The 55,363-nt window shown below is 42.9% G+C and carries 68 protein-coding genes and 2 tRNA genes (2 of these 70 only partly in view); 15 read left to right on the top strand and 55 right to left on the bottom strand.

What is annotated here, in order from left to right; translation table 11 throughout:
* A protein-coding gene (locus JMX96_RS12670) for an NAD(P)H-hydrate dehydratase (protein ID WP_201569461.1) crosses the window boundary here: on the bottom strand, window positions 1-1,610 show its 5' portion. The gene continues 214 nt to the left of window position 1, outside the view; the window shows 1,610 of its 1,824 coding nt (coding positions 1-1,610); it begins with the start codon at window positions 1,608-1,610; its stop codon lies off the left edge, out of view.
* 245 nt (window positions 1,611-1,855) lie between these two features.
* Here JMX96_RS12670 and queG point away from each other — a divergent pair, with 245 nt between their 5' ends.
* The gene (gene queG, locus JMX96_RS12665) at window positions 1,856-3,013 is read left to right on the top strand and encodes a tRNA epoxyqueuosine(34) reductase QueG (protein WP_201569459.1); all 1,158 of its coding nucleotides are present in this window, start codon (window positions 1,856-1,858) and stop codon (window positions 3,011-3,013) included.
* A 146-nt stretch (window positions 3,014-3,159) separates the two neighbouring features.
* On the opposite strand, the gene lysM is transcribed toward queG, so the two are convergent.
* The 6 genes from lysM to JMX96_RS12635 form a co-directional block, all read right to left on the bottom strand.
* The gene (gene lysM, locus JMX96_RS12660; protein WP_201569457.1) at window positions 3,160-3,669 is read right to left on the bottom strand and encodes a peptidoglycan-binding protein LysM; all 510 of its coding nucleotides are present in this window, start codon (window positions 3,667-3,669) and stop codon (window positions 3,160-3,162) included.
* A 282-nt stretch (window positions 3,670-3,951) separates the two neighbouring features.
* Complete coding sequence (gene acpP, locus JMX96_RS12655; protein ID WP_057758815.1) at window positions 3,952-4,188, bottom strand: acyl carrier protein; 237 nt, start codon at window positions 4,186-4,188, stop codon at window positions 3,952-3,954.
* A gap of 270 nt (window positions 4,189-4,458) precedes the next feature.
* Window positions 4,459-5,187 (bottom strand): 3-oxoacyl-ACP reductase FabG, encoded by a 729-nt coding sequence (gene fabG, locus JMX96_RS12650; RefSeq protein ID WP_057758813.1) that lies wholly within the window; start codon window positions 5,185-5,187, stop codon window positions 4,459-4,461.
* Complete coding sequence (gene fabD / locus JMX96_RS12645) at window positions 5,184-6,152, bottom strand: ACP S-malonyltransferase (RefSeq protein WP_201569455.1); 969 nt, start codon at window positions 6,150-6,152, stop codon at window positions 5,184-5,186. Before fabD ends, fabG begins: the two co-directional genes overlap by 4 nt.
* A gap of 425 nt (window positions 6,153-6,577) precedes the next feature.
* Window positions 6,578-6,760 carry a 50S ribosomal protein L32 gene (rpmF, locus tag JMX96_RS12640; protein WP_057758809.1) on the bottom strand — a complete coding sequence of 61 codons (183 nt, stop codon included), beginning with the start codon at window positions 6,758-6,760 and terminating at the stop codon, window positions 6,578-6,580.
* Window positions 6,761-7,078: 318 nt separating this feature from the next.
* The gene (locus JMX96_RS12635; protein ID WP_201569453.1) at window positions 7,079-7,672 is read right to left on the bottom strand and encodes a YceD family protein; all 594 of its coding nucleotides are present in this window, start codon (window positions 7,670-7,672) and stop codon (window positions 7,079-7,081) included.
* 181 nt (window positions 7,673-7,853) lie between these two features.
* Between JMX96_RS12635 and JMX96_RS12630 the strand changes: the two genes are divergently transcribed.
* Window positions 7,854-8,597, top strand: a complete 744-nt coding sequence (locus tag JMX96_RS12630; RefSeq protein WP_201569451.1) for an elongation factor P hydroxylase — start codon at window positions 7,854-7,856, stop codon at window positions 8,595-8,597.
* A 232-nt stretch (window positions 8,598-8,829) separates the two neighbouring features.
* Complete coding sequence (locus tag JMX96_RS12625; protein WP_160023599.1) at window positions 8,830-9,450, top strand: L-threonylcarbamoyladenylate synthase; 621 nt, start codon at window positions 8,830-8,832, stop codon at window positions 9,448-9,450.
* 131 nt (window positions 9,451-9,581) lie between these two features.
* Here JMX96_RS12625 and rplQ read toward each other — a convergent pair whose 3' ends face one another.
* The 33 genes from rplQ to JMX96_RS12460 form a co-directional block, all read right to left on the bottom strand.
* On the bottom strand, window positions 9,582-9,941 hold the full coding sequence (rplQ, locus tag JMX96_RS12620; RefSeq protein ID WP_021813387.1) for a 50S ribosomal protein L17: 360 nt from the start codon (window positions 9,939-9,941) through the stop codon (window positions 9,582-9,584).
* A 19-nt stretch (window positions 9,942-9,960) separates the two neighbouring features.
* Complete coding sequence (locus JMX96_RS12615) at window positions 9,961-10,968, bottom strand: DNA-directed RNA polymerase subunit alpha (protein WP_021813386.1); 1,008 nt, start codon at window positions 10,966-10,968, stop codon at window positions 9,961-9,963.
* A gap of 80 nt (window positions 10,969-11,048) precedes the next feature.
* Complete coding sequence (rpsD, locus tag JMX96_RS12610; RefSeq protein ID WP_057758723.1) at window positions 11,049-11,690, bottom strand: 30S ribosomal protein S4; 642 nt, start codon at window positions 11,688-11,690, stop codon at window positions 11,049-11,051.
* A 48-nt stretch (window positions 11,691-11,738) separates the two neighbouring features.
* Window positions 11,739-12,128 carry a 30S ribosomal protein S11 gene (rpsK, locus tag JMX96_RS12605; protein ID WP_010196728.1) on the bottom strand — a complete coding sequence of 130 codons (390 nt, stop codon included), beginning with the start codon at window positions 12,126-12,128 and terminating at the stop codon, window positions 11,739-11,741.
* 20 nt (window positions 12,129-12,148) lie between these two features.
* Complete coding sequence (gene rpsM / locus JMX96_RS12600) at window positions 12,149-12,505, bottom strand: 30S ribosomal protein S13 (RefSeq protein WP_021813384.1); 357 nt, start codon at window positions 12,503-12,505, stop codon at window positions 12,149-12,151.
* A 247-nt stretch (window positions 12,506-12,752) separates the two neighbouring features.
* Window positions 12,753-12,869, bottom strand: a complete 117-nt coding sequence (gene rpmJ / locus JMX96_RS12595) for a 50S ribosomal protein L36 (RefSeq protein ID WP_010196721.1) — start codon at window positions 12,867-12,869, stop codon at window positions 12,753-12,755.
* 31 nt (window positions 12,870-12,900) lie between these two features.
* On the bottom strand, window positions 12,901-14,232 hold the full coding sequence (gene secY / locus JMX96_RS12590; protein WP_166739245.1) for a preprotein translocase subunit SecY: 1,332 nt from the start codon (window positions 14,230-14,232) through the stop codon (window positions 12,901-12,903).
* Between the two features lie 19 nt (window positions 14,233-14,251).
* Window positions 14,252-14,692, bottom strand: coding sequence for a 50S ribosomal protein L15 (rplO, locus tag JMX96_RS12585; RefSeq protein WP_057758719.1), 441 nt, complete (start codon window positions 14,690-14,692; stop codon window positions 14,252-14,254).
* A complete protein-coding gene (rpmD, locus tag JMX96_RS12580) occupies window positions 14,692-14,871 on the bottom strand; it encodes a 50S ribosomal protein L30 (protein WP_057758718.1) in 180 nt (59 codons plus the stop codon). Before rpmD ends, rplO begins: the two co-directional genes overlap by 1 nt.
* A 20-nt stretch (window positions 14,872-14,891) precedes the next feature.
* Window positions 14,892-15,407 carry a 30S ribosomal protein S5 gene (gene rpsE / locus JMX96_RS12575; protein WP_057758716.1) on the bottom strand — a complete coding sequence of 172 codons (516 nt, stop codon included), beginning with the start codon at window positions 15,405-15,407 and terminating at the stop codon, window positions 14,892-14,894.
* A 2-nt stretch (window positions 15,408-15,409) separates the two neighbouring features.
* On the bottom strand, window positions 15,410-15,760 hold the full coding sequence (rplR, locus tag JMX96_RS12570) for a 50S ribosomal protein L18 (protein ID WP_057758713.1): 351 nt from the start codon (window positions 15,758-15,760) through the stop codon (window positions 15,410-15,412).
* An 11-nt stretch (window positions 15,761-15,771) separates the two neighbouring features.
* Entirely contained in the window at window positions 15,772-16,305 is a 534-nt protein-coding gene (gene rplF, locus JMX96_RS12565; RefSeq protein WP_057758710.1) for a 50S ribosomal protein L6, read from the bottom strand.
* 176 nt (window positions 16,306-16,481) lie between these two features.
* Entirely contained in the window at window positions 16,482-16,880 is a 399-nt protein-coding gene (gene rpsH / locus JMX96_RS12560) for a 30S ribosomal protein S8 (RefSeq protein WP_101204864.1), read from the bottom strand.
* A gap of 11 nt (window positions 16,881-16,891) precedes the next feature.
* Entirely contained in the window at window positions 16,892-17,197 is a 306-nt protein-coding gene (rpsN, locus tag JMX96_RS12555; protein WP_010196705.1) for a 30S ribosomal protein S14, read from the bottom strand.
* A 12-nt stretch (window positions 17,198-17,209) separates the two neighbouring features.
* On the bottom strand, window positions 17,210-17,746 hold the full coding sequence (rplE, locus tag JMX96_RS12550; RefSeq protein WP_101204865.1) for a 50S ribosomal protein L5: 537 nt from the start codon (window positions 17,744-17,746) through the stop codon (window positions 17,210-17,212).
* 21 nt (window positions 17,747-17,767) lie between these two features.
* Entirely contained in the window at window positions 17,768-18,085 is a 318-nt protein-coding gene (rplX, locus tag JMX96_RS12545) for a 50S ribosomal protein L24 (RefSeq protein ID WP_101204866.1), read from the bottom strand.
* Window positions 18,086-18,093: 8 nt separating this feature from the next.
* On the bottom strand, window positions 18,094-18,462 hold the full coding sequence (gene rplN / locus JMX96_RS12540) for a 50S ribosomal protein L14 (protein WP_010196702.1): 369 nt from the start codon (window positions 18,460-18,462) through the stop codon (window positions 18,094-18,096).
* Window positions 18,463-18,645: 183 nt separating this feature from the next.
* Window positions 18,646-18,921 (bottom strand): 30S ribosomal protein S17, encoded by a 276-nt coding sequence (gene rpsQ, locus JMX96_RS12535; RefSeq protein WP_021813375.1) that lies wholly within the window; start codon window positions 18,919-18,921, stop codon window positions 18,646-18,648.
* Window positions 18,918-19,115, bottom strand: a complete 198-nt coding sequence (gene rpmC, locus JMX96_RS12530) for a 50S ribosomal protein L29 (RefSeq protein WP_025644397.1) — start codon at window positions 19,113-19,115, stop codon at window positions 18,918-18,920. The genes rpsQ and rpmC overlap by 4 nt, the downstream gene beginning before the upstream one ends.
* Complete coding sequence (gene rplP, locus JMX96_RS12525; protein ID WP_025644399.1) at window positions 19,115-19,528, bottom strand: 50S ribosomal protein L16; 414 nt, start codon at window positions 19,526-19,528, stop codon at window positions 19,115-19,117. Before rplP ends, rpmC begins: the two co-directional genes overlap by 1 nt.
* A 3-nt stretch (window positions 19,529-19,531) precedes the next feature.
* The gene (rpsC, locus tag JMX96_RS12520) at window positions 19,532-20,254 is read right to left on the bottom strand and encodes a 30S ribosomal protein S3 (RefSeq protein ID WP_057758704.1); all 723 of its coding nucleotides are present in this window, start codon (window positions 20,252-20,254) and stop codon (window positions 19,532-19,534) included.
* Between the two features lie 3 nt (window positions 20,255-20,257).
* Entirely contained in the window at window positions 20,258-20,587 is a 330-nt protein-coding gene (gene rplV, locus JMX96_RS12515) for a 50S ribosomal protein L22 (protein ID WP_021813373.1), read from the bottom strand.
* Window positions 20,588-20,597: 10 nt separating this feature from the next.
* Window positions 20,598-20,873, bottom strand: coding sequence for a 30S ribosomal protein S19 (gene rpsS / locus JMX96_RS12510; protein ID WP_010196682.1), 276 nt, complete (start codon window positions 20,871-20,873; stop codon window positions 20,598-20,600).
* Between the two features lie 12 nt (window positions 20,874-20,885).
* A complete protein-coding gene (rplB, locus tag JMX96_RS12505) occupies window positions 20,886-21,713 on the bottom strand; it encodes a 50S ribosomal protein L2 (protein ID WP_057758702.1) in 828 nt (275 codons plus the stop codon).
* Between the two features lie 11 nt (window positions 21,714-21,724).
* On the bottom strand, window positions 21,725-22,075 hold the full coding sequence (gene rplW, locus JMX96_RS12500) for a 50S ribosomal protein L23 (RefSeq protein ID WP_057758700.1): 351 nt from the start codon (window positions 22,073-22,075) through the stop codon (window positions 21,725-21,727).
* On the bottom strand, window positions 22,072-22,674 hold the full coding sequence (gene rplD, locus JMX96_RS12495) for a 50S ribosomal protein L4 (protein ID WP_057758698.1): 603 nt from the start codon (window positions 22,672-22,674) through the stop codon (window positions 22,072-22,074). The genes rplW and rplD overlap by 4 nt, the downstream gene beginning before the upstream one ends.
* 14 nt (window positions 22,675-22,688) lie before the next feature.
* Window positions 22,689-23,327: a 50S ribosomal protein L3 gene (rplC, locus tag JMX96_RS12490; protein ID WP_057758696.1), complete on the bottom strand. Its 639-nt coding sequence runs from the start codon at window positions 23,325-23,327 to the stop codon at window positions 22,689-22,691.
* 49 nt (window positions 23,328-23,376) lie between these two features.
* Window positions 23,377-23,688 carry a 30S ribosomal protein S10 gene (rpsJ, locus tag JMX96_RS12485; RefSeq protein ID WP_010196670.1) on the bottom strand — a complete coding sequence of 104 codons (312 nt, stop codon included), beginning with the start codon at window positions 23,686-23,688 and terminating at the stop codon, window positions 23,377-23,379.
* Window positions 23,689-24,098: 410 nt separating this feature from the next.
* The gene (locus JMX96_RS12480) at window positions 24,099-25,697 is read right to left on the bottom strand and encodes an Rne/Rng family ribonuclease (protein ID WP_201569449.1); all 1,599 of its coding nucleotides are present in this window, start codon (window positions 25,695-25,697) and stop codon (window positions 24,099-24,101) included.
* 120 nt (window positions 25,698-25,817) lie between these two features.
* Entirely contained in the window at window positions 25,818-26,501 is a 684-nt protein-coding gene (locus JMX96_RS12475; RefSeq protein ID WP_201569447.1) for a Maf family protein, read from the bottom strand.
* 104 nt (window positions 26,502-26,605) lie between these two features.
* The gene (gene mreD, locus JMX96_RS12470) at window positions 26,606-27,091 is read right to left on the bottom strand and encodes a rod shape-determining protein MreD (protein WP_201569445.1); all 486 of its coding nucleotides are present in this window, start codon (window positions 27,089-27,091) and stop codon (window positions 26,606-26,608) included.
* A 141-nt stretch (window positions 27,092-27,232) separates the two neighbouring features.
* Window positions 27,233-28,093, bottom strand: a complete 861-nt coding sequence (gene mreC / locus JMX96_RS12465; protein WP_201569443.1) for a rod shape-determining protein MreC — start codon at window positions 28,091-28,093, stop codon at window positions 27,233-27,235.
* A gap of 313 nt (window positions 28,094-28,406) precedes the next feature.
* Window positions 28,407-29,435: a rod shape-determining protein gene (locus JMX96_RS12460; RefSeq protein ID WP_082624553.1), complete on the bottom strand. Its 1,029-nt coding sequence runs from the start codon at window positions 29,433-29,435 to the stop codon at window positions 28,407-28,409.
* Between the two features lie 34 nt (window positions 29,436-29,469).
* Here JMX96_RS12460 and JMX96_RS13705 point away from each other — a divergent pair, with 34 nt between their 5' ends.
* The 8 genes from JMX96_RS13705 (at window position 29,470) to JMX96_RS12425 (ending at window position 36,085) form a co-directional block, all read left to right on the top strand.
* Window positions 29,470-29,598 (top strand): hypothetical protein, encoded by a 129-nt coding sequence (locus tag JMX96_RS13705; RefSeq protein WP_261863515.1) that lies wholly within the window; start codon window positions 29,470-29,472, stop codon window positions 29,596-29,598.
* A 528-nt stretch (window positions 29,599-30,126) separates the two neighbouring features.
* Window positions 30,127-30,441: an Asp-tRNA(Asn)/Glu-tRNA(Gln) amidotransferase subunit GatC gene (gatC, locus tag JMX96_RS12455; protein WP_201569441.1), complete on the top strand. Its 315-nt coding sequence runs from the start codon at window positions 30,127-30,129 to the stop codon at window positions 30,439-30,441.
* A gap of 81 nt (window positions 30,442-30,522) precedes the next feature.
* A complete protein-coding gene (gene gatA / locus JMX96_RS12450; RefSeq protein WP_201569439.1) occupies window positions 30,523-32,019 on the top strand; it encodes an Asp-tRNA(Asn)/Glu-tRNA(Gln) amidotransferase subunit GatA in 1,497 nt (498 codons plus the stop codon).
* On the top strand, window positions 32,019-33,545 hold the full coding sequence (gene gatB, locus JMX96_RS12445) for an Asp-tRNA(Asn)/Glu-tRNA(Gln) amidotransferase subunit GatB (RefSeq protein ID WP_102092404.1): 1,527 nt from the start codon (window positions 32,019-32,021) through the stop codon (window positions 33,543-33,545). The genes gatA and gatB overlap by 1 nt, the downstream gene beginning before the upstream one ends.
* Window positions 33,546-33,659: 114 nt before the next feature.
* A tRNA-Pro gene (locus JMX96_RS12440) sits at window positions 33,660-33,736 on the top strand.
* 146 nt (window positions 33,737-33,882) lie between these two features.
* Entirely contained in the window at window positions 33,883-34,734 is an 852-nt protein-coding gene (locus JMX96_RS12435) for a hypothetical protein (RefSeq protein ID WP_201569437.1), read from the top strand.
* Window positions 34,735-34,837: 103 nt separating this feature from the next.
* Window positions 34,838-35,005 carry a hypothetical protein gene (locus JMX96_RS12430; protein WP_201569435.1) on the top strand — a complete coding sequence of 56 codons (168 nt, stop codon included), beginning with the start codon at window positions 34,838-34,840 and terminating at the stop codon, window positions 35,003-35,005.
* A 102-nt stretch (window positions 35,006-35,107) separates the two neighbouring features.
* Entirely contained in the window at window positions 35,108-36,085 is a 978-nt protein-coding gene (locus JMX96_RS12425; RefSeq protein ID WP_201569433.1) for a DUF1853 family protein, read from the top strand.
* Between the two features lie 81 nt (window positions 36,086-36,166).
* Here JMX96_RS12425 and JMX96_RS12420 read toward each other — a convergent pair whose 3' ends face one another.
* From JMX96_RS12420 to JMX96_RS12380, 9 genes are all read right to left on the bottom strand, one after another.
* A complete protein-coding gene (locus tag JMX96_RS12420; RefSeq protein ID WP_057758628.1) occupies window positions 36,167-36,709 on the bottom strand; it encodes a DUF2726 domain-containing protein in 543 nt (180 codons plus the stop codon).
* A gap of 251 nt (window positions 36,710-36,960) precedes the next feature.
* A complete protein-coding gene (locus JMX96_RS12415; protein ID WP_201569431.1) occupies window positions 36,961-38,166 on the bottom strand; it encodes an SPOR and LysM peptidoglycan-binding domain-containing protein in 1,206 nt (401 codons plus the stop codon).
* Window positions 38,167-38,421: 255 nt separating this feature from the next.
* Window positions 38,422-39,798 carry a bifunctional tetrahydrofolate synthase/dihydrofolate synthase gene (gene folC, locus JMX96_RS12410; protein ID WP_201569429.1) on the bottom strand — a complete coding sequence of 459 codons (1,377 nt, stop codon included), beginning with the start codon at window positions 39,796-39,798 and terminating at the stop codon, window positions 38,422-38,424.
* 199 nt (window positions 39,799-39,997) lie between these two features.
* A complete protein-coding gene (gene accD / locus JMX96_RS12405; protein WP_180952657.1) occupies window positions 39,998-40,945 on the bottom strand; it encodes an acetyl-CoA carboxylase, carboxyltransferase subunit beta in 948 nt (315 codons plus the stop codon).
* 398 nt (window positions 40,946-41,343) lie between these two features.
* Window positions 41,344-42,168, bottom strand: a complete 825-nt coding sequence (gene trpA, locus JMX96_RS12400; protein WP_201569427.1) for a tryptophan synthase subunit alpha — start codon at window positions 42,166-42,168, stop codon at window positions 41,344-41,346.
* 9 nt (window positions 42,169-42,177) lie between these two features.
* Complete coding sequence (locus JMX96_RS12395; RefSeq protein ID WP_201569425.1) at window positions 42,178-43,428, bottom strand: PIN-like domain-containing protein; 1,251 nt, start codon at window positions 43,426-43,428, stop codon at window positions 42,178-42,180.
* Window positions 43,425-43,598: a PIN-like domain-containing protein gene (locus JMX96_RS13760; RefSeq protein ID WP_201569423.1), complete on the bottom strand. Its 174-nt coding sequence runs from the start codon at window positions 43,596-43,598 to the stop codon at window positions 43,425-43,427. The genes JMX96_RS12395 and JMX96_RS13760 overlap by 4 nt, the downstream gene beginning before the upstream one ends.
* A gap of 5 nt (window positions 43,599-43,603) precedes the next feature.
* Entirely contained in the window at window positions 43,604-44,878 is a 1,275-nt protein-coding gene (trpB, locus tag JMX96_RS12385; protein WP_191114778.1) for a tryptophan synthase subunit beta, read from the bottom strand.
* A 160-nt stretch (window positions 44,879-45,038) separates the two neighbouring features.
* Window positions 45,039-45,740, bottom strand: coding sequence for a phosphoribosylanthranilate isomerase (locus tag JMX96_RS12380; RefSeq protein ID WP_261863552.1), 702 nt, complete (start codon window positions 45,738-45,740; stop codon window positions 45,039-45,041).
* Window positions 45,741-45,911: 171 nt separating this feature from the next.
* Here JMX96_RS12380 and JMX96_RS12375 point away from each other — a divergent pair, with 171 nt between their 5' ends.
* A complete protein-coding gene (locus JMX96_RS12375; RefSeq protein WP_201569419.1) occupies window positions 45,912-47,528 on the top strand; it encodes a cryptochrome/photolyase family protein in 1,617 nt (538 codons plus the stop codon).
* Between the two features lie 21 nt (window positions 47,529-47,549).
* Here JMX96_RS12375 and JMX96_RS12370 read toward each other — a convergent pair whose 3' ends face one another.
* Window positions 47,550-48,290 carry a DUF4230 domain-containing protein gene (locus tag JMX96_RS12370; RefSeq protein WP_201569418.1) on the bottom strand — a complete coding sequence of 247 codons (741 nt, stop codon included), beginning with the start codon at window positions 48,288-48,290 and terminating at the stop codon, window positions 47,550-47,552.
* A 594-nt stretch (window positions 48,291-48,884) separates the two neighbouring features.
* Between JMX96_RS12370 and JMX96_RS12365 the strand changes: the two genes are divergently transcribed.
* Entirely contained in the window at window positions 48,885-50,603 is a 1,719-nt protein-coding gene (locus tag JMX96_RS12365) for a proline--tRNA ligase (protein WP_102093514.1), read from the top strand.
* 98 nt (window positions 50,604-50,701) lie between these two features.
* On the opposite strand, the gene queF is transcribed toward JMX96_RS12365, so the two are convergent.
* The 4 genes from queF to JMX96_RS12345 all read right to left on the bottom strand — a co-directional run bounded on the left by queF (window position 50,702) and on the right by JMX96_RS12345 (window position 54,391).
* Window positions 50,702-51,586 carry an NADPH-dependent 7-cyano-7-deazaguanine reductase QueF gene (queF, locus tag JMX96_RS12360; RefSeq protein WP_201569416.1) on the bottom strand — a complete coding sequence of 295 codons (885 nt, stop codon included), beginning with the start codon at window positions 51,584-51,586 and terminating at the stop codon, window positions 50,702-50,704.
* Between the two features lie 65 nt (window positions 51,587-51,651).
* Complete coding sequence (locus JMX96_RS12355) at window positions 51,652-52,425, bottom strand: ABC transporter permease (protein ID WP_057762348.1); 774 nt, start codon at window positions 52,423-52,425, stop codon at window positions 51,652-51,654.
* Window positions 52,426-52,454: 29 nt separating this feature from the next.
* Complete coding sequence (locus JMX96_RS12350; protein WP_057758608.1) at window positions 52,455-53,417, bottom strand: ABC transporter ATP-binding protein; 963 nt, start codon at window positions 53,415-53,417, stop codon at window positions 52,455-52,457.
* Between the two features lie 317 nt (window positions 53,418-53,734).
* A complete protein-coding gene (locus JMX96_RS12345) occupies window positions 53,735-54,391 on the bottom strand; it encodes a c-type cytochrome (protein WP_201569414.1) in 657 nt (218 codons plus the stop codon).
* Between the two features lie 352 nt (window positions 54,392-54,743).
* Here JMX96_RS12345 and JMX96_RS12340 point away from each other — a divergent pair.
* A tRNA-Arg gene (locus JMX96_RS12340) sits at window positions 54,744-54,820 on the top strand.
* 140 nt (window positions 54,821-54,960) lie between these two features.
* Here JMX96_RS12340 and JMX96_RS12335 read toward each other — a convergent pair.
* Window positions 54,961-55,323, bottom strand: a complete 363-nt coding sequence (locus JMX96_RS12335) for a hypothetical protein (protein WP_201569412.1) — start codon at window positions 55,321-55,323, stop codon at window positions 54,961-54,963.
* A gap of 35 nt (window positions 55,324-55,358) precedes the next feature.
* Between JMX96_RS12335 and JMX96_RS12330 the strand changes: the two genes are divergently transcribed.
* Window positions 55,359-55,363: the 5' end (the start) of an SIR2 family NAD-dependent protein deacylase gene (locus JMX96_RS12330; RefSeq protein ID WP_227677046.1), read on the top strand. Its footprint extends 796 nt past the window's final position; only the first 5 of its 801 coding nucleotides appear in the window; the start codon lies at window positions 55,359-55,361; its stop codon lies off the right edge, out of view.

Below are 55,363 nucleotides of genomic sequence, written 5' to 3'. Positions count from 1 at the left end.
AACACATCACCCATGCCAGCGGTTGCCATGCCAGCATTACCCACATTACAGACATATACTCTTTCTTTTCCCTCTTCTTGTTCTAACACTAACGATCCTGCCCCTTTTAATACCCAGTCACCACCATATGTTGCAGCGCACTGTTTTATAGCTTGCAGTCTATTGGACTCAATCTCACTTATCTTTTGATCAAGTAATCTAGCTGCTTCCCCACTATGCGGCGTCAAGCAAACCCGATGATCAGTACTGTATTCTCGTAACTCTGTTATTAGCTTGTGATTATCAATGTGCAGTGATGCTAAATGACAAAGTCCATCAGCATCGATCACGATTGATTTTTCATTCTCTATAGCAGCCTGTACATAATTAATAAATAATGCTTTAGCTTTTTCGTCACGGCCAAGCCCCATCCCAATGGCAACGATACTAGCCTGCTTAATCAGACCTTTTACTCCATTTGCGTCATGTAAATTAATAGTCATCGCATCTGGCAATGAGGTCAATAATGACCCATGAAAAGCCTCATGGCAGGCAACTGTTATTTTACCAGCGCCTGTCGCCATCGTACTGGCCGCAGACAGTATGGCAGCACCGCCCATACCTTGTGAGCCATCAATACGAGTTCCACCAATGACTAGCACATGACCATAGCTGCCTTTGTAGCTGTTTTGGCGACGCAGACTCATACTATGCGCAGCTGTCAGCAGCGTGGCAACTGGCTCAAATGCTTGAATGGTATTTTTCTCAGATATCGTGTGATTGCTAGCTATTTGGTGAAGCGCCATTTGATAAGGTATCAACGGTATATCGACTACGTCTCCGCTATAGTCTGTACCATCTTTAGTATGCAGACCAAACTTACGCGCAATCAAACATAGAGTCACGTCAGCTTGTATTGCCATGCGCTCAAACACCTCACCGGTAGAGGCCACTAACCCACTCGGAACATCAACTGCTATTGCTAAGGCGTTATTTTGCTGAGTAAAGTTATTAAAAGCGTTAATAGCTGATCTATAAACGCCTTCTGGTGCACGATCTAAGCCAATACCAAATAATGCATCGATATAAACATCAGCTAGTAAGTTTATTTTATCCGCATCATCGTGATTAACAATATCTTCAAACCGTTGATAGTGACAACTGCTCGCTAGAGCTATCTGTAATGCCTTTGTCGCGTCCGTTATATTTCCACTGTAGCTATCTTTATCGCTAGGAGTTTTAGAAGTTACTGATTGGTCATCGATAATAAAATCATCTTTACTAAAGCCAACTGTTATTACTTCTACTTGCCAGCCAGCTTGCTGTAAATAATGAGCGATAAGCCAACCATCACCGCCATTATTACCTTTCCCTACCCAGATACTTGCCCGATATGGATAATTACTGCGGTGATAAACGTTAGTATTAGCAGAGTGGCTAGTACTGACGGTTTTTCGCTCATAAATCTGCTCTATTTGCTGTGTCATTTGCCAAGCGGCTTGTTTCATCAAACCAAAACTATCGTACCTCTCTGCAAACCAAGCCTGCTCCATCGCATAAACCTGCTCACTATTATATAGCGCAATAGGTTTTGTATTTTTTATAGGTGATAAATTGGTATTATTTCTCATAACTTATCCTTGGTGTTTCTACTCATTTTTTATTTTATCTAAATTTGGTTGCTCATTTCTCATATCAGCTTAGCAAAAGCTTACCTCGACTTATGTATCAATATGAATATGAGTTTATTTTCTTTTATACTTGCACTCATTGCTCACTGGCTTATCATAGCCGTATTTACATTATCTCTGATTGTCAGATATGAATAATCTGATTAAAACAAACGAGAAAACCATCTAATAAGCACCTACTATCTATGCCTACTGATAAAAACAAAATTACCATTACCAATCCAACTGTGTTTGCAACCACTGCAGATGTTAAGCAGTGGATTACAACACAAGCACAGACACTAGGATTTGCTGATTGTGGTTTTTTATCTGTGCATCATCCTTTGTTTACTCAGCAGATTGAACAACTACAAAAGTGGCTTGATAAAGGTTATGAGGGTCAACTGAAGTTTATGCATAATAATCATGATCTGCGTGCTCATCCTGATCAGCTAGTCGAGGGCGCAAAAACCATTATCAGCGTCCGTATGGACTATCTAACTCAAGCACCGACGCCGCGCGCTGTTACTGATAATGACCACCCCAACCGAGGCATCATCGCACGTTATGCAAGAGGGCGTGACTACCATAAGACAATGCGTAGCCGTTTAAAGCAATTGGCTTTGAAGATAGAAGCAAGGCTACCTGAATGGCAACATTTGGATATCGGTTCAGAAAAAGAATTTGTGTTTAGACCTTTTAGCGATTCGGCGCCTATCTTTGAGCGGCCTATTGCAGATGCAGCAGGTCTCGGTTGGACAGGTAAACATACATTACTTATAAATAAGCAAGCTGGCTCATTTTTTGTACTCGGTGAGCTATTTTTGAGCCTTGAGCTACCCGATGACAAACCAGTCAAGGAGCATTGCGGTAGTTGTAGCGCTTGTATTGACATATGCCCTACTCAAGCAATTGTAGCGCCCCATGAGCTCAACGCCTCTGCTTGTATTTCTTATTTAACTATTGAACATGATGGCGTCATCGATACCAAATATAGACGCGCAATTGGCAATCGGGTCTTTGGCTGTGATGATTGTCAGTTAATCTGTCCATGGAATCGTTATGCCAATCTAACTACCGTTGATGACTTCGCCCCAAGGCATGGATTGGATAATAGTAGCTTGCTTGAACTATGGCAGTGGCAAGAAGCCGACTTTATGAAGAACACTCAAGGTAGCCCGCTAAGACGCACTGGCTATGTAAATTTTTTACGTAATATCGCTATCGGACTTGGCAATGCTAATGCTAGCTTAGAAGTAGTCGAACAGTTAAAATCTAAATTGACCTTACATAATGACATGCTAGATGAGCATATCGAATGGGCTCTAGCTGAGCAGCACAACAAGCTAGACTCGACTAATTAACCAATCACTTTATAACTATCAAATATCCCTGAGATAAAATGGTTATTTGAAGTGTACAACATAAAAAAAGCCTCTTAATAATAAGAGGCTTTTTTCATTAGAATATCATATTTAAAGTATTATTTTTCTATACGCTTCTTCTAGAATTATGGCTTAGGAATGCGTAGTACTTGACCTGGATAGATTTTGTCTGGATCAGATAACATTGGCTTGTTTGCTTCGAATATCTTCATATAATCGCCAGATGAACCATAAACTTCTTTAGCAATCTTAGACAAACTGTCACCAGACTTCACCGTATACATCGTAGATTCAGGTGCATCTTCTTCGATATCGATATTATCAATAACCTTTGCAACGTTTTGCACGTTACCGATAGCGATAATTGCTTTTTCACGATCAGCTTGAGTTTTAGCATTACCACTGATTTCTGCAGTATCTGTAGAACCATTATATTTAATTTTTAGGTTACTAATATTGAGGTTCTGCTGCTGAATACGGCGCAACAGAATATTAGCAACTGATTGTGCACTAGGCTCACTGTTTTGTACTGGTGTATTAGCATCTGCTTTCGTTTCTGTCTTAGCATCATGCTTTTCGTCATCACGGTTAAAAATCTTATCGCCGATATCTTTTGCAAAGCTAAACATACCCATATATCTACTCCTTGAAATATTATTATTTGTCATTCTTTTAATAAAACACGCAATCAAACAATATTTTAAATGTCTAACTGGCATCTTTTTCTACGACTTACTGTTACGAGTATAGATAAAGTGAGTCGATGTAGATAGTAATAGTATGTTGAATAATGTTGAATTGACGTAGTCAATGTTAAATTCGATTGTTGCGTTTAAAAATAATAATCACGCGCCCATAAAAAAACCGCCTATCTAATCAGATAAGCGGCATTATAAATCTGCTCAATAAGTAGCAAATTATAGTTGGGCTTGTACGTAATCAATTGCTTTTTGAACAGTAGTCAATTCTGCAGAATCTTCATCAGGAATAGTGATACCAAAATCACTTTCAAATGACATAACCAATTCAACTAGGTCTAAAGAATCTGCACCTAGGTCTTCCATGAATGAAGCATCGTTGTTGATGTCTTCAACATTCATACCTAGTTGCTCAGCTACTGCTGCTTTTACTCTTAGCTCGATATCATTACTCATGTAGATCACTCCGTTATCATCTATTATTTTTAATAAACTGCTATATCGCCTTATTTAACGCTATAGCATGGTATATAAAATGCGTTTGCCAGACCAGCAATGCTGTCTGAGTACTCTATGACATGTTATACAGTTTGTCTGATGTCTAATAAAGCCCTGTTATCATACAGGGCTTTGACTCAAAAGTATCCGTCATTATAGCACCCTTTATTATAGTTTACACTCGTTCACACAGTTTTTTATTATAACTATGTAACGCTCGTATATTGACTACATATACATGCCGCCATTGACAGGAATGACAGCACCTGTAATATAGCTGGCCTCGTCGCTAGCCAAGAAATGTACCGCTGCAGCGATGTCTTCTGGCTGACCAAGACGACTGATAGGCACAGCATCTAACATAGAGTTCAATAGGCGCTCATCAAGCTCATCTGTCATATCCGTTTCAATCAAGCCTGGTGCCACGCAGTTGATGGTCACTTGGCGTGAACCAATCTCACGTGCAAGCGTACGGCTAAACCCTTCTACGCCAGCTTTGGTCGCCGCATAGTTAGATTGCCCAGCATTGCCCATTTGAGCGACGACAGAGGTAATGTTGATAATACGGCCACGGCGTGCTTTCATCATACCGCGTACAGCACGTTTGCTCATGCGATATACTGAGGTCAAATTGGTATCGATGACATTTTCCCAATCTTCATCTTTCATGCGCATCAGTAGGCCATCTTGAGTGATACCTGCATTGTTAACCAATACTTGTACCGCGCCATAAACGCTTTCGATCTCTTCAAATAATTTATCAATTTGAGCAGTATCACGTACGTCTAAAACACGACCAATACCACCAGTGTCATGAAGGTAGTCATCGATAAGCTCTGCGCCCTTTTCAGTGGTCGCAGTTCCGATGACAAAATGTCCTTCTTTGGCAAAACGTTTGGCCACTGCTTTGCCAATACCTCGGCTAGCGCCAGTCACTAATGTAATCGTACGGCTCATGATAACACCTCCAATAATTTTTCTAGACGGGCAGGCTTGTCAGTAGGATAGCTGGCGATTGGCTGCGCCTGACGCTTCGCCAAATTGCTCAGTACATTACCACTGCCGCATTCGATTAAGATATTAATTTGCTTATCAGCTAGCTCTTGCATAGTTTTTGACCACAGTACTGGCTCGCTCAGCTGTTCAGTCAATGCTTGCTTGATACCGACCGCACTGGTTTCGACGCGCGCATAGCGATTTTGTATAACAGGAATGGTTGCCTGATCAAACTTGATACCCGCTAGTATCTCAGCCAATGCATTACTGGCAGGTTCCATAAGGGCGCAATGAGACGGCACACTCACTTTTAGAGGAACAGATTTTTTGCCAGTATTTTTGACTTTATCAATAACAGCATTAACACCAGCAGCGTTACCCGAGATAACCACTTGTCCTGGACTATTAAAATTGGCCGCACCGACTACCGCATCATCAACGTGTTCGGTTGCTTGCTCACACAAGTTTTCGACTCGGTTATCTTCTAGTCCTAGTACTGCAGCCATAGCAGTATCGACACCTACAACGGCCTCTTGCATCAACTGACCGCGCTTATGTACTAAAGTGACTGCATCACCCAGCGATATCACATTGGCAGCACAAAGGGCACTGTACTCGCCTAGAGAGTGACCAGCTAAATAACAAGGCGTCTCTTCTATTTTTTGTTGTAAGACACGCCAAATAGCAATACTAGCTGTCAAAAGCGCAGGCTGAGTATATTGGGTTTGATTGAGTTTTTCTTCGTCCTGACAGATTGCCCACAAATCCTCACCAAGCGCATCACTCGCTTCGGTAAATGTATCACGTATCTCTGGATAGATTTCGGCAAGCTCACTCGTCATTGCGACTGCTTGAGATCCTTGTCCAGGAAAAATGACCGCGATACGAGCGGGTTGCTTTTTTACCATATCGGGTACAGAAGCCATAACCAATATTCCTTATCTGATTAGAAATATCCCTAAAAACAATGGGGGGTATTATATTATTAGATGTTATACAAAGCCGCTACTTCAAGTATTTATGCAAGAAAACGGATTGTCAGTAAACTATACACTGACAGACACTATTATCATAGCGGATGCAAACCAAACAGCAAGAGTAACGCTGCCCAAATTAAAGGAGCAGATTATATCAGCACATTTTTAAATCTACTAAAAATAACAAGCGAATTAAACAATAAGTCTAGTTATAAATAACAAAAAGCCAAGTTATCCAGCCACATAATATATGATAGCGAAATAACTTGGCTTTTTTTAGCTCAAAGCTTATTGACTAATAATAACTAGGCAAAAACAATAATAGTCACCAGTACTATTATTACCTTCGCCTAAGCTATCATAGAGCCAATGTCTTAGGCGTCTTGGCTGACTTTGAACAGTTGACGACCACGGTAGAAACCATCTTTAGTCATGTGATGACGACGATGTTTTTCACCAGTAGTAGCATCTACGCTTAGTTCAGCAATTTCCATACGGTGATGTGAACGGCGCATGTCACGACGAGAACGGCTTTTACGACTTTTTTGAACAGCCATGATATAGCTCCTATACTTAAAAGGGATAAGCTTGAAATTCAGCTTAAGTCGATACTGACAGAGGCTATATAATCACAACAACCTAAGTCTTAAGCATCATTAGTTAAATAGATTGCCACTCACATAAAGCACTGACCAAGGCTGAATTCTATAAAAAATTTACCCAGTCAGTTTCTATCAGCAAGCAACAGGTTGCTCGAATGCAATAAACCGGACATTATACGCATGTTTATTAAATTAATAAAGCCCTGCCTCGCACTCTTCTGTACAAAGCTGATAAAAAGCTTTTTAAATGCATCGAGTAGATAATTTTGGCGCTTATAGTTTGCCTTTTAGCGAGGCTAAAGCAGCAAAAGGATTTTCACCTTCCTCTTCCTCTGGTATCTCGCCAAACTGCTCAACGGACATCTCACAATCGTCATGCTTTGGCGCCATCGGGGTTTTAAGCAAGATTTCGTCTTCTACCAACTTTTTAAATGGTAACAGACGCTCTGGAGATTGCTCGGTAACGATTTCATCCAGTAATAAATAATCTTGTTCATCTTTGACTAAACGAACCTGACTATCGTTTTCGAGTAGCGCGATGTCATAATCATCAGATAAGTCTATAGCGATTGGTTGTAAACAGCGCTGACAAGTTAGCCAAACATCACCTGTCAAAGTAAATGCTAAATGCAAGACGTTGTTACGACGATACAAGTTAGCGTTGAGCTGCATGTCTGACTGCTCATGTTCAGTACTCAAAGTAGTAGCAAGACGATCAAACGAGCTTGGCTTGACCTCTCCTGACCATTCGTAACCAGTGTCTGCCCACTTATCTAAGGAGATGTGCTCAGGCATGCCAGTAGATACAGGCGCTTTTTTATTGTCAGCGTGAGGTGCTGACGGTTTAGTTTCTGGAGTGCTTGACATGCGCGGCCTCATTCATAAAAACGGTGTATAATATTGCCTGCCATACTAACGGAAAGTGCCATATTCTGCTAGCGCTAGTATGTTAAGATTTTTTGGTAGTAAATTTGTTTAAGCTCTTCTACTACTTACCTTTTACCTAAAGTTTTTTGTCTTTAGTATTTATTAAGTCAATGTCTTCTCTATGAATCTATCCGATAATAAAATTAATTTTTCTGACTTACTTCCTCCTGCTGAAGCAAGTTCGTTGCTACAACAGCTTATTCAATTAAGGGGTCATACTGAAAATGTTCCTAATAATAGACTGTGCTTCGATAAAGATGAGTATTTAAACGAATTAAGAAGTCAGTGGCAAGAGTTGTCTACTACTCAATCTGATAATACTCACACAGCAGAATTGATAATTGATAGCGAACGATTAGCTACCGATTGGCTCATACAGCTATTTAATACTTTGTTCGCTAATCAGGAAGTTATATTGGCTCGTAGCAATGATGAACCCGAGTATTTTCCAGCTCAAGATAATGAACCCGCTCGAATTGAATTTGCTCATGGATTTTTTGCCAGTGCTCTGCATGAGCTGAGTCATTGGTGCGTGGCTGGTGACACTCGTAGACAGCTATCTGACTTTGGCTACTGGTATGCCCCAGATGGACGATCAGCGGCTCAGCAGCAGGCATTTGAGCGTGTAGAAATCAAACCTCAAGCATTAGAGTGTTTGTTCACCTTGGCGTGTGGACGAAATTTCCAAGTCTCACAAGATAACTTGTTTGCCGACTTCGACACTAGTAGTAGCACCTTTGCTAGTGATGTCTATCAGCAAGTCCAAAGCTATATAGCCAAACCTCATACTCTACCACGTGACGCTAAGACATTATTGACTGCGTTACTTAGTGCTTGCACTTCTTCATCTCAGATCAGCGCTTAGTTTAAATTACTGAGCTTCCCTACTTATTAACGATTTTCTACGGTTGGTAACGCCTTGCCACTAAACTTATATCTGCTTTGAGCTATACTATTGACTGAAGTAGTATTTCGAAGATATCGATCTGATTTAGTTCTAGAATAGTTTTTCTAATATATCTAGTGATTGAAACACATCTAATTAATGAAAAATTTGTCTCAATTAAAAACCAATAATTATAAAATAAGGAACCATTATGGAAGTCTTCTATATTCATCCCGATAATCCGCAGCCACGCCTCATTGAGCAAGCCGCTGACCTATTGCGCAGAGATCAGTTAATTATTTATCCAACGGATACCAGTTACGCTTTTGGTTGCCGTTTGGGTGCAAAGGATGCGCTAGCGAAGCTTAAGCAAATCCGTGAACTCGATGATAAGCATCAATTTACCTTACTATGCCGCGACCTAAGCGAAATTGCCAATTATGCAACAGTTGATAATGTGCAATTTAAACAGCTGAAAGCCCACACCCCTGCCCCAATTACTTTTATTCTTACTGCCACCAAAGACGTACCGAAAAAACTGGCGCATGCAAAGAAAAAAACCATTGGTATTCGTGTACCTAGTAACCCCATTGCTCAAGCATTATTAGAAGCGATGGATGAACCTATCTTAACCAGCTCACTGATTTTGCCTAATCGAGACGATATTTTGGATGACCCATTTGAGATTGAAGACTTACTAGGTAACCAAATTGATGGACTAATCAATGCAGGTATAAAGACAACCAAGCTTACTACTATCGTAGATATGACTAGCAGCGTTCCTGAAGTTATCAGGCAAGGTGCGGCTGATGTCGATTCGTTATTACTCTAAACAGCTAGTTATTGTTCTAAATAGCCAGTTATTGCCCTAAACAGCTACTAGTATATTTAGTCAAATTTAAGACAAAAAAAAAGCTCCAATTGCATTGGAGCTTTTTTATGGAATATGTCTTAGGTGTAAAACTAGTCGCGATCGACCAATTCTACATAAGCCATTGGCGCATTGTCACCATCACGGTAACCGCATTTTACGATACGCAAATAACCACCTGGACGCGTCTGGTAACGAGGACCTAACGTGCCAAATAATTTGCCTACCATAGCTTTGCTACGCATACGGCTGAATGCTAAACGACGGTTAGCAACGCTGTCTTCTTTAGCCATAGTGATCAATGGCTCGGCAACGCGACGTAGTTCTTTAGCTTTTGGTAAAGTTGTTTTGATCAGTTCATGCTCAAATAATGAGTTAGTCATGTTCTGAAACATTGCCTTACGATGACTGCCGGTACGACCCAGCTTGACTCCACTCTTACGATGGCGCATAGTCAAAAATCCTTAAAGTTTAACGGCTACGATAAGAAAAGCGATCATCAACACGTAAATCAGCTGGTGGCCAGTTATCTAGGCGCATACCGAGCTCTAAATCTTTAGACGCTAATACGTCCTTGATTTCTGTCAATGATTTCTTACCAAGATTTGGGGTTTTTAGAAGTTCAGTCTCTGAACGCTGTACCAAATCACCGATATAGTAAATGTTTTCAGCTTTCAAGCAGTTGGCTGAGCGAACCGTTAGTTCAAGATCGTCCACAGGGCGTAATAGCACCGGATCAACCTCTTCTTTCTCTTTCACAGGCTCAGGCGCTTCTTCAGCTTCTAGGTCAACAAAGATAGAAATCTGTTGTTGTAAAATAGTGGCTGCTTTACGAATTGCTTCTTCTGGATCTATAGTGCCATTAGTTTCAAGCTCAATGATAAGACGATCAAGATCAGTACGCTGCTCTACACGAGCGTTCTCAACCTGATAAGCAACACGAAGCACAGGACTAAAACTTGCATCAAGCTTTAAACGTCCAATTGCTTTAGTATCACCATCTTCACGGCGCTGGTTTGCTGGCTCATATCCACGACCCATCACTACACGCAAACGCATCTTAAGATGACCACGATCGCTCAATGTACCCAAGACCAATTCTGGATTGATGATGTCAACATTGTGCGGCAACGCGATGTCTGCAGCAGTAATAGTGCCTGGACCTTGTTTATCCAAGGTCAAAAATACTTCATTTTGGTCATGAAGAGTAATTGCTAAGCCTTTTAGGTTCAAAAGCAAATCAAGTACGTCTTCTTGCAGACCTTCAAGCGTTGAGTATTCATGGTCAACACCATCAATCTCAGCTTCAATGACTGCAGCACCAGGTAATGAAGATAACAAGATGCGACGCAGAGCATTACCTAGGGTATGCCCAAAGCCGCGTTCTAACGGTTCGAGCGTGACTTTCGCAATCGTTTCGTTAACCGTATCCACATTAATGGCATTCGGCGTTAGAAACTCAGTTGCATTTAGCATCATGATGTCACCTCGATTTATTAAACTGGTTTAATTAACGTTAATTGCTCAATGCCATTTTCATAACATTGAGCATTACGTCATTACTTAGAGTATAGCTCAACGATCAAGCTTTCGTTGATTTCAGCAGGTAGATCAATACGATCAGGCGCATGTTTAAACGTGCCTTGTAGTTTGCTGTGGTCAACATCAAGCCATTCTGGAATACCACGTTGTGTCGCTAATTCGATAGCGTTTTTAATACGTAGTTGTTCGCGAGATTTCTCTTGGATAGCGATGACATCACCATCTTGAAGCTGAATTGAAGGAATGTTCACACGAACAAACTCATCACGGCCAGCTTTTTTTACCATAACAGTACGATGACTGACTAGCTGACGTGCTTCTGCGCGAGTTGAGCCAAAGCCCATGCGATATACAACGTTATCTAGACGGCTCTCAAGCATTGCTAGCAAGTTTTCACCAGTAGCTCCACGCTTACGAGCAGCTTCTTTATAGTAGTTCGCGAATTGACGCTCTAGTACACCATAAATACGCTTAACTTTTTGCTTTTCACGCAACTGTAGAGCATATTCTGAGGTCTTGTTACGGCTTACGCCATGCTGACCTGGTGGACGACCAGCTTTCTTCGTTTTTACGTCATACGGTTTAACGCCAGACTTAAGGCCTAAATCCGTACCTTCACGACGTGATAATTTCAGTTTTGGTCCAATATAGCGGGCCATTGTTATGTCTCCTATAAGCTTTTAGTATAAAAAGCTTCGTCTTTAATATTAGACGCGGCGCTTTTTCGGCGCACGGCAACCATTGTGTGGGATTGGGGTTACATCAGAGATGCTGTTAACTTTATAACCCAATGCACCTAGTGCTCTTACCGCAGACTCACGACCCGGTCCTGGTCCTTTGACCAAAACATCGATATTCTTAACACCATATTCTTGGGCCGCTTTACCAGCGACTTCAGCTGCAACCTGAGCTGCAAATGGTGTAGATTTACGTGAACCACGGAAGCCTTGTCCACCTGAAGTGGCCCAAGCCAATGCATTACCTTGACGATCGGTAATCGTAACAATGGTGTTATTAAAAGACGCATGGATATGGGCAATGCCCTCCGATACTGAACGACGAGCCACCTTTTTGCGACTGCGAGTGTCTTTTGCCATCTTTTAGCTTCCTAAGTTAATTATCTTTTGAGAGGGCGTGTCGGACCCTTACGAGTACGAGCGTTGTTCTTGGTGTTCTGACCTCTAACTGGTAGGTTACGACGATGACGGATGCCACGGTAACAACCAAGATCAACTAAACGCTTGATGTTCATTGAAACTTCACGACGAAGGTCACCTTCAGTCATGTAATTTGCAACTTGTGCACGGATAGCATCTAACTGTGTATCATCTAACTGACTGACTTTAGTAGTAGGGGCGATGCCAACTGCTTCTAAGATTTTCTGAGCAGTGGTACGACCTACACCAAAGATGTAAGTTAGTGAAATAACAGCATGCTTATTATCCGGAATGTTTACGCCGGCAATACGAGCCATTGATTTCTCTCCATTAAAGAAAAATAAGCGTTATCTAGCGATAAGGCTTTACTCTTCAGATTTGTTGCTGTTAATACTAGAGCTTTTATAGTCATTATCGATGTGTTGACTATAAGTCTGCTCATCGATTCTATTATAAAAGATTTTGTATAAACACGGCAAGTGGCGGATGATATCGCATCCGCCGTTATTTTTCAAGTATTAATTTAATTAGCAGTGAAAACTAAACGTTTTCTAATACTAAAGATTAACCTTGACGTTGCTTGTGGCGAGGTTCTGCTGTACAAATAATATGTACACGGCCTTTACGGCGCACAACTTTACAGCTACCACAAATCTTTTTAACTGATGCTTGAACTTTCATAGCATGCTCCTTGAAATATCGTACCGCTCATTTAAGGTTGAGTGGGCGATTGAATTAACGTCTGATCATGATATTGATGGGTCATCAAATGCGCTTGAATCTGCGAGATGAAGTCCATTACCACAACCACCATAATCAGTAAAGACGTACCACCGAGTTGAAACGGCACACCAAACGATGACTGGACGACCATTGGCATTAAACAAATAACCGTCATATACATCGCGCCAATAAAGGTCAGTCGGTTTAATACATGATCGAGGTAACGCTGAGTTTGTTGTCCTGGGCGAATACCTGGGATATACGCACCACTACGTTTAAGGTTCTCTGCTACTTCACGCGGACTAAATACCAATGCCGTATAAAAATAACAGAAGAAGATAATCATTGCGCCAAACAGTACTAAATATAGCGGCTGTCCTGGAGACAGTACCAATGCCATATTTTGAAGTATTTTCTGTACAAAGGTGGGATCAGTCGATTGACCAACCCACTGCCCTAAACTTGCAGGAAACAATAACAAAGAACTGGCAAAAATAGCTGGGATAACCCCTGCCATATTTAGCTTCAACGGCAAATGTGATTGCTGCTGGGCATAAATTTTGCGACCTTGTTGCTGTTTTTGAGCATAGTTCACAGGAACACGGCGTTGAGCACGTTCAATATAAACGATACCCGCAGTAACCGCGATACCTAGCAGTACAAAAATAAATAGCACAATCAAGTTCATCTGACCTTGATTGACCTGTTCAATAGACTGCGAAATCATACCTGGCGTACCAGCCACAATACTCGCAAAAATGAGCATTGAAATACCATTACCTACGCCACGTTCTGTAATCTGCTCACCAAGCCACATTAAGAACATTGCGCCTGCTACTAAAGAAGTAACAGCTGGAATATAAAAGGTAAGACCAGTAGATAAAGTAAGGTTTTGGCTGATTAAGCCGGCACACATTCCTAATGACTGTACTAGGGCTAAAGCAAGCGTTCCCTGACGGGTGTACTTGTTTAGCTTGCGTCGTCCCGCTTCACCTTCTTTTTTGAGGGCTTCAAGCGATGGCAATACTGCAGACATCATCTGTACGATAATCGATGCTGAGATATATGGCATAATACCAAGTGCCATGATAGACATACGCTCTAGTGCACCACCTGAGAACATATTAAACATGCTCAGAATGGTGTTTTCGTTGCGCGAAAACAGATCAGCCAAGTTAACTGGGTTGATACCCGGAACTGGAATATGTGACCCTAAACGATAAACAATCAATGCGCCGATTAAAAATAATAAACGCGTCCATAGCTCATCATACTTACGTATAAATGCGAATGGATTAAGCGGTATACCAGCCGATGACATTGATTGTTTTGACACGTTACTACTCCTCGATGCTACCACCAGCAGCTTCGATAGCTTGCTTAGCACCTTTAGTCACTTTAATACCTTTGAAAGTATAAGCTTTAGTGACTTCGCCTGATAGCATTACACGAGCACGTTTCATATCGTGACGGATAAGGTTAGCAGCTTTAAGTGTTTCAAGGCTAACTACATCGCCTTCAATTTTATTCAGTTCAGAAAGACGTACTTCAGCAGTCTTCATAGCCAGTTTACTGGTAAAACCAAATTTTGGTAGACGACGATATAGAGGCATCTGACCACCTTCAAATCCTGAGCGAATGCTAGAACCTGAACGAGATTTCTGACCTTTTACACCACGACCACCAGTCTTACCAAGACCTGAACCGATACCACGACCACGACGCTGGGCAGTTTTCTTTGCGCCAACACCTGGTGATAATTCATTTAATCTAAGACCCATTACGCTTCCTCCACTTTTACCATGTAGTTAACGCGATTGACCATACCACGAGTCGAAGGAGTATCTTCTACTACTACAGTATGATTAATACGGCGTAAACCCAATCCTTTCAAGCTCGCTTTGTGGCTCTTTAGGCGATGGGCACCCGATTTAAATTGAGTGACTTTCATTTTTTTCATCGTAACTCACCTAGTCTAAGTTAACCCAAGATTTCGTCTACAGATTTACCACGTTTAGCTGCCATCTTCTCTGGAGTTGACATATCACGTAAACCGTTAAACGTTGCGCGAACAACGTTAGCAGTATTGGTAGAACCATAACATTTAGTCAAAACATCTTTGACACCAGCAACTTCTAATACAGCACGCATTGCGCCACCAGCGATTACGCCAGTACCTTCAGACGCAGGTTGCATATAGACTTTACTAGCACCATGACGTGCTTTGATTGGATGATGCAAAGTTGCATCATTTAGCTCAACAGTAATCATATTACGTTTGGCAGCTTCTAGTGCTTTTTGGATAGCAGCTGGCACTTCACGTGCTTTACCGCGACCAAAACCAACACGACCATTGCCATCGCCCACTACAGTCAATGCAGTGAAAGAGAAAATACGACCACCTTTAACAACTTTCGCTACGCGATCAACGGTAACTAAGCGTTCTACTAGACCGTCAGTCTGTTCATTTTTATCATTTTTATCATTTCTAGCCATGATTAAAACTCCAATCCGTTTTCGCGAGCAGCTTCTGCTAAAGCTTTAACTCGACCATGATATTTGAAACCACTACGGTCAAAGGCAACTTTAGTAATGCCAGCTGCTTTTGCGCGTTCTGCGATCATTTGGCCTACAGACGTTGCTGAATCAGCATTACCAGTCGCGCCTGAACGCAAGCTGCTGTCTAAGGTAGATGCCTGAGCAATCACTTCACCACCATTTGGAGAGATAATCTGGGCATAAATATGTTTTGACGTGCGGTTAACCGTTAAGCGATGAACGCCTAAGAAACGGATATGCGCGCGTGTTTTCTTAGCTCGACGCAGACGAGCTGCTTTTTTATCAAACATTTCAACTCACCTTATTTTTTCTTAGCTTCTTTGCGAATCACATGCTCGTCACTATAACGAATACCTTTGCCTTTGTAAGGCTCAGGTGGGCGGAAACCACGGATGTTGGCGGCTGCTTGACCAAGCTGCTGCTTATTGTTTGATTTCAAAACAATTTCAGTTTGCGTTGGCGTTTCAGCTGATACACCTTCAGGTAACGTATACTCTACTGGATGAGAATAACCAACGTTCAAGGTTACTTTGTTACCAGTAACTTGCGCGCGATAACCAACACCAATCAACTGAAGACGTCTTTCAAAGCCTTCGTTCACGCCAGTAACATAGTTGTTAACAAGAGCGCGCATGGTGCCAGTGTGCATCATAGCTTCTTTTGAATCGACTGTAGGTGAGAAAATGATAGCATCATCTTCCTGTTTCAGCTCGACCAATTCATGCAGGCGTAAAGACATAGAACCGTTCTTGCCTTTAACTTCGACCTGCCGATCGTTCAAAGTAACGCTTACGCCGTTTGGCAGCGTCACTGGGGCTTTAGCCACACGAGACATAGGAATATTCCTTAAAAAATTTAACTTCTTTATATTAGCGAAAAAACTAACAGGCTAAAAAGCGTGTTAGTTTAGCATAGTTGACTGTGTTAGACATCTATCAATTCGAAATAATTTAATATTACTCAACCAATAGAAGCCTAACAACCATCAAATAGACTTCATCGTCGTATAGCTTACGCTACAAATGCGACGATTTCACCACCGATACCAGCAGCGCGTGCAGCACGATCGCTCATGATACCTTGGCTAGTAGATACGATAGCAACACCCATACCTTGCTTAACAGTAGGGATAGCGTCTTTACCGCGGAACTGGCGTAAACCAGGACGGCTATAACGTTGGATAGTTTCGATGACAGCACGGCCTTCGAAATATTTCAATTCAATAGTAAGGGTTGCTTTGTTGTTTTCTTCTTCAGCAACAACAGCGCTAGCCACATAACCTTCGCTAACTAGTAAATCAGCAATTGATTTACGTAATTTAGAGCTCGGCATTGCTACCGATACTTTGTTAGCCATTTGTGCGTTACGGATACGGGTTAGCATATCCCCAACGGTATCTTGCATACTCATATAGTTACTCCTTACCAGCTTGCTTTACGAACACCAGGCACATCGCCTTGCATGACACGCTCACGCAGCATATTGCGTGACAAGCCAAACTTGCGGAAGTAACCGTGAGGACGACCGGTGATAGCACAACGATTACGCAGACGTACTGGTGATGAGTTGCGTGGAAGAGCTTGTAGCTCTAACATCGCTTCCATACGAGTTTCGTCACTTGCAGTCATATCACTGATAGTTTCTTTTAGCTTGATACGCTTTTCAGCATATTTAGCAACCATTTTTTCGCGCTTTAATTCGCGGTTAATCATGCTCTTCTTTGCCATAACGTCTTTACCTTATTTAAATGGGAAGCCGAATGCTTTAAGCAACGCACGACCTTCTTCATCAGATTGAGCTGACGTGGTGATTGTCACATCCATACCACGGATACGATCAATCTTGTCAAAATCTACTTCTGGGAATACGATTTGTTCTTTGATACCCAATGAGTAGTTACCACGTCCGTCAAAGGCTTTAGGTGAAAAACCGCGGAAATCACGAATACGAGGAATTGCAATGGCAACGAGACGATCTAAAAATTCGTACATTTGCTCACCGCGTAGCGTTACTTTACAGCCAATTGGCCATTCTTCACGAATCTTAAAGCCAGCAACTGATTTACGCGCTTTGGTGACAACAGGTTTTTGACCAGCAATCGCGGTCATATCAGCTACAGCACCTTCCAACAATTTCTTGTCTTGAGACGCGCCGCCTACACCCATGTTAAGTGTGATTTTAGTGATTTTAGGCACTTGCATCACATTTGCCAAACCAAGCTCTTCTTTGATTTGCTGCTTTAGTTCATCATTATATAAAGATTTTAATCTTGCCATTACCATTACACCCTTAGTGTCTTACGCAGTCGCCACTACTTCACCGCTTGAACGATAGACGCGTTGTTTCTTGCCGTCTTCGCCAAACTGATAAGTAATACGGTCTGCTTTTTGGGTTTGCGCATTTAAGATTGCGACATTTGAGATATGCAGAAAAGCTTCTTGCTTAAGAATGCCACCTTCAACGCCAGTTGCCTGATTTGGCTTCTGATGTTTAGTGACAATATTAATGCCTTCAACTTTAATACGATCGTTTTTTACAGCTTGTACAGTACCTTGCTTGCCTTTGTCTTTCCCAGCAATCACGATAACTGTATCGCCTTTACGTAATTTTGACATGGATTACCTCACAATACTTCTGGTGCTAGTGATACAATTTTCATAAACTGATCACCACGTAGTTCACGAGTTACCGGTCCAAAAATACGAGTTGCAATCGGCGCTTTGTTTTGGTTCAACAATACTGCAGCATTGTCGTCAAAACGTAACACAGAACCATCTGGACGACGAACGCCTTTTTTGGTACGTACAACTACTGCATTCATCACGTCGCCTTTTTTAACACGACCACGAGGAATGGCTTCTTTAACCGTTACTTTAATAATGTCGCCAACTGATGCATAACGACGATGAGAACCACCCAGTACTTTAATGCACTGAACTCGCCTTGCACCGCTATTGTCTGCAACTTCCAGCATTGACTCAACCTGAATCATAGCGTTACTCCACACGTATGAGCAATAAAAACCAGTTGCTGCCGCTAGCACAGAATGAGTAGGACGGCATTTTAATATAAATAACCGCGACTTACTCTTAATGTGAGTGATATACGCTCGGCGCAATCAGCATCCTTAAAAAGGCGGCTATTTTAACAGCTTCTGGCTTTTAATGCAATTTACTTAGATTTTTTCTACTTTTTCAACCACATCAACTAAAGTCCAAGACTTAGTTTTTGAGATTGGACGCGTTTCTTTGATGCGGACAAGGTCGCCTTGTTGGCAAACGTTATTCTCATCATGAGCTTTGATTTTCGTAGAACGACGAAGCTGCTTGCCATACAAAGGATGACGAACCAGACGCTCAATCAAAACTGTGATGGACTTGTCCATCTTGTCGCTGACAACTCGTCCTGTCAATACGCTAGCATTGGTAGCTGTTTGATTGTTATCGCTCATGAGTCGCCTCGTTGTTTCTCGTTAATCAAAGTCTGAAGCTGGGCAATCGTGCGACGATTGGCTCTAACTTCATGGGTATTACCCAACTGACCAGTTGCTTTAGCCATACGAATACGGAAAGCATCAAGTTGCTTTTCATCAAGTAACTGGGTCAGTTCTTCTAATGATTTATCACGTAATTCACTGATCTTCATTACATTATCGTCCGCTTAACAATGGTAGTTTTAAAGGGCAATTTTGCTGCAGCGAGCGTTAATGCATCACGAGCAAGCTCTTCAGATACCCCTTCAATTTCATATAGCACTTTACCAGGTTTGATTTCGCATACCCAATATTCTACTGGACCTTTACCTTTACCCATACGTACTTCTAATGGTTTGTTGGTAATTGGTTTGTCAGGGAATACACGAATCCAAATCTTACCGCCACGCTTAATTTTACGAGTGATGGTACGACGTGCTGCTTCGATTTGACGAGCTGTCATACGACCACGCGTCAATGATTTTAGACCAATTTGTCCGAATGCAACGGTGCTTCCACGATGAGCTAGCCCAGTGTTACGACCTTTGTGCATTTTACGAAACTTGGTACGTTTTGGCTGTAACATAGTTTAACCTCTGTCTGAGTTTCGACGGTTTCCACGACCACGGCGTTTTGGCGCACGAGTCTGCTCTTCTTTGACGGGATTATATACACTGTTCATACCGTCAAGGATTTCGCCACGGAAAATCCAAACTTTAACACCGATGGTGCCGTAAGTTGTCTCTGCACGAATTGACGAGTAGTCAATATCAGCACGGAGTGTATGCAATGGCACACGACCTTCACGGTACCATTCACTACGAGCAATCTCAGCACCGCCTAGACGGCCAGACAGCTCAACCTTGATACCTTTAGCACCAGAACGCATGCTGTTCTGTACCGCGCGTTTCATAGCACGACGGAACATAACACGACGCTCAAGCTGGCTACCAATGCCGTCTGCTACCAAACGTGCATCAAGGTCAGGTGACGTGATTTCTTCAATGTTGACCTGAGCAGGTACGCCCATAATTTTGGTCAATTCTTTTTGAAGTCTTTCGATATCTTCGCCTTTCTTACCGATAACAATACCAGGACGCGCAGTGGCGATGGTAATCTTAGCAGCGCCAGTAGGACGCTCGATCATGATGTTGCTGATCATAGCGTTGTCTAGCTTTTTGCGTAGATATTCACGAACTTGAATGTCGTTGATTAGGTATTCTGAGTATTGTTTAGGGTTAGCATACCAGTTTGCGTTATGCTTTTTTACAACACCAAGACGAATTCCGATTGGATGTACTTTTTGACCCATAACTTATTCTCCTACCTTTATAGTGATGTGACAAGTACGCTTGCTGATACGATCAGCACGGCCTTTGGCACGTGGTAGGATACGTTTTAGCGTAATGCCTTCATCAACATAGATAGTAGCGACTTTTAGGTCGTCAATATCTAAGCCGTGATTATGTTCGGCATTGGCGATGGCTGAGTTAAGGCATTTCTTAACAAACACAGCGCCTTTTTTATTGCTATACGTTAGGATATCCAAAGCACGCTCAATAGATTTGCCACGAACTTCATCAGCAACGAGTCTAACTTTTTGTGCCGATATGGCGGCACCGCGTAATTTTGCAGTTACTTCCATGGTAAGCACCTTATCTCTTAGCTTTTTTGTCAATGCCGTGACCACGATACGTACGAGTCGGGGCAAATTCACCTAGTTTATGACCAACCATCTGCTCGCTCACGATAACCGGTACATGAGTACGGCCGTTGTGAACAGATAAAGTTAGGCCAACCATTTGTGGCAGAATCATCGAGCGGCGCGACCAAGTCTTAATTGGCTTGCGTGAGTTGGTGTCTAATGCATTCTCAACTTTAGCAAACAAGTGCGCGTCTATGAATGGACCTTTTTTCAATGAACGAGGCATGAAATTCTTCCTTTATTTCTTCTTGGCGCGACGGCGGATGATCATGTTGTCAGTACGCTTATTGTGACGCGTTTTAAGTCCTTTAGACTTCTGACCCCAAGGGCTGGTTGGATGGCGACCTTTGTTACGACCTTCACCACCACCGTGTGGGTGATCAACCGGGTTCATAGCGACACCACGAACAGAAGGACGAACACCACGCCAACGTGAAGCACCGGCTTTACCAAGTGATTTCAAGTTGTTTTCAGTGTTAGAAACTTCACCAATAACAGCGCGGCAATTTACGTGTACACGGCGAGTTTCGCCAGAACGCATACGTAGAATAGCATAAACACCGTCACGACCTAGTAACTGAACGCTAGCACCCGCAGAACGAGCCATCTGTGCACCTTTACCGATTTTAAGCTCGATATTGTGAATCACAGTACCCAATGGGATGTTTTTTAGCGGTAAGCAGTTACCTGGACGAATTGGAGAAGTCTCGCCTGACATTACTGTATCACCAACTACTTGTTTCTTAGCAGCGATAATGTAACGACGTTCGCCATCAGCATACTTAAGTAGAGCAATATGAGCAGTACGGTTAGGATCGTATTCGATACGCTCTACCGTTGCTGGGATATTGTCTTTAGTACGTTTGAAATCGATAATGCGATAATGTTGCTTATGACCACCGCCAATGTGACGAGTAGTAATGCGGCCATTATTGTTACGACCACCTGACTTGCTTTTTGATTCTAGAAGTGCTGCAAACGGACGACCTTTGTACAGGTGTGGATGCACTACTTTTTCAACAAAACGACGGCCTGGTGATGTTGGCTTTGCTCTTACGATAGGCATGAGTGTAATCCTTATTCGTTATTCGCTGTTTCACTAGTAGAATCAGTAGTATTCGCTACTTCTTCACCAGCATCAGCCATTTGTACATCTTGACCAGCTTTTAAGGTAACATAGGCTTTTTTGTAGTCGTTACGACGGCCGATGCTTTTACCAAAACGCTTTGTCTTACCTTTAACATTCAAAGTGTTTACTTTAGTAACTTCAACACCTTCAAACATCAACTCAACTGCTTTCTTGACTTCAAGCTTAGTAGCATTAGAATCAATTTTAAATACCTGCACACCAAGTGAGTCGCCAAGCATTTGAGATTTTTCTGAGAATACAGGCCCTCTTAAGACCTGATAAAGTCTTGCGTTATTCATGCTAGTGCTTCCTCAAATTGTTTCGCAGCTTCAACTGACATGATCACTTTATCAAATGCGATCAAGCTCACTGGGTCCACTTCATTTGTACCAAGTACATTGACATGTGGAATGTTGCGAGCAGCTAAGTATAAGTTTTCATCAACTTCTTTAGTAACGATTAGTGCACGAGGTGCATTCAAATCGTTTAACTTAGCAATCAGTTCTTTGGTTTTCGGCCCAGAAACGCTCAACTCTTCTACCAAAATCAGACGCTCTTGACGAATCAATTCTGCTAGGATGCACTGCATCGCACCGCGATACATTTTACGGTTTACTTTCTGTGACCAATCTTGTGGTTTTGCAGCGAATGCACGACCACCTGAACGCCAGATTGGGCTACGAATAGAACCCGCACGAGCGCGACCAGTACCTTTTTGACGCCATGGCTTAATACCACCGCCAGAAACTTCGGCACGTGTTTTTTGTGCGCGTGTACCTTGGCGAGCACCAGCTAAATAAGCGGTGACGACTTGATGCACTAGTGCTTCGTTGAATTCACGACCAAATGCCGTATCAGAAAGCTCAACCGCCGCACCTGTAACTGTTTTTAAATCCACGTTAATCCCCTTGCTTAGGCTTTGACTGACGGACGTACGATAACATCGCCACCGGTGGCACCTGGGATAGCACCCTTGATGACAAGTAACCCTTTTTCGGCATCAACCGAAATCACTTCTAGGCCCTGAACGGTAACACGTTTGTTACCCATCTGACCCGCCATCTTCTTGCCTTTGAATACTTTACCTGGTGACTGGTTTTGACCAGTTGAACCATGCGCACGATGAGACACTGAGTTACCATGAGTAGCATCTTGCATACTAAAGTTGTGACGCTTAACAGGGCCTTGGAAACCTTTACCTTTGCTCTGTCCTGTCACATCAACCATCTGACCTTGTTCGAACAAGTCAGCTAGAATCTCGCCACCAATCTCACGACCTTCAAGATCGCTTTCGTTGGCACGGAATTCCCAAACACCACGGCCAGCTTTAACACCAGCTTTAGCGAAGTGACCCTTTTGTGCAGCTGTTACGCGGCTGTCACGACGAGTACCTGTGGTAATTTGGATGGCTTGATAACCATCTACATCAGTATTTTTTACTTGAGTAATGCGGTTTGCATCGACCTCAACAACTGTTACAGGGATAGATGCGCCTGTTTCAGTGAAGACACGGGTCATGCCGCACTTTTTACCGACTAAACCGATCGCCATTTTAGACCTCTTTATATCTTATATTAATGGGTTGGGTGTTTAATGTGCATTAACCCAAAGCAATTTGAACGTCAACACCCGCCGCTAAATCTAATTTCATTAGCGCATCCACAGTTTTGTCAGTTGGCTGAACGATATCAACCATACGCTTATGAGTACGGATTTCGTACTGGTCACGAGCGTCTTTGTTAACGTGTGGTGAGGTTAGAACGTTGAAGCGCTCAATGCGAGTCGGCAACGGTACAGGACCACAAACTTGCGCACCGGTGCGCTTTGCAGTATCAACAATCTCTTGTGCAGATTGATCAATCAGACGATGATCAAAAGACTTAAGACGGATACGGATTCTCTGGTTAGCCATGCCAGCAAGCTCCTAATATGTGCCTTTGTCATTCTTGCGTCGCAAGACCATGATCAAAAGCAGTTTGGTTAAATATTCACTTAAAGCGGCCTTCTGTTCTTAACCAGAATGAGTTCTTTATCCGAACTTATAGCGTGCCAAAAGCAAAATAGTTTAAAGCCCCGCCAACCCTCCTATCAAATGGAAAGTAGCAAAGGCATAATGAAATAGTGCTAGAAACGATGCTCTAGCTGTCATAGCGCCAGCTTTTTTTATTCAGCTGCGCATATATAATTCAGTGGTGTATATTATACATAGTATTTTAGGTATTGCAAGAGCAATCTCTAGTGTGATTAGAGATGTTCATTCTTAGACTAATCTTCAGCCACATAAATACTTTCATCTAGAACTATCATTTGTTTTGAATAAAATTAATCTAAAACAATATCATACTGCTCTTGGGTATATAGATTCTCTACATCAAAAGTAATCACCCTACCTAGTAGATACTCTAAATCAGCTACTGTGTCTGACTCTGTTGTAAGCAGTAAATCAATGACTGCCGCATGAGCCACCACTGTGAATTTTTTGGGAGAATTATAAGTGCGAGCGCAGCGCATAATTTCTCGGAAAATCTCAAAACAGACCGTCTCTGCCGTCTTGACGAACCCACGACCTTGACAAGTTGAGCACGGCTCACAAAGCTGCTGGCCCAACGATTCACGCGTGCGCTTGCGTGTCATCTCTACTAGTCCAAGCTCACTGACCTGCGTAATCTTGGTTTTTGCATAATCTTGAGTAAGCTGCGCCTGCAAGCTCTCTAGCACGTCATCTTTATGCTGTTGCTCAAGCATATCGATAAAATCTAGAATAATAATGCCGCCTAGATTACGTAAGCGCAACTGTCGAGCGATAGCATGTGTGGCTTCTAGATTAGTCTTATAAACTGTATCCTCTAATGAGCGACCGCCCACAAAAGAACCTGTATTAACATCAATCGTCGTCATGGCTTCGGTCTGATCAATAATCAGATAACCGCCAGACTTGAGATCGACACGGCGCTTTAGTGCATCACGTAAGTCATCCTCGACACGGTGTACATCGAATAACGACTGCTCAGCGGTGTAGTGCACGATTCGATCATAAACGAATGGAACAAACTCTTTGGCAAAGTATCTGACTTGCTCATAAATTTGCGTATTATCAATGATAACTTTTTCGGTATCAGCGTGAACCAAGTCACGTATAGAACGTAATGGTAGTGACAGTTCTTGATAAATCAGCTCTGAGCTCTGATGATGATTAATCTCTTGGCGACGAGCACAGATGGTACGCCATAGCTGCAATAAATAATAGATGTCCTCTTCTAGCTTATCGACGGGCACACGCTCAGCAGCGGTACGGGCAATAAGACCACCCTTGAGATTGACCGTCTGCATCAGGCTACTAAGTTCGGTCTTTAATCGGCTACGCTCTTCTTCACCATCGATACGCTGCGATATACCAATATGATCACTCGATGGCAAATATACTAGATAACGTGATGGCAGTGAGATGTTGGTCGTTAGACGAGCACCTTTGCTCCCTAACTGATCTTTGGTTACCTGTACCAAAATACGCTGACTTTCATGCAGACGATGCTGAATCAATGTTTTAGACGCTGGTACGATCTCTGTACTTTGCGCACTGACAATAGGCGGTGTCACAGCCAAGCTATCAGCAGCATTGGTAGTCGCATCGTCCTCATTTATCTCGTGCTTAGTGGCCTTAGTAGCTTTGTTTTTTTCTGCAACGGGACGAGGTTCACGCTGCATATCGTTGACATGTAGAAATGCGGTCCGTGATTGACCAATATCTACGAAGGCTGCCTGCATACCAGGAAGGACACGTACGACCGTCCCCAGATAGATATTGCCGACTAACCCCAGTTTGTGATGTCGTTCAATATAAATCTCGCCCAAAATACCATTGTCTAAAACCGCAACACGGGATTCCATTGGACTAATATTAATCAGCAGCTCTTCGGACATAGTTTTTTCTCTTATCTCTCAGCTTTCTTATTAGACGGTCATCGTCTATTAGATTGACAGTGTAACAAATGCGACTTGCTCTTGCCCATTACCCTACCGTGTCGTTATGTGCATATCTCATTATAACGGGTTGACTGTGTCCACACTCCCTTCTGTCATTTCTTTGATTAGTGCCAGCGTTTGTGCCAGTGGCAGACCAACGACATTGGTATAGCTGCCGTTGATACGACTGACCCACGCAGCACCCAGTCCTTGAATACCATATCCACCCGCTTTATCAGCGGGTTCGCCACTATCCCAATAATCGCTCATCATCTGTGTCGTCAGTGGTATAAAAGTCACTTCCGTACGTTCAGTGATTCGATGCTGATTAATAACTTGCAAGCACTGTGTAGGTTCTGAGGGACTTCGTTCTGCTGTAGGCAATAGCTGTACTTGAGTCGCTTGGACTGCAGTCCATACTTCGTGGACGTTATCAGACATACGCTGCCACATACTATATGCGTGCTCACGATCGACGGGTTTGACCAATACTGTCTTACCATCCGACAGCACACCAATGGTATCAGAAGTCAAAATAATAAACGGTGATGTAAGACTATCGTGATTTGCTTGAGATGTGTCGCTTAATTGTTGTATCGCGGCATCGGCTTTGGTTGCGACCATGCGTTCGATATAGTCTGTTGGCGACTCATTATCCAACGGCGTCTCATCAATATCCACGCTCAAGATAGTAAAGTTTAGTTGCGCTCTTTCTAGTAGCTCACGACGACGCGGAGAGCCAGATGCCAAAACGATATCCATCGATATTCTCTTCATTTATAAATTTATGATGTGTGTGGTCATACAGTATTATGGACAGAACAAGCTAAGCTGTTAATCAGAGTAACAGCTTAGCTAGTGACTCATTAACGCGAAAACTTGCGTAAAGCAAACAGTACGAGTGGCCAGCTGATGATACTCATAAACAATGACAGAGCCGACTGGGCGACAAAGACGTTTTGAATAAACATCTGTAGTATCCATAGATTTAACTGAAAGACAATCAACCCTAGACTAGCAATCAGCCACGCGCTAATTGTGTTCAACTGTCTGACATAGATACTGGTAATTTTGATAACCAGTGCAACCACAACAGCGGCGAAAGCTTGCTGTCCTAAATGGGTATCCATCAATAAATCAGCAATTAGCCCAACCGTAAATGCGGTAAAAATGCCGACATAGCGCGGCTGAAACAGTAACCAATAGATCAGCACCATGATCATGACCATGGGACGCAGTGTGGCCATACTTGGACTTAATGGATAGACATTGAGTGATGATGCAGCGATGAAACTTAGAACAATCACAACTATCAATAGTATCGTGGCATTCTCAGAATCAGGATACGACATGGATACTTACCTTAGCGAGTGTTTGATGGTTGCGGTGATATTGTTGATTGGATATTGGCAAGGTGAATACCATAAATGGAAAGCTTTAAAACGTTAATAAACCAGCTAGTTAGCCGTAAATACTGTGGCTTACGTCATTATCTACGGGGCACTAGCAGTAGCATTGTTCTCATTTAACAGCTTGTCTTGAAGTATTAGTACATAGGCATTGTCAATAAAGTTAGCTGCTGGAGTAACTTCGATCGTTCTAAAGTTGTCGGTTTGCTCATCTTTGACATGCGCGATACGCCCTACTCGATAGCCTGCCGGAATACGACCGCCCAATCCTGACGACACTAGCTCATCACCTACTCGCACATCCGATGTTTTGAAGACGTAATTGAGACTTAATGAAGATGGGATACCTTGGCCTGTGACGATAGCACGCTGACCAGTACGCTTGACAGTGACCGCAACTGACTGCTGCTCATCTGTAATCAACAACAAACGGCTAGTATTGGGATAAACATTGATAATCTGTCCTAATACACCGTCTTCATCGATGACCGTTTGCCCAACTTGTACGCCATCTTGCTCACCTTTATTAAGCACGACAATCTGTCTGAGCAAATTGGTATCTGTACCGATGACTTGTGCCAAATTAAGATCGAACTGCTCAGGCTTGGTGGTAGATAAAATACCTTGTAGGCGTGCGTTCTGCGCCAAAATATAATCTTGCTGTTGTAGTTTGGCATGCGCATGTATCAATTGCGACTTTAGCTGCATGTTTTCGCGTCGCAATGCTTCTTTTGACTGCAGGCTGCCACCAGCCCAATGCTTTGCATAGCTTGGCAATAGAGACAGCTCATAGATTGGCTGCATGGCGGCATGACTGGTGCTACGTACAGGCTTGAACCAATCAGAGTTTTTGCTATCAAACCACATCAAAATTAAGGCTGCTATCAATACGATAACAGTCTTACGAAGTGATAACGGCTGGCGCGCAAAAATACTTGGAGTCATAAGTCGTCTGATTTAAGGATTCTAAAATAAACAATAGCACTTATTTACAGCATGAGTGTTTATCGAGGATATTGGGTTCTAGCACAAATGAATGCAATTAAAGGTAGCACAATCGGCTACCTTTAATTTTATATATAGTCAATTTTCTATAAATTAGATACGGTGTCAGTCGCGCTCAGCCTAATACTTGTAGTACTTTCGCTCGGCTTTCCTGTATCCAAATTATATTGAACCGACTATATTTATAGTTTCATCATTCACATAAATCATCATATATTGCCAAGACTATATAGCAATTAAGGATAAAGATGACTTAAACAAAAATCATGTTTAAACTTTTGTTATTGATGAAATCAAGCGCGATACCACCGCCACGACTAACGCAGGTTAATGGATCTTCTGCTACCGTCACTGGCAAACCGGTCTCTTGTGAGATAAGTTTGTCTAAGTCACGTAATAGCGCGCCGCCACCTGTCAATACAATGCCACGCTCAGCGATATCTGATGATAACTCTGGAGGAGTCTGCTCAAGCGCTACTTTTACAGCGCTAACAATACCGCTCAATGGATCAGTCAACGCTTTTTGCACTTCTTCTGAATTGACAGTAAAGGTCTTTGGCACACCTTCTGCCATGCTACGACCACGAACTTCTACTTCTAGTTGGCTGTCTTCATTCAATGCAGAACCGACTTCTTTTTTGATGCGCTCAGCAGTCGTCTCACCGATGACACAACCATGCGTACGGCGTACATGAGTGATGATCGCTTCATCAAACATATCGCCACCGATACGAATCGACTCAGCGTACACACAACCAGATAGTGCGATAACAGCAATCTCAGTTGTACCACCACCGATATCCACCACCATAGAACCACTGGCTTCATGAACTGGCATACCAGCACCGATAGCCGCAGCCATCGGCTCTTCTAGCAATAGTACTTTGCTCGCACCTGCTGATGATACTGCCTCACGAATCGCCTTGCGCTCAACTAGAGTAGACTTACATGGTACACAAACCACGACGTTAGGCTGTGCCATAAAACGCTTGGCTTTTACTTTAGCGATAAAGTGCTTAAGCATTTTTTGCGTCACTTCAAAATCAGCAATCACACCGTCTTTTAATGGGCGAATCGCTGTGATGTTCGCAGGCGTACGACCTAGCATCTGCTTGGCATCGATACCAACAGCGGCGACGGTCGGGTTCTGAGTACGATTGCTTCGTAACGCGACCACCGTAGGCTCGTCAAGCACGACGCCTTTATTAGGAATAAAAATTAGGGTGTTCGCAGTACCGAGGTCGATAGCGATATTATTTGATAAAAATCCAAACAGGTTCATGACTAATATATCCAGCGTCTTACGAATGAGGCGAATGAGATTGACTGAGGTGTTACTCGTCAGTATTGAGCAGGTCGTCGTTAAACATTACTTGTGGCAACAGTTAATCATCCCAACAAGTCAAAATCCAAACAATAATGATGAAATGAAAAAACTGAGCTAAATTATACCGATTTAGCTCAAAAAAAACATAGATATTTGCATCAGTAAGTAAGGATTTTTGTCTTAGACGCCAAAAGTTGTTACAAAGTTTGAAATAGTAGTGAATATCATTCAACTCAATGAAACATCATTTAATCTGATAACTAACAAGGCTCTACAGGCAGATGAATGTTTTGCTTAATAGCAGATGCATACTGTAACGTATTTTAGAAGCTAATTGGAGAGCAATTAAGGAACAATGATGAATTAGGGGGTCAGTTTTGCAATTCTCTGTAAATCATTGTGTCTTAATTGGCATTATGGCTCGGCTAGCACTATATCTTATTTAATATTACGTCTTTATCAATTCAGCCTCTTGGTTGAGATTGTGCATCAATCAAGTGTCATGCTCTGTAAACTTGAGTCAGATGCTTTATAATAAGCCCACTTACTATTTGTTTGTATTTTAGTTGTTTCTATTTTAGCGCTTACGTATTTTCGTTTTCGTAATCAACTACTCTAACAAAAACTGTCCTTAACTGGAGAAACTATGTCTCAGCAGCCAACAACGTCTGACAGCAACGTCAGCCGTGAAGAAATCCTAGAAGTTGCCAACCTTGCCCGCTTAGGTGTCGATGAAAGTACAGCCGATAGCTATGCTGATGATATCAGTAAAGTATTAAAACTGATGAATACGCTATCTAACGTTGATACGACAGACATCAAGCCACTAGCCAATATCCATGAAGCTTGCCAAGAGCTGCGTGCTGATGTAGCAAAACACGACATCAATCGTGAGCGTAATCAGTCAGTCGCGCCTGCTGTAGAAGAAGGCTTATATCTAGTGCCTCAGGTGATTGAATAATAATGGCTGAGTAATACAATCACGCATTTGCCATTATCTCATTTTATTTTATGCTATTAACATTTTGACGGACGACACCTTATGTCTGAACTTCATTTATTAAGTACCGAGCAGCTCATCACTGGCTTGCAAAACAAACAATTTAGCAGCGCAGAATTAACCGAGCATTACATCAAGCGTATCGATGCGCTAGACAGCAAGATCAATAGCTTTATCACTCATACTTCTGAGACAGCACGCGCACAAGCAAAAGCGGCAGACGAGATGCGTGCTCAGGGCGATCAGCGTCCGCTACTTGGCGTACCAATGGCGCACAAAGATATCTTTTGTACCCAAGGCGTACTGACCACTTGTGGCTCTAAGATGCTACATAACTTCATCTCACCTTATAGTGCTACTATCGTCTCTAACATCGACAAAGCAGGCATGATTAGCTTAGGTAAGCTCAATATGGATGAGTTTGCGATGGGCTCAGACAACAGTAGCTCTTACTACGGTACGGTACAGAACCCTTGGAACCTAGAGCGCGTCCCTGGTGGCTCGTCAGGTGGTAGTGCTGCCGCCGTTGCCGCTGGTTTTGTCCCTGTTGCTACTGGTAGTGATACGGGTGGCTCCATTCGCCAGCCTGCTTCATTTTGTGGTCTAACGGGTATCAAACCTACTTATGGCCGTGTGTCACGTTTTGGTATGATTGCCTATGCTTCAAGTTTGGATCAAGCAGGTAGCATGGGACGCAGCGCCAAAGATTGCGCTTATCTACTCCAGCCAATGATTGGTCATGATCCGCGCGATGCAACTTCTATCAAATACGAAATGCCTGACTACGTACAAGACATCAATGATGCAGAAGCTGCTGCTGGTGATAAGCCATTTGCTGGCTTGCGTATTGGTGTGGCCAAAGAATACTTTGGTGCAGGGCTTGATAGCGAAGTCGAGCAAGCAGCACGTGCTGCGCTCAAAAAATACGAAGAGCTGGGCGCAACGATTGTAGAAGTGAACATCACTGATCCTGAAATCACGCTTGCCACTTACTATATGCTAGCGCCTGCTGAAGCATCTTCGAACCTATCACGCTTCGATGGCGTACGTTTTGGCTATCGCTGTGAGAATCCAACGGATCTTATCGATCTATACACACGCTCACGCTCTGAAGGCTTTGGCCCTGAAGTACAGCGCCGTATCTTGACAGGAACGTATGCGCTATCGGCTGGCTACTTTGATGCTTACTATACTAAAGCACAGAAGATTCGCCGCTTAATCGTTAAAGACTTCGACGAAGCATTTGCTAGCTGTGATGTGATTGCTAGCCCAACTGCACCGACTGCGGCTTATAAGCTCAGTGAAGACCTAGATCCTGCAACGATGTATTTGGGTGACGTCTATACCATCGCGGTCAACCTAGCGGGTCTACCTGCCCTCAGTCAGCCAGTTGGTTTGACGACAGAAGGCCTACCTATTGGCTTGCAATTAATCGGTAAGCACTGGCAAGAGAGTCAACTGCTCACGACTGCGCACCTGTTCCAGCAGCATACCGACCATCACCTACAACACTCTACCATCGCAAAGGAGACGGTATAATGAGTACAGCTACTACTGATAACAATGCCGTCCGTGAACACGCCGTGCGTAAAGAGCTATTTGTCGATGGCTATGAAGTGGTCATCGGTATCGAGATTCACTGCCAGCTAAATACGGAAAGTAAGATTTTCTCAAGTGCGCCGACTGATTTCGGTCATGAGCCAAACAGTCAAGCAAGTATCGTCGATCTAGGTTTGCCTGGCGTATTGCCAGTGCTAAATGCTGGCGTGGTCGATCGTGCGCTAAAATTCGGTATCGGTGTCAATGCTGAGCTGGGCCTGTTTAATACGTTTGACCGTAAAAACTACTTCTACCCTGATTTGCCTAAAGGCTATCAAATCACCCAGATGGCCAATCCTATCGTTGGTGAAGGCTATATCGATGTCGTCGTCAACGAAGGCGAAAAGAATGAATATCCGAAACGTATGGGTATCACTCGCGCGCATTTAGAAGAAGATGCAGGTAAATCTGTACATGACGCAGTCGACGGTATGACTGGCGTGGATTTGAACCGTGCTGGTACGCCACTAATCGAAATCGTCTCTGAGCCAGACATGCGCTCTGCTCACGAAGCACTTGCCTACATCAAAGCCATCCATCAGCTAGTTACTTGGCTAGGTATCTCAGACGCAGTAATGGCCGAAGGCTCATTCCGCTGTGACTGTAACGTCTCTGTGCGCAAGCCAGGCGCTGATCTTGGTACACGTACTGAGCTAAAGAACCTAAACTCGTTCCGCTTTATCGAGCGTGCTATCAATCGTGAAATCGAACGTCAAATCGATATCCTAGAAGATGGTGGCAAAGTTGTACAAGCAACGATGCTATATGATCCAGAGCGTGATGAAACGCGTACCATGCGTACCAAAGAAGACGCCAATGACTATCGCTACTTCCCTGATCCTGACCTGCTACCTGTCCGTATCGAGCAGCATACGGTTGATGCGATCAAAGCAGCGATGCCAGAGCTACCAGTTGCTCGTCGCGCACGCTTTGAAGAAGCGCTTGGTTTGTCAGAATATGACGCTCGTATCTTGACTGGTAGTCGTCAAATTGCTGACTACTTCGAAGATGTGGTGGCTGAAATCGGTCAGCAAGATGCCAAAATGGCTGGCAACTGGGTAATGGGCGACTTGCTTGGCGCCCTGAACAAAGATGACACCGACATCATCGACTCTCCTATCAGCGCCAAACAATTGGCTGGCATGCTCAAGCGTATCAAAGATGACACACTATCTGGCAAACTGGCCAAGAAAGTCTTTAGTGCTCTATATGAGCGAGAAGGCGGCGATGGCGATGATGCAGCAGATAAAATCATCAAAGACAAAGGCCTTAAGCAAGAAACCGATACTGGCGCTATCAAAGCAATGGTAGAAGAAGTCATCGCAAAAAATGAAGCGATGGTCGAAGAGTATCGCGGTGGTAAAGAAAAAGCCTTTAACGGTCTGGTCGGTCAGGTCATGAAAGCCAGTCGCGGTAGTGCGAACCCACAGCAAGTGAACCAAATTCTAAAAGAATTATTGGGCTAACATTGGCTGCTAAGCGATTATACTGACTATGCTCGGCAGAATAATATTGTAGATTTTGGCTGCTATAAATAGCCCTTGCAATATACATAATTTTGCGTAAAATAGTCAGTCACTCGGGGCGTAGCGCAGTCTGGTAGCGCACTACACTGGGGGTGTAGTGGTCGCAGGTTCAAATCCTGCCGTTCCGACCAAACATAGTAGTAAAGAAAAAAGCCAATCATTGTTTTCAATGGTTGGCTTTTTTTTGTGCTTTATAAAGCGAATTAGTAGCTACCTCTCAATATATAGATAAGTTAAACTCAAGCTATTTAGTATAATTTTTCGAAAGGCTTGAATTATGAATATTTTACCTAAAGACTTTCTGTCTGTTGAGGATGTAGCAAAGTATTTTGAGGAAGTTGGCTATACTTATGATTTAGACATGAAATACGAATCTCAAAGATTACTCTTAGATATTTACGACTTGATCAACCAAAGTAAAATTGCAGCTGTTTTTCATCACTATGGAAAGATATCAAAGGAAATTGAGCTTTTTGACATAGCTGAGGATAGTAGAGGTAACCCTATCAAAATTCCATTGTATAAAGAAAATAATACTATGACAGCTGACGGCTACTTTTATATTGAAAAAGAATACTTAAAAGACTTACTGTTAAATGAAATGGACGTTAAAGTAGATAGATATATTGGCAAATATGGAGAGACTGTTTCTATATCAGAAGGCGAAAATATATTTTACCATTTAGATGATATTGTTAAGATTTCTATAAGAGATGTTCGTATTCCTAGACGTGAGTTAGACGCATTATTTGAGGAAAGACTAAGTCATATGGGTAAAATAGGAAATCATAAGATATTGCAAGGTAGCCCTAAAACAGACAAGCAAATTATCGACGAGCTTCAAGCTCAAATAATAAAGCTCAACTCTGAGAAAGAGAATTTAACATTACAATCAGAACAACGAGTAAGCACTTCGCTCGATGACGAACCAATACATCATAAAAGCGTGGGTTCTATGCAAGTATTAGTGACCACACTTATTAAGATGGCTGAATATGACAAAGCAGACTTAACCGATCCTTATGGAGAACTTAATAAGCTTATTCAAGCTAAGGCTGAGGCGTTAGGACTCTCTGTTAAAAAAGACTTCATTGCAAAATGGCTAAAGAAAGCTGATGAGGTTCTATAGAACTCTGCCATTTTCTATATAGAACTATCGAATAACCTTACTTCATAAACTAGCAACCATAAGCCGCAGCAATCAAGTTACGGTAAATTATGGAGCTAGATACATGAAACAGAAAAATCATATCCCAACTAAGCCAAAACAAAAGCTATCTCAATATCAGCCTAAATGGCAACTCTCTCTACTTAAAGCGGTAGTTAGCATCCTATTACCCTACCTGCTATCACCGCCTGATATCAGTATTCATATCGATCACATTAATATTATGTTTTAGCGCTAAAAAACTGAGCACTACCCTAGCCGATACTTGTCATCTATAGACTTTTATAGAGCGAACCGTTAGGGTAAATGCTACACCTTCACACTGGTTTATCCTATGTCCGAGCCTGTCAATCAGCCCACATCTAACTGCCTCATAGATGATGCACCTTGGGAACGTTACCGCCGACCTTATGTGCGAGATTTAGCTTATGTACTGGCGTGCCCCAATGTTTTGACGCAGTGGCTAGACTTTGTACCGCATCAGAACACACATACCGTTGCCGTGCATAGCGCACAATTTTGGCAGACGCAGTTTGAGGCGTATAAGCAACGATTAGTAGAGCTAGACACCACTGCCGCCTATCAAGAGCTGACTCGCTATTTACTCAAACGCCCAAGTCCCAATCGACTGGGTTTCCATTTTGAAGGTTTACTGTCATTTTGGTTAGAGGATGGGTTTGTGCGCAAGCTGCATCCGTATGAGACACTGGCTAGCAATGTGCAGCTCTATAATGGTAAGCAGACGACTGGTGAGCTTGATTTGATTTTATATAACCATGCAGAACAGCTGGTTGAACATTGGGAGCTAGCCATTAAGTTTTTTATGGGGTCAGCACCTTTTGAACCTGTGAACTGGGTTGGAATCAATTCCAATGATAATCTACAGCGCAAAATGACACACATGCAAACCAAGCAGTTTCGAGCGGTGTGGGTAGATACAGAAAATCATGGACAGGTAAAAATCGATAAGCGTTATGGCGTGATTAAAGGCCGATTCTTTTTACCGATTAACACAACTGGTTGCGGTGATGATGACTGGCCATATTGGCTAACGCCGAGCTTTCCGATGCATGAGTGGTGTGATAAGAGAGACATGGCAAGTCTTGGGACGATTGACACTACAGATTTGCGAGCCGCGCATTATATTGAATGGTTCACCAAGCGCGACTTTTATGATGGGCGAACTGCTTATGATGGTTGGCAGCAGCCGATAGTTTGGTCAGATAGCGAACTACCTAAAGCAGGTTTATATTTTGAAGGTAATCGACCAATCGTTATTTACCCAAGGCAGTCAGACCAACTCGATGAATAAATTTAGCTAACCTACACTTTTAAAATGATGCTACTTAGATAATGTTTTAGCCTTAACAATCGGACAGCTTTCACAGAATGCTTAATAACTCTCAATCACTTGCATTAGCTCATATCTAAGCATATCGGCACTCGGCATACGCTCAGCGTGAAAGCGCACCATCGCAATACCTGCACTGGCAAGCGCCTTATCTTTTTTGTCATCTGCTTTTTGACGCGCTTTGCTACTATGCGTCCAGTCATCAAGCTCGATAGCGACCAATGTAGTCTGAGCATCGACATCCACAATCACATAGTCAACGCTCTGACGGCAAATACGATTGAACCAAAAGCTACGCTCTGATGTCTCGCTACTATTGGCTTCAATGATCCGTGACAGCTGTACTTGGACAAATATGTGATACTCCGGCAGCGCATTTTTTAATTTATTAAAAAATATCACTTCCGTATCGGTCATGATTGGCATCGGCGCAAATGGCCAAATAGCCAACTCATCACCGCGCACAGGTTTTGGATCAGGCTCAACGACAGGGCGCTTCGTCAGTAGTGTTGGTAGCAGCTTCGGTAACGTAATCAGCCCTAAAAACCCAACGGCCAATATTAAAAATATAACACCAAACGACATGGTTCTACCTTATACAATATGAGAGTGATGGGCTACTTGTCATTATTAATAGCAATGAACAATGCACCGACCACGACAAGGCAACCTATATAGGCTGACAGGTTATACAACAACGGATTATAAAAATGGCGCTCATCTTAACTAAGGCGGCGCCAATCAGCAATCTATAAAACAAAAAACACGACAGTATTTGTCGTGTTTTTATATAGAGTAGATAAAAGCCGAATCCAGACCGTTAGAAACGCTCTAGCTTAACGCCAGTAAAGCACCCAAGCGCTGGTCGTATTTACTTTAGGGTCACTATTAATTTTATCTTTTAGTGCCAATGCTGCGACTTTGCCGCGTTCAGGCCCAACCACGACACGTACTCCACGACTAGTCGCACTTGTCTTGACTTGATAACCTGCTGCTCGGAATTTTTTCGCTAACTCATCCGCTTTGGCTTGGTCATTTGCTAAAGCTACTTGCACTCCAAAGCTACCCTTAGCGTCTGTTTCTTTGACTTCTTTACGCGCTTCACTCAGTTTTTGCTGCGCTTCACGTTTTGCATCGGCAGATTTCTTCGCCAGCGCTTCTTCTTGCTGGCGCTTCTTCTCACGCGCTTGTTCGGCTGCCGCCGCTTCACGCTCTAAACGCTGTACCTGTTTGCTCGATGGGATGGTGATACTTTGACCCAGTTGTAGCGCTGCCGATGGAGATAGGTTGTTGGCTTGAGCCAATACTTCTACAGGCATGTTATATTGTCTTGCTAGCTTTATGAGTCCATCACCTTTCTTAATTTGGTATTCAGAAGGCGATTTTGGTGGCTCATTTTTAGCCGCTTCCGCTGCTTCTCTTTTTCTCTCAGCCGCTGCTTGGGCTTCAGCCTGCTTTTTTGCTTCGGCTAGTTTCTCTGCCTCCGCTTGTTTTTTGCTCTCAGCAAGTTTTTTGGCAGCCGCTTGCTCTTTGATAGCAGTTTGCCTTTGAGCTTCTTGTTGCTCTTGAGCCGCTTTTTGCTTCTCGGATTCACTAGACTTGGTAGTATCAGTAGTAGACTGACTCTCCGTACGAGGCTGAACCGTTAGATCTGTAGTAACGTCTTTTGTAGACTCGGTACTGCTGGTTTCATCAGTAGCTGGCGCACTATTATTGACATATTGCTGGCTCTCAGCACGTGCCTTAGCCAATGCTTCTGCTTCTGCAACTTCCTGCTCTGTCAAAAACTCTTTTGCACGTTTTTCTTGCTCTGCAACGCGGGCTGCACGTTCTTTTTGCTTTTGCGCAAGGATACGTTTTTCTGTCTCGATATCAGTTGTGAGCGGCTGCGGAGATTCTTGCTCCGAGCTTGATTTATCAACCATCGCTGACATCGGCTCTGGTTGGTCGCTATCGCCAATCTGTTGCACCATGGCGTATAGCATCACGCTACCGCCGATAATCATCCCAATGCCCAATAAGGCTTGTCTCGAAAAGTTCATCCGTTTACGTCTCTTAGTTGGTAATAAGGTTGATTGAGCGGCGCAGCGACTATCTCAAAGCAGTATATCAAATTGCTTTAATCATAATCTCTTACCGCCAGTTACTGTCAGTTAATGGCATCAGAGTTCAAAATTTGTGCCGACCATCTTCTACCAGTCTGGCAAATCATTTTGATTATAAAGCATATTTTTCATGCTGTCTGCTATCAGGCTACGACTAAGATTAACATTAAACAGGCACTACTTTAACTTAAATTATCGTACGCTAAGGGCACTTAACGCTTCCCCAATCGTATGAAACGAGCCACATACGACAATAAGGTCTTGCGGTTGGCTCGCCTCTATCACTGCATGGGTCGCTGTATGCAAACCTTCAAACTCATATATATTGGTGCTATCGACATATTTAACCAAAACACCTTGCAGCTGTTCAGTAGTCGCGGCACGAGGGTAATCAATCTCAGCGACAAACCAATCACTAATCGGTAAGCCTGCTTGTGTTAAGCGCTGCACAACCTTATCAATATCTTTATCACCTAACATAGAAAATAGCATTTTTATCTTTGGTGTAGGGATATCTGTTGAGCTATCTTGATTATTTTGCTTGGCTACGTGCTGCTGCCAAAATGGTAATAGCTGCGCTAATAAGAACTCAACGCCTTGCTCATTATGCGCCACATCAAATAACCAATGGCGGCTATGGCTCTCACGATAATCGAAACGACCTGCCAGTTTGACAGTTCGTAACGCTTGCTCAATGGCATTGATATCAATATCTAATGGACTTGCTAATACTGCTGATAATGCATTGGCCGTGTTAGTTAACGATAACGCAGGACGTGGTAACTGTAAGGTAACCGCCGCATTGCTGTATTGCCAAGTCGTTGAATCAATATCGCGGTAGCTAAAATCTTGTCCTATTTGATAGCAAGTTGCCTGCTGGGTATCGATGGATTTTTGCACACTGGCTGGCATCTCAGTAGCACCATAAATCAGAGGAATGCCGTTGCGCAAGATACCTGCTTTTTCGCGGCCAATATCCTCGACATTGTCACCCAACCAGTCAACGTGATCGATACCAATATTGGTAATAACTGCCATATCAGGATCAATAATATTGACCACATCTAGGCGTCCACCCAGTCCCACTTCTAATACCCACACGTCACAATCTGCCTCAGCGAATATCAATAGCGCTGCTAGTGTGGTCATCTCAAAGAACGACAATGTCAAATCGCACTGTAAGCGTGCTGCTTCTACTTTGCTAAAAGCCTCAATCAGCGTCTGGTCGCTGACCATCTCGCCATTGATACGTACACGCTCGTTGAAGGCACTAAGATGTGGCGACTGGTATAGCGCTGTCTTGTAGCCTGCGGCTTTACACATTTCGGCAATGACAGCAGTTGTAGAGCCTTTGCCATTGGTACCTGCCACAGTAAATACGTAAGCGTCATCTTTAGCTGACTGCACTACGCCTAACGCTTCTGCAACAGGCAATACACGTGACAATCCCATATCGATTGCAGACACATGAATCTGCTGCATATAATCGAGCCACTCAGTTAGGCTAGCACTTTCATTAGGACTATGGGCATTAGGGCTACGAAGGTCAGATGTTAAAAGGTCAGACATGAATAAAACCTATATAAAATTTAATAAGAGATAAAAATATATGTGTTAGCTAAAACCAAAAATAGCACTTACCGTGCAATGACGATAAATGCTATTAGGGGTCTTGCATATGCAGTAGATGTTAGCACGCAGCTAAGTCATTATGCACTCAATAAATGATTCATTATACTGAGTCACCTACCTTATCGAGCATCTCATTTTACTGAGCATCTACATTTGGTACGCGGCATAGTTTTGCAAGTAGACGATAGATTGTATCAATTAGCTGATGACGATGTACTACTTCATCCACCACACCATGCTCTAATAAGAACTCAGCGCGCTGAAATGGCTCTTCTAACGTCTCGCGTACGGTCTGCTCGATTACACGCTTACCAGCAAAACCGATCATCGCTTTTGGTTCTGCTAGATGGATATCACCCAACATCGCCAATGATGCAGTTACGCCACCGTACACAGGATTAGTCAATACCACAATGTAAGGAATCCCAGCAATTCTTAGACGCTCAATCGCTGCTGCCGTGCGTGCCATTTGCATCAATGACAGTAGGCCTTCTTGCATACGTGCACCACCAGAGGCAGCAAAGCAAACCAAAGGTACTTTTTGCTCTAGCGCCTTTTCAGCTGCTTGAACGAAACGATCGCCAACGACTGAACCCATTGACCCACCCATAAAGCGGAAATCAAAAGCACAGGCGACGATATCAAGGTTACGCAGTTTGCCATACATCGCAACCAACGCCTCAGACTCACCTGTTTTTTCTTGTGCTTCACTCATACGCGCAGGATATGGCTTACTATCCACAAAGCTCAATGGATCTTTTGCCGTAAATTCTTGTCCTGTCTCGCCGTCTACTTGATCAAGTAACCAGTTCAAACGCTCACGAGCACTCATCGGTAAATGATGATCACAATGCGGGCACACATAACAGTTAAAAATCAGCGCTGTGTTGGTAATCATCGAATGACAATTGCTACACTTAGTTGACGGTTCAGTCTCTACCGCAGACAATGGCGCAGTCAAATGCTGCTTGATACCTGGGATAGGACGGTTAAACCATGACTGCCTATCCGTATTGCTGTTTGGCGCGGCTTTAGCAGTATTGTTATCGGGTTTTGTTATTGTATCAGTCATATTATTTGCCATCATAAAAGGCTTATTGACAAGTTTGCTCATTCGCTTGTCATTGAGAGTTTAATGGTTGTCTAAACAAAGCGTCTAACACAGTCATAACATGAGCAGTCATGCGACATACTGATAAATAAATCCCGTATGTCGGTAATTTGATTATGCGCTTGTTGATAGATAATGTATTTGCCAATCAAAATGACGAATAAATCACTGCTATCAGACACCATATAATAGTGATGTTAGTTTACACTCGTAAACTAATTTTAGCAAAGTCATTTAGTATTGTCTTCACGTAAAGCATTTGAGTAAAGTCTTTAGGTAAAAAATAGCTGCAATTTGACTTTGCCATTTCAAATAACTATTTCTTTAAGTAACTATCTCTTCAAGTAACAACAATATGAAAGCAATAGCTATTAGGCGCTTAAGCTGTCTAACGCTTCACGTAGCTCATCCATTTTTGCCATGATGTTTTGCTGTGCATTTGCAACCGCCGCGGTATCGTTGGCATCAATATCGGCAAAGTTCTGTACCAAGGCACTACCGACGATAACGCCATCTGCATGAGTACCGATCGCTTTTGCAGAAGCACCATCACGGATACCAAAGCCGACGCATACTGGCAAGTCTGTTTCTGCTTTGATTGCTTTAACTTGAGTTGCTACATCGTCAGTATCTAGCGTGGCTGAACCAGTCACACCTTTTAGTGATACATAATAAATATAGCCGCCACAATGAGTCAATACTTGCTCACGGCGCTCAGGTAAGGTGGTTGGTGATAGTAGAAAAATCTCATTCATGGAATGATCGGTCAAATGCTGAGTGAAACTACCCGCTTCTGCTGGTGGCAGATCTACCATCAATAAACCATCAACGCCTGACTGCTCGCATAGCGCCACAAAGTTATCATAGCCGATGATTTCAACAGGATTTAGATAACCCATTAGGATAATTGGCGTTTGCGTATCTGTCTGACGGAACTCTGCAACCATCTTCAATGCATCACGAGTACTAGTACCTGCTGCTAATGCACGCTCGCCAGCCAACGCTACAGTTGGACCATCTGCCATTGGGTCAGAGAATGGCAAACCGACTTCGATCATATCGGCGCCGTGTTTCACTAAGTCGTGCAATAGACCTACAGTAGTGGTCGGATTAGGATCGCCTGCCATAACATAAGGAATCAGGGCTTTTTTATTTTGTGACTTTAAGGTTTCAAAAGTGGTTTCAATTCTGGTCATAGTGGTCTCTTAATTATTAAATTCATATTGAAATAGTTTTCTAATATTTTTATCGCTTTCAGAAGTACAAACAAGTGTGAGCAGAACATTAATATTTGAATATTTAAATATAATTTTTGGCTTAAGCTTCTGATTAATAAAATCCCCCAGATGGGAAGCTATAATCTCTATATCTAAATGCTGACGTTCAAAGGTAGGAACTATCAGAACAAAATTAATCCTATTGCAAACGTCAAGCTGGCTAGACATAATTTGCAACTTTTTAAGGATCGAATTTTCCAATAATTTATAGCCAGTTTCGCTCAAGTACTCTAGGCTTACTAATTCTTCTCTTTCCCAATCGTCTACAGTTAAAAAGTCATAGAAATACTCTTGATTACTTTCTTCAACATGAAAGTAATTTTCTTCTAACCATCTGACGACCTGCTTACGTATATGAAAACCTTCTACCTTTTTTTGGATGTTGCTATTAATAGATGATTTTACAAAAATACTTTGAATATCCTTGATGGTTTCATCTTGAATATCAGTTTCGAGGTATTCTTTAGAATAGTCTAAGAAACTTCTAGTATGATAGATATAGAAATTTTCAACACCTGCTTCTTTGAATATTTCGGATACCAACTCTGGTCTAGCACCTATAGTCTTTTTGCCATGTGAATTTATGATTCGCATCCAATCTTCTTTCGTATCATCAGTAACAAAGATAGTGTTTTTCTTTTGATTTTCACGAGCAAACTCAATTATCTGTTTCCAAACGATAAGATCACCATAACCTTTCTTATAATTGAGTCCTTCAAAAGCATAATACTCTTCATCACTTTTTTTCTTTTGAGCTTCCAAAATATCTTCAAAGCTTGGTGGAATCTTATTCTTTGCTCTAAATTCTCCATCCTTATATATACTTTCCAAGACCTTTTGGTCTTTAGGAGGAGAACCTAAACTTCCCTTACTGACATTAAATAATTTCGTTAATTCAGTTAGAACCACATCTTCATCGATGTCATTAGTTAGTTTTTTAGCCTTAATCTCATCTAGCTCGTTAATAACACTGTCAGACAACTCTCTGAACCTTTCAATGAAGGTTGAGGTTTTAATCTCACTATGTCTCTTATCTAAATCTAGATCTTTGCATTTTTTTTCAATACTACTTATAGAATCTCTAATAGAATTTTTAATAGTTGATAAACTTGAGTTCTGCTCACCTAGCACGGTCAGTCTATTTCTATGGAACTCTAGACCTACTTGGTAAGGTATCAAACTCTATCTTCTATCTGTTGAATAATATTAAGAACTTCATCTCTTGACTCTATCTTATAGCGGTATAGGTTGAGAAGTACGTTTGTATCAAATACAAACGTACCTTCTTCCCATAGTTCCTTAAACTGCTCAGGTGTTGGTTGATAATAGCCTTTAAATAAACTTTCCATAACTACTACAACTCGATCCCTTCTGCTTTCATCACTGAATGCAGATCCTTATCACCGCGACCTGACATATTAACGATAATCGTCTGATCAGGAGTCATGGTTTTAGCCAGTTTCAATGCATAAGCAACGGCATGAGCAGTTTCAAGCGCAGGGATGATACCTTCTTTACGCGTGGCTTCATGGAAGCCTTCTAACGCTTCTTTGTCAGTACAGCCGACATACTCAACACGCTTCATATCTTTTAGGAAGCTATGCTCTGGTCCGACACCAGGATAATCAAGACCCGCTGAGATAGAGTGCGTCTCTTGAATCTGGCCATCATCATCTGCCATGAGGTAAGTACGGTTACCATGTAGCACACCGATACGACCAGCAGCCAATGGTGCTGAATGGCGACCTGACTCGATACCATCACCTGTTGCTTCAACACCATACATTTTAACGTCAGTATCGTTTAGGAAGTCAAAGAACAAACCAATCGCGTTTGAGCCACCACCGACACAAGCAACCAATGCATCAGGCATTTTACCTGTTTTTTCTAGATGCTGAATGCGTGCTTCTTTACCGATAATCGCTTGAAAATCACGAACCAATAGCGGATAAGGGTGCGGGCCTGCCACAGTACCGATAATGTAATAGGTGCTATCGACATTGGTCACCCAGTCACGCATGGCTTCGTTCATGGCGTCTTTGAGCGTGCGTGAGCCAGAAGTGACGGGCACAACTGTCGCACCAAGCAAGCGCATACGATAGACGTTCATTTTTTGACGCTCGACATCGTCAGCACCCATATAGACGATACATTCTAGACCTAAGCGTGCCGCAATTGTTGCCGTCGCTACGCCATGCTGTCCTGCACCAGTCTCAGCGATGATACGTTTTTTACCACACATTTTGGCAAGCAGTGCCTGACCAATGGTGTTGTTTACTTTATGCGCGCCTGTATGGTTTAGGTCTTCACGTTTGAAGTAAATTTGCGCACCGCCAATTTCATCACTCAAACGCTTAGCATGATACAGCGGCGTTGGACGACCGACATAATTGACCAAATCGTTATGATACTCTTCCCAGAATGCTGGGTCTGCTTTTACTTTGGTATAAAGCGTTTCTAGCTCTTCTAGAGCAGCCATTAGCGTCTCAGAGACAAAACGCCCCCCATGTACACCGAAATGACCGCGCGCATCAGGATACTGGTTAAAGTCCTGTACATTTTCAGGATTGGTAAAAGTATTAACCGATTGTGCGGTAGCAGATAAATCTTTGTTCTCGACATGACTCATGATAATTCCTACTGTAATAAGTGGTATTTTTTAGATAACTTTAGATAAATAGAGAGAAAATAATAAAAAGGATAACAATCTAATCAGATTCAAACAGAAAAATCGGAATAACGATCAACTAAGCAGATTACGTATAGCAAATAGCTTGATACAAACCCATTTAGATGGCGCCAGTGACCGTAGCGTTTTGCCATCGATCGCGCTTGACCGCTTTCATAAAGGCACGCATTTTGGCAGCGTCTTTTTTACCTTTATCAACCTCAATACCACCACTCACATCGACGCCATAAATCGGCAAATCTAATGTAGCGGCAACATTGTTGGCATCGAGTCCACCGGCCAAAACGATTGGCAGTGCGCTGTCATGTGGAATGAGACTCCAGTCAAAACGTGCGCCAGTACCGCCATACTTATGCTGATGATAAGCATCCAGTAAAATACTACTGGCACCTGCGGTCGCAAACTGGTTAATCTGAGCGCGGACACTATCGAGGGTATCTTGCTCTGTATTGATACGCAATGCTTTGATCCAGCGTTTATTGACCATACCTGCCAGCTGTTGGCATTGCTCAGGCGTTTCATCACCGTGGAACTGGATAATATCAAAAGAGACGTTATTTGCTAATTTGATCAGCTCATCTTTAGGCATATTGACCACTAACGCCACCACGCTGACAAAAGCAGGCACAGCAGCGCTCAGGGTTTGCGCTTGCTCTATCGTGACCGCACGTGGACTTGGCGGATAAAACACCAAACCCACTGCATCTGCACCTAGCTGTGCCGCAGTCTGTATATCACTACGCTGAGTAAACCCGCAAAACTTAACGTGCATTTTGTGACCTTGCGTTTCATGGTACTGAATATGACACCGATTATAGCGGCATCAGATAGGTTCAAGCTAAAGATAAATCGTTAGATGTGATGAGGTTTTGTTAACCAAACGGCAAAGCCATTGCATCCAAAAACTTATCCTAGCATACTTTTATCCTTAGTTTTGTTTATGATTGCGATTGATTAATATAGGGATACTTTGATGTCTAAGACTGCACAGACAGCCGCTACTGATACTGACGACCATGCTACTAGCAAAAATCCAGCACATTACTTGATGTGGTTTCGTCGTGACCTGCGTATCCATGACAATACCGCTTTAGCAGCGCTTTGCGAACGTGCAAAGGAAGACGACGCTTCAGTGTCTGCAATATTCTTTTTAACCCCTGAGCAGTGGCAAGTACACGATACGTCCCTTGTACAAGTTGATCATATTACTCGCACGCTACCTATTTTAGCAAAGGACTTGCAATCAAAACTGAACATCACCTTAACAGTACAACTCTGTCCAAGCTTTGCTGACTGTATAGAGGCGCTCACGACTTTATGCAACGACAATGACATTAGCTGCGTCATGGCCAATCACGAGTACGAAGGCAATGAGATTGATCGTGATGAACAGTTGAGCAAACAACTTTCAAAAAACGATATCGAGTTCGTGCGCTGGCATGACCAGTGCATTTTGCCACCGCAAAGCATTACGACCAACGATGGCGATAGCATGTATAAGGTCTTCACCCCATTTTATAAAAAATGGCGACATACATTGGATGTCAGCACCATCCAAATGCATGAAGCATCCGCAGTGGATAGTGATTATAAAATCAAACTACCATCATCGCAAACGTTTGCCAATACAATCGACGATATCAAAGCACTAAGTGAGAAAATACTCAGTGACTATCAGCAGACATTAGAAAAGAACGAGTCATTGCAACATATCGATATGATAGCTCAGCTTGATCAAGTAAGAGACGCCTATCCTGCAGGTGAGTCAGCCGCTTGCCAGCGTCTAGAGGCATTCGTCGATGATGATATCAATGATTACGATGTGAGCCGTGATGTTCCCCATCTGCACGCAACGAGTCAGCTATCGGCTTATCTCACTATAGGCTCTATCAGTCCTAGATTCTGCTATTTACAGGCGAGCAAAGCACAAGAGAAGCTACACGGTAATGACGGTGATAATGAAGACATCAATCGCTGGATAAGTGAGCTTGCGTGGCGAGACTTTTATCGTCATGTACTGGTCGAAAAACCAAACCTGATCCGTCATCAAGCGTATAAAGAAGAGACTGACACTAAGGTTAATTGGTCATATGACAACGATGATTTTAAGACATGGTACACTGGTAAGACAGGCGTGCCGCTCGTAGATGCAGCAATGCGTTGCCTAAATGCGACAGGGTTTATGCACAATCGCCTACGGATGGTCACGGCGATGTTTTTGACCAAAGACTTGCTGATTGATTGGCGCTTAGGTGAGCGCTACTTTATGCAGCAACTGATAGATGGCGATTTTGCGTCTAATAATGGCGGCTGGCAATGGAGCGCGTCGACAGGTACGGACTCAGCGCCCTACTTCCGTATTATGAATCCCTTTAGCCAAGCCAATACGCATGATCCTAAAGCTCTGTTCATTAAAACTTGGCTACCAGAGTTAAAAGATATTCCTAACAGTATCTTGCACAACGAAGATAAGATGCGTAAAGAACTGGCAAAAGGTAGTAAGTTTGCCGATGTCGACTATCCTGCGCCAATGGTCGAGCATAAATCAGTACGTAAGCTAGCTATTGCTGAGTTTAAAAAAGAGGCTTAGTTTTAGAAAACAACTGGCAGACTAGCCATTGGTAGTGACTGGCAATTGACATGCACCTGCACCCTGAGTGGTAACCGTCACTACCGCTCCCGTAAGTGCAAATAGCTGCTGCAACTGGGTTTGCGCATTTTGCAGTGCCATATTCATGACATCACCTCGGCAGGCACGTTCAAGCACTTCTTTTTTTGCCATGGTCTGTGCTTGCGCCAATATTTTAGGGTCGACTTGCATCATACCAAAAGCCCCTGTCTGCCAGTCATAAATCTCGATATCATCCAGATATACTGAAAATATCTCTGTGGGCGGCAAAGTAATATTGATTTGCGGCATAGTGGCAGCTGGTGAGTTGGGCTCAGCTACTTGCTCTTCATCCTCATTAGCTTGAGCAGGTTGCACTACTTGTACCATCTCAGGTGCCAGTGCACTCAGATCAACGCCTGCCTCTACGCGACCATGAGCGATAAACAATGCCTTTTGCTCATCTTGCCACAGTTTCATCCAACTCCCAGGTCGCTCGCTCGTAATCACTGTATCAACGCTGAATGCGACGGTATGTAAGCGATTTAACTGCTGAATTTGCGTAACCACCCCTTCGCGAGTAATAGTTTCTATCGGCGCTTCTTCTGGTTTGTTTTGCGCGCTATAAATAGTAAAGGCAATCGCTGCTAGACCGATAAGTAATATCACCCACGACATTGTAGCAATAGGACGTTTCGCAGGCTTTTGAGTGGCATTAGCGTTATTCATATCAGTATTATCCATAGAAGCTACCTTTATAATGTTACATCGTTTTTATAAGACTAATAGCATTGTAAAAACGGAACAGATGCTTATTCTATAAATGCGACTATTGTGCAGTAACTTCAAGTAATGGCTACCATTATTCTACATAACTTTATCCATAAACCTCTACGCAACCACCTCAATAAACTGTCTCTCAAATAAGCAGTGCTTTCGCTATAAAATCATACGAATAGCTCAACTATATACCTCTTATTGAACCCTTTGCGTCACGTTCGGTCTGAAAAGACAAAAAGTCATTGCGTCTTAGGCGAACTTTACCTAACATAGTCAGATTGTATGAATAAAATGTCAGTCTTAAAGCATTGATCAGGGTTTTGACCTGAATATATCGCATTTTTGGCATATTGATACATCAAATCAAATTTGCCTCTCTTTTATGAGAGTGGTTTTTACTGATGTGCTTTGTATATAAGCAGGTTGGTAACTAGGAAATACCCTAGATTATTGCTAAGTGATAAAGGTAAGCTTGCGGCGGCAATGAAACGATTAGCCATACGCTCAATATCCTACTATTTCTTATTTTTTTATCGTTGATAAGGTTACGCTTTATTTATGAAAGCCAGTCAATTTTTATTTGCCACACTAAAAGAAACCCCAAGTGACGCCGACATCGCCTCAAGCCAATTGATGGTGCGTGCTGGTCTTATCCGCAAGATTGCTTCTGGATTGTATATTTGGTTGCCTATGGGTCTGCGCGTCTTACAAAAGGTCGAACGCATTGTTCGTGAAGAGATGCAAAATGTCGGTGCACAAGAAGTGCTAATGCCAATGACTCAGCCTGCTGAGCTTTGGCAGACGACCGGACGTTTTGATGATTATGGTCCTGAGCTATTGCGCTTCAAAGACCGTCATGATCGCGACTTTGTACTTGGTCCAACGCACGAAGAAGTCATCACCAATCTAGCACAAGGCGAGCTGCGTAGTTATAAACAACTACCGATTACGTTCTTTCAAATTCAAGGTAAATTCCGTGATGAGATTCGTCCACGCTTCGGTGTGATGCGCGCTCGTGAATTCACCATGAAAGATGCTTACTCTTTCCATGTGGATCAAGCCTCATTGGCCAAGACTTACCATGATATGTATGACGCTTATACACGCATCTTTACCCGCTTGGGCTTAGATTTCCGTGCCGTACAAGCAGATACAGGCTCTATCGGTGGTTTTGCTTCACATGAGTTCCATGTCTTAGCAGATAGCGGCGAAGACGATATTGCGTTTTCGGACTCATCTGACTATGCAGCCAACGTAGAGCTAGCAGAATCTGTCAGCACTGCTGAGCGTCAACCGCCAAAAATGGAGCGTGAAGACGTTCTAACTGAAGGCATGACCAGCTGTAAAATGGTTGCTGAACACTTGGATATCCCGTTAGAAACGACGGTTAAAACCTTAATCGTTCATGGTCATACTGAGAATGATGAGCCACAACTGATTGCTATCGTATTGCGCGGTGATCATCAGCTCAACACTATCAAAGCTGAGAAAATCGAAGAAGCTAACGTACCATTGACATTAGCATCTGACGAAGAGCTAAAAGCGGCAGGTCTGCACAAAGGCTATATCGGCGTTAATTTAGATATGCCTGTATTCGTTGATCGTTCAGCAGCTGCGTTGTCAGATTTTGTTTGCGGTGCCAATGAAGTGAACAAACATACTATCGGTATGAACTGGGCACGTGATACTCGCATTACTCGCATCGTTGATGTGCGCAATGTACAAGAAGGCGACCCGTCTCCTGATGGTAAAGGCAGTCTAAAAATCAAACGCGGTATCGAAGTCGGTCATATCTTCCAGTTGGGTGATAAATACTCACAAGCGATGAACTGTACGGTTTCTGGCGAAGATGGCAAACCTGTTACTTTGATGATGGGCTGTTATGGTATTGGCGTTAGCCGTATCATTGCCGCTGCTATCGAGCAGAACAATGATGAAAACGGCATCATGTGGCCAAAAACGCCAACGGTTGATGATTCAATCGCTCCTTTTGAAGTCGCCATCATCCCGATGAAGTCTAAAGAAGAGACGGTCATGCAGACGGCAACCGCCCTGTATGAAGAGTTAAAAGCTCAAGGCATCAACGTGCTACTGGACGATCGTAACGAGCGCCCAGGCGTTAAGTTTGCTGATCTTGAGTTGATTGGTATACCGCATCGTATCGTCGTCTCTGATCGCAACTTGGCGGAAGACAAGTATGAGTACGTCAATCGCCGTGAAGCTGAAAAGCAAATGCTAAGCCGTGAAGAAGTCATGGCAAAAGTAAGCGGTAAATAGTTTTACGAGTAAAGACTATATAACAAAAAGCGCCTATCTCATCACGTGAGATAGGCGCTTTTTTATTGGCTTAAGATTGATGTATTTTTAGCAAGAACTTACTGGCGGATCAAACGGCTTGGCTTAGGCAATAAACCTATATCACTGACACGGCATGGATTGATATCGATACCACCGCGGCGCGTATACCATGCCCGTACCATTAGCTCGCTTGGCTGATAGTATTGGCTTAAATCAGCAAATATCTGCTCGACACACTGCTCATGAAAACCATTGTGCTGACGGAAGCTCAGTATATAGCGCAGCATATTTGCATTATTAAAAGGCTTATCAGTCGTTATCGAAACGGCCAATGTGCCCCAATCTGGTTGATTGGTCACTGGGCAATTACTACGCAGTAGATTGGAATAAAAAGTATAGGGCTGCATACCCTCATTTGCCACACTTTCATCGTCCGCCCCTACTCCGTTCTCACTCAGCAGCGACGCATCAGGATGTTCAGTTAACGCAACTTTATCCGTGCTATCTGCCAATACCTCATCAATGCAAATACCCTCAGGCTGAGCAATCAATAACGCTGTTTCGTTACCATCTAGATCATCGTTTAAACCGAATAACGCTACCTGTACGTCTGTTTGCAAACAAGCTGACAAGTCTTTCGCAATCAACGCTTGTACGTCATTCCAACTGGCGAATTCGGTAAAGTTAATACTATTCAAATATAACTTAAGCGATTTTGACTCCACGATAAACGGTGAGCTAGCAGGAATACTAAAGCGTGCAATCGCTACTTGCGAGATACCTTGCGGATTTAACCAAGATATCTCAAAAGCCTGCCACCAATCGACACCGACGGCTAGCTTGTCGTCATGCCAACCAATCGCATCACGTCCCATGCTGCGCGCAATCGGATATAGCGTCTCTGGGCTATACTCAGTTGGATAGTCTGTGGTTTGCTCGCCCAAGATACCGTGAATACTCATCTGTCTTCCTAATATTAAACCGTTTAAAATTTGCTCTAAATAATATACTTAGCGAATAATACGCACTACAAACGTACACGCGAGCCATTACTTAGCAAGCGATAAGCGATGGTATAAAATATCGCACAGAACACAAAAATGGCTGCCATCGAATACCAAACATTGACATCAGAATAGCCAAGAATACCGTAACGGAATGAGTTAACCATATAAACGATAGGATTCAGTAGCGAGATATTCTGCCAAAATGGCGATAAATTCTCCATCGAATAAAACACACCGCCAAGATAGGTCAATGGCGTCAATACAAAGCTTGGTATAATAGAGATATCATCAAACGAGCGTGCAAATACCGCATTGATAAAGCCGCCTAATGAAAACAAGATAGAGGTGCCAAGTACTGTAAATACAGTGACAAATAAATGCTCAATACCCAGATCGGTAAAGAACAGCGCCACTATCGAGACAATCACACCGATAGCCAGTCCACGGAAGATACCACCACTGATATAACCCATCAAAATAGCATGCTTGGATACTGGCGAGACCAAAAGCTCTTCGATACTAGACGTGAACTTAGCACTAAAGAAGCTTGAGACCACGTTAGAGTAACTGTTGGTAATGATCGACATCATAATCAAACCAGGCACGATAAACTGCATGTATGGCACGCCGCCCATCTCACCCACGCGCGAGCCAATCATCTTACCAAAGATGACAAAATACAAGCTCATCGTGATAACGGGTGGTAGTAATGTCTGCGGCCAGATACGTAAAATACGGCGCACTTCTTTGAACCAAATAGTACGAAACGCAATCCACTTCTTACTCAATGACATGGTTTTATTATGATCGATTAGTTCCTGACTCATAATCCCGCCTCCTTCATGCTATCTGCACTCTGAATGTTTTTGTCTACCAAGCGCATAAATAACTCTTCTAGTCGGTTGGCTTTATTGCGCATACTTGCCACACTGATACCTTTTTCAGACAACTGATCAAAGACACCGTTTAGTGACTCACCTTCTGTCAAGGTAACTTCTAGCGTTTGCTCGTCTGGTTGCGAGACCCCTGTAACTCCTGTCAGAGCCAACTGCTCAGTGAGCGGCGTATCCAAATCAAATACAAATGTCTCTACGGATAACTGCGCCAGTAGTTCCTTCATTTCTGTATTGATTCGAATCTCGCCGTGATCCAAGATCGCAATGCGTTTACACAATTGCTCAGCTTCTTCGAGATAATGAGTCGTCAGAATAATAGTGGTGTTTTCTTCGATATTAATCTGCTGCATAAACTCCCACATTGAGCGGCGAAGCTCGATATCGACACCCGCCGTTGGCTCATCAAGAATTAATAGCTTTGGCTTGTGAATTAATGCACGGGCAATCATCAAACGGCGTTTCATACCACCAGATAGTTCACGTGATTTACTATCCCGTTTATCCCATAATCCCAGCGCGGTTAACAGTCTCTTTGCGCGTGGTTTGGCTTCTTTTGCCGGAATACCAAAATAACCGGCTTGCGTAATCAGGATATCTTCGACTTTTTCGAACATATTAAAGTTAAATTCTTGCGGTACAACACCAAGGTATTGCTTGGCAATCGAAGGGTTCTCTAACAGATCTGTGCCGAAAATATGAACGCTACCGGTGGTTGGCTTAAACAATGAACTAATAATGCCAATCATGGTAGATTTGCCTGCGCCGTTTGGCCCAAGTAACGCAAAGAAACCACCTTGTGGTACCGTTAAATCAACCCCTTTTAATGCCGAAAACCCATTGTCATAGGTTTTGGATAAGTTTTTTATGGAGAGTGCTGGTGCATCAGACATGAAGACCTCTTTATTTGTTATCAATTTATATAAAATGCGATTTTAGAATAATAGGCCGTGTTGAACATTCGACTATCATTAGCATATAGGCAAAAGCCGTATAAGAATGTTCAACACACTCTACTATCTAAAGGTGACAATGTACGGTAATAAACGAACTAATCTCATAAAATGAGGCTACTAATGGCGAATTTCAACTGCCTTATATTCGAAGTACCATATTAATAATACTCATCATGAAAAAGCGCCTATCTCATCACTGAAATAGGCGCTTTATAGATAACTATCGCAAAAGCTTGGAAGGTAATCAACAAAGATTAGCTTGCTTCTGCAACCATATAATCTACAGCATTTTGAACTTCTTCATCAGGAATATCCGCGCCACCTTTAGCAGGCATCGCATTGAAACCATTGATAGCATGGGTATATAGCGTATCTTTACCTTTTGCGATACGTGGGCCCCAAGCGCCAGCATCACCAAAGATAGGAGAGCCTAGCAAGCCTGCTGTATGACAAGTATGACATACAGCATTATATACCGCTTTACCGTCACGAGGACCGTCGCCAGCAGCTGGGCCAGATGAGCGTGCCGTTACATCACAAGCTTCACCGTCTTCAAAACAGATATTGGCAACAGGCTGGATACGCGCAATCAGATTAGGATACAAAGCAATTAGCTTCTGTACTTGCGGCGTATCTTGTGGAATTGGCTCTTCATCAGCGGCAGGCGCTGCAGCAGCAGTTTCTTCGCCTTCTGCTGCAGCGGCTTCGTCAGTAGGCGCAGCACCATCTGTCGTATCTGCAGCAGCTTGGGTATCGTCACCTAGCGTTTCAGGAGCAGCTTCTACGACCTCTTGGCCTTCTGCTACGTCTGATGCAGTTACAGGAGTGTCTACAACATCTTCAGCTTGGCTCACCGCGATACTAGCGATTCCTAGAATGGCAGCTGCCGATAACATAACTACTTTTCTCATTCGTCACGTTCTCTTATTACGTATACAAGGACTAGCACGGCTCGGACATTCTGTCTGTCCTCCTTTGACGACCTCTAAGTCTTCAATAGCAGACAGCCATCCCGCGTGCCAGCGCACTTGCAATCGGTGATTATAAATATGAATTCTCCCCAACATTATAAGGGAAAAGGCAGGTAAATTGCCATGCTTGTTTAATGACTTGGCTGTTTTTTCTTAAAAAACCTCAATCGCGACTGTCATTTATTGGCTTTATGCTTTTTATTTGTTAGACTAAGCGGTCTTTATTTCTAGACACCTTATGCTAATTATCATGCGTATCTAAGCGTGACAGTCAGACATATCGTTATCATATGCGCTCGTAGCTCAGTTGGATAGAGTATCGGTCTCCGAAGCCGAGGGTCGTGGGTTCGATTCCCGCCGAGCGCACCAATCATTATGTTCCAACCTTGCTCTATCACTTCCTTAGCACTACCCTAAATAAACTGTCTATACTCATCAAACCTACACATTCAAAATGTTTGCGACTTTTCTGTGCTTGTATATTTCTAATGCTCTCATCTATATAGAACTTACTCTGCATCTTGTAAATTAACTGTTAGCTGAGCACGGCTAGGTATACGGTGATAATTAATCACTGGCACATCACCCAAACGGCGCTGACCTTCAGCAATCTTTTTATCAATCGTAATCATCGCAATTTTTTTGTCTTGTTTGCTAACGAGCAAATGATTGGCCTTACGTGTGACTCGATAATCAGCAAAATGCTGTTTTAATATCGCTGATGTTTTTTGCAGCGCATCATTCGGTGTTGCATTCTTTGATTTTATGCCGCTATGCTTTTCGCCTACTTTTGCACCGCGCGATTTTGCCACAAACCATAAAACTGCGATGACAGCGAACAATATGACAAGCCACCAAATTCCGTCTATCATAAGTAAAAACATCCATTATTAGCAAGGGTTGGCTCATGTT

The sequence above is a fragment of the Psychrobacter sp. JCM 18900 genome (genome assembly GCF_904846625.1).
Taxonomy (GTDB): domain Bacteria; phylum Pseudomonadota; class Gammaproteobacteria; order Pseudomonadales; family Moraxellaceae; genus Psychrobacter.
The sequence above is the reverse complement of the archived record's forward strand: the minus strand, read 5'-3'. Positions and strand labels throughout refer to the sequence as shown.

What these genes read in the sequence shown, in the direction of transcription:
- queG (WP_201569459.1), top strand. Translation starts at nt 1,856, where the DNA reads ATGCCTACTGATAAAAACAAAATTACCATTACCAATCCAACTGTGTTT.
- lysM (WP_201569457.1), bottom strand. Translation starts at nt 3,669, where the DNA reads ATGGGTATGTTTAGCTTTGCAAAAGATATCGGCGATAAGATTTTTAAC.
- acpP (WP_057758815.1), bottom strand. Translation starts at nt 4,188, where the DNA reads ATGAGTAATGATATCGAGCTAAGAGTAAAAGCAGCAGTAGCTGAGCAA.
- fabG (WP_057758813.1), bottom strand. Translation starts at nt 5,187, where the DNA reads ATGAGCCGTACGATTACATTAGTGACTGGCGCTAGCCGAGGTATTGGC.
- fabD (WP_201569455.1), bottom strand. Translation starts at nt 6,152, where the DNA reads ATGGCTTCTGTACCCGATATGGTAAAAAAGCAACCCGCTCGTATCGCG.
- rpmF (WP_057758809.1), bottom strand. Translation starts at nt 6,760, where the DNA reads ATGGCTGTTCAAAAAAGTCGTAAAAGCCGTTCTCGTCGTGACATGCGC.
- JMX96_RS12635 (WP_201569453.1), bottom strand. Translation starts at nt 7,672, where the DNA reads ATGTCAAGCACTCCAGAAACTAAACCGTCAGCACCTCACGCTGACAAT.
- JMX96_RS12630 (WP_201569451.1), top strand. Translation starts at nt 7,854, where the DNA reads ATGAATCTATCCGATAATAAAATTAATTTTTCTGACTTACTTCCTCCT.
- JMX96_RS12625 (WP_160023599.1), top strand. Translation starts at nt 8,830, where the DNA reads ATGGAAGTCTTCTATATTCATCCCGATAATCCGCAGCCACGCCTCATT.
- rplQ (WP_021813387.1), bottom strand. Translation starts at nt 9,941, where the DNA reads ATGCGCCATCGTAAGAGTGGAGTCAAGCTGGGTCGTACCGGCAGTCAT.
- JMX96_RS12615 (WP_021813386.1), bottom strand. Translation starts at nt 10,968, where the DNA reads ATGATGCTAAATGCAACTGAGTTTCTAACGCCGAATGCCATTAATGTG.
- rpsD (WP_057758723.1), bottom strand. Translation starts at nt 11,690, where the DNA reads ATGGCCCGCTATATTGGACCAAAACTGAAATTATCACGTCGTGAAGGT.
- rpsK (WP_010196728.1), bottom strand. Translation starts at nt 12,128, where the DNA reads ATGGCAAAAGACACTCGCAGTCGCAAAAAGGTGGCTCGTCGTTCAGTA.
- rpsM (WP_021813384.1), bottom strand. Translation starts at nt 12,505, where the DNA reads ATGGCTCGTATTGCCGGCGTAAACATTCCGGATAATAAGCATGCTGTT.
- rpmJ (WP_010196721.1), bottom strand. Translation starts at nt 12,869, where the DNA reads ATGAAAGTTCAAGCATCAGTTAAAAAGATTTGTGGTAGCTGTAAAGTT.
- secY (WP_166739245.1), bottom strand. Translation starts at nt 14,232, where the DNA reads ATGTCATCGGCTGGTATACCGCTTAATCCATTCGCATTTATACGTAAG.
- rplO (WP_057758719.1), bottom strand. Translation starts at nt 14,692, where the DNA reads ATGGGTCTTAGATTAAATGAATTATCACCAGGTGTTGGCGCAAAGAAA.
- rpmD (WP_057758718.1), bottom strand. Translation starts at nt 14,871, where the DNA reads ATGAAAAAAATGAAAGTCACTCAATTTAAATCGGGTGCCCATCGCCTA.
- rpsE (WP_057758716.1), bottom strand. Translation starts at nt 15,407, where the DNA reads ATGGCTAGAAATGATAAAAATGATAAAAATGAACAGACTGACGGTCTA.
- rplR (WP_057758713.1), bottom strand. Translation starts at nt 15,760, where the DNA reads ATGTTTGATAAAAAAGCAGCTCGTCTGCGTCGAGCTAAGAAAACACGC.
- rplF (WP_057758710.1), bottom strand. Translation starts at nt 16,305, where the DNA reads ATGTCTCGTGTGGCTAAAGCCCCAGTGACGCTGCCAAACGGCGTAAGC.
- rpsH (WP_101204864.1), bottom strand. Translation starts at nt 16,880, where the DNA reads ATGAGTATGCAAGATACCGTTGGGGATATGCTAACCCGTATCCGTAAC.
- rpsN (WP_010196705.1), bottom strand. Translation starts at nt 17,197, where the DNA reads ATGGCAAAGAAGAGCATGATTAACCGCGAATTAAAGCGCGAAAAAATG.
- rplE (WP_101204865.1), bottom strand. Translation starts at nt 17,746, where the DNA reads ATGGCAAGATTAAAATCTTTATATAATGATGAACTAAAGCAGCAAATC.
- rplX (WP_101204866.1), bottom strand. Translation starts at nt 18,085, where the DNA reads ATGTCAAAATTACGTAAAGGCGATACAGTTATCGTGATTGCTGGGAAA.
- rplN (WP_010196702.1), bottom strand. Translation starts at nt 18,462, where the DNA reads ATGATTCAGGTTGAGTCAATGCTGGAAGTTGCAGACAATAGCGGTGCA.
- rpsQ (WP_021813375.1), bottom strand. Translation starts at nt 18,921, where the DNA reads ATGAGCGATAACAATCAAACAGCTACCAATGCTAGCGTATTGACAGGA.
- rpmC (WP_025644397.1), bottom strand. Translation starts at nt 19,115, where the DNA reads ATGAAGATCAGTGAATTACGTGATAAATCATTAGAAGAACTGACCCAG.
- rplP (WP_025644399.1), bottom strand. Translation starts at nt 19,528, where the DNA reads ATGTTACAGCCAAAACGTACCAAGTTTCGTAAAATGCACAAAGGTCGT.
- rpsC (WP_057758704.1), bottom strand. Translation starts at nt 20,254, where the DNA reads ATGGGTCAAAAAGTACATCCAATCGGAATTCGTCTTGGTGTTGTAAAA.
- rplV (WP_021813373.1), bottom strand. Translation starts at nt 20,587, where the DNA reads ATGGAAGTAACTGCAAAATTACGCGGTGCCGCCATATCGGCACAAAAA.
- rpsS (WP_010196682.1), bottom strand. Translation starts at nt 20,873, where the DNA reads ATGCCTCGTTCATTGAAAAAAGGTCCATTCATAGACGCGCACTTGTTT.
- rplB (WP_057758702.1), bottom strand. Translation starts at nt 21,713, where the DNA reads ATGCCTATCGTAAGAGCAAAGCCAACATCACCAGGCCGTCGTTTTGTT.
- rplW (WP_057758700.1), bottom strand. Translation starts at nt 22,075, where the DNA reads ATGAATAACGCAAGACTTTATCAGGTCTTAAGAGGGCCTGTATTCTCA.
- rplC (WP_057758696.1), bottom strand. Translation starts at nt 23,327, where the DNA reads ATGGCGATCGGTTTAGTCGGTAAAAAGTGCGGCATGACCCGTGTCTTC.
- rpsJ (WP_010196670.1), bottom strand. Translation starts at nt 23,688, where the DNA reads ATGGCTAACCAGAGAATCCGTATCCGTCTTAAGTCTTTTGATCATCGT.
- JMX96_RS12480 (WP_201569449.1), bottom strand. Translation starts at nt 25,697, where the DNA reads ATGTCCGAAGAGCTGCTGATTAATATTAGTCCAATGGAATCCCGTGTT.
- JMX96_RS12475 (WP_201569447.1), bottom strand. Translation starts at nt 26,501, where the DNA reads ATGGATATCGTTTTGGCATCTGGCTCTCCGCGTCGTCGTGAGCTACTA.
- mreD (WP_201569445.1), bottom strand. Translation starts at nt 27,091, where the DNA reads ATGTCGTATCCTGATTCTGAGAATGCCACGATACTATTGATAGTTGTG.
- mreC (WP_201569443.1), bottom strand. Translation starts at nt 28,093, where the DNA reads ATGACTCCAAGTATTTTTGCGCGCCAGCCGTTATCACTTCGTAAGACT.
- JMX96_RS12460 (WP_082624553.1), bottom strand. Translation starts at nt 29,435, where the DNA reads ATGAACCTGTTTGGATTTTTATCAAATAATATCGCTATCGACCTCGGT.
- JMX96_RS13705 (WP_261863515.1), top strand. Translation starts at nt 29,470, where the DNA reads ATGAGATTGACTGAGGTGTTACTCGTCAGTATTGAGCAGGTCGTCGTT.
- gatC (WP_201569441.1), top strand. Translation starts at nt 30,127, where the DNA reads ATGTCTCAGCAGCCAACAACGTCTGACAGCAACGTCAGCCGTGAAGAA.
- gatA (WP_201569439.1), top strand. Translation starts at nt 30,523, where the DNA reads ATGTCTGAACTTCATTTATTAAGTACCGAGCAGCTCATCACTGGCTTG.
- gatB (WP_102092404.1), top strand. Translation starts at nt 32,019, where the DNA reads ATGAGTACAGCTACTACTGATAACAATGCCGTCCGTGAACACGCCGTG.
- JMX96_RS12435 (WP_201569437.1), top strand. Translation starts at nt 33,883, where the DNA reads ATGAATATTTTACCTAAAGACTTTCTGTCTGTTGAGGATGTAGCAAAG.
- JMX96_RS12430 (WP_201569435.1), top strand. Translation starts at nt 34,838, where the DNA reads ATGAAACAGAAAAATCATATCCCAACTAAGCCAAAACAAAAGCTATCT.
- JMX96_RS12425 (WP_201569433.1), top strand. Translation starts at nt 35,108, where the DNA reads ATGTCCGAGCCTGTCAATCAGCCCACATCTAACTGCCTCATAGATGAT.
- JMX96_RS12420 (WP_057758628.1), bottom strand. Translation starts at nt 36,709, where the DNA reads ATGTCGTTTGGTGTTATATTTTTAATATTGGCCGTTGGGTTTTTAGGG.
- JMX96_RS12415 (WP_201569431.1), bottom strand. Translation starts at nt 38,166, where the DNA reads ATGAACTTTTCGAGACAAGCCTTATTGGGCATTGGGATGATTATCGGC.
- folC (WP_201569429.1), bottom strand. Translation starts at nt 39,798, where the DNA reads ATGTCTGACCTTTTAACATCTGACCTTCGTAGCCCTAATGCCCATAGT.
- accD (WP_180952657.1), bottom strand. Translation starts at nt 40,945, where the DNA reads ATGGCAAATAATATGACTGATACAATAACAAAACCCGATAACAATACT.
- trpA (WP_201569427.1), bottom strand. Translation starts at nt 42,168, where the DNA reads ATGACCAGAATTGAAACCACTTTTGAAACCTTAAAGTCACAAAATAAA.
- JMX96_RS13760 (WP_201569423.1), bottom strand. Translation starts at nt 43,598, where the DNA reads ATGGAAAGTTTATTTAAAGGCTATTATCAACCAACACCTGAGCAGTTT.
- trpB (WP_191114778.1), bottom strand. Translation starts at nt 44,878, where the DNA reads ATGAGTCATGTCGAGAACAAAGATTTATCTGCTACCGCACAATCGGTT.
- JMX96_RS12375 (WP_201569419.1), top strand. Translation starts at nt 45,912, where the DNA reads ATGTCTAAGACTGCACAGACAGCCGCTACTGATACTGACGACCATGCT.
- JMX96_RS12370 (WP_201569418.1), bottom strand. Translation starts at nt 48,290, where the DNA reads ATGGATAATACTGATATGAATAACGCTAATGCCACTCAAAAGCCTGCG.
- JMX96_RS12365 (WP_102093514.1), top strand. Translation starts at nt 48,885, where the DNA reads ATGAAAGCCAGTCAATTTTTATTTGCCACACTAAAAGAAACCCCAAGT.
- queF (WP_201569416.1), bottom strand. Translation starts at nt 51,586, where the DNA reads ATGAGTATTCACGGTATCTTGGGCGAGCAAACCACAGACTATCCAACT.
- JMX96_RS12355 (WP_057762348.1), bottom strand. Translation starts at nt 52,425, where the DNA reads ATGTCATTGAGTAAGAAGTGGATTGCGTTTCGTACTATTTGGTTCAAA.
- JMX96_RS12350 (WP_057758608.1), bottom strand. Translation starts at nt 53,417, where the DNA reads ATGTCTGATGCACCAGCACTCTCCATAAAAAACTTATCCAAAACCTAT.
- JMX96_RS12345 (WP_201569414.1), bottom strand. Translation starts at nt 54,391, where the DNA reads ATGAGAAAAGTAGTTATGTTATCGGCAGCTGCCATTCTAGGAATCGCT.
- JMX96_RS12335 (WP_201569412.1), bottom strand. Translation starts at nt 55,323, where the DNA reads ATGATAGACGGAATTTGGTGGCTTGTCATATTGTTCGCTGTCATCGCA.